The organism is Dermabacter sp. p3-SID358 (assembly GCF_025147465.1).
Taxonomy (GTDB): domain Bacteria; phylum Actinomycetota; class Actinomycetes; order Actinomycetales; family Dermabacteraceae; genus Dermabacter.
Genome location: NZ_JALXOZ010000001.1, coordinates 1 through 57,671, shown reverse-complemented (window position 1 = coordinate 57,671; position 57,671 = coordinate 1). Strand labels below are relative to the sequence as shown.

The window sequence follows — 57,671 nt, the reverse complement described above, 5'->3', positions numbered from 1 at the left end:
AGCCGAACACCACGTCGTCGAGCTCGAGAGTCATGCGTCGGAGGATGTCGTTTCCGCGCCGCTCGCGCGGGATCGGGCCACGCCCGCGCCCGCCCATGCCGGAAGCACCCGCGAACGCATCGAACAAGTCGGTGAAGTCGAACGTCGCTCCCCCACCGAAGCCGCCGAAACCAGCGCCGCCGAACGGGCTCTGCCCACCCATGTCGTACATCCTGCGCTTTTCTGGGTTGGAGAGCGTCTCGTATGCCTGCGAGACCTTCTTCATTTGATCAGCCGCAGAGGGATCGGGGTTCACATCGGGGTGAAGTTTGCGGGCCTTCTTGCGGTAGGCCTTCTTGATCTCGTCCGCGCTAGCGTCCTTAGAAACGCCGAGGATCTCGTAAAAATCGTCGTTCACGAAGTGTGGTTCCTTGAGAGTTGAGTTTAGTTGCTAACCGATAAAACGGGAAATGTACCGGGCGACGGCGCGCACGGAAGAAATGGAAGTCACGTAGTCCATGCTCGACGGACCGAGGATCGCGACGCGCGACGAGGAAGAACTTCCCCCCGCCGCTTCCGTGTAGGCGCTTCCCACGAGGGCCGCGCGCTGCAGGGCATCACCCGAGAGCGTGCTGAGCTCTTCGCCGATCAGCACATCGACCTCGCCGAAGTTCGAGTGCATTTCGCCAAGAAGGCGCAAGAGCACGAGCTGCTCCTCGAGAAGGTCGAGCATGGGCCCCACCTCGCGGGAGAACTGCTCGCCGCGGGCAAGGTTCGAAACACCGCCAACGATCATACGGTCCTCGCGGCGCGAGGCGAGCAATTCCCCCAGTGCCTCGAGAACTTCGGTGGCGGCGGCGCGGGTCGGTTCAGATTCCTCCTCGAGGAGCGCGTCGAGATCCGCGCCAACGGAGGTCACGGGCCTCGAGGCGCACACTCGGTTGATGCGTTCGCGAAGCCTCTCGTAAAACACGGCATCCTGCGGGTGCTGGAGAGAGATGGTCTGCTGGTCCACTCGACCCGCGTCGGTAATGAGCACCACGAGAAGGAGTGTTTCGGAGGTTTTCACGAGCTCGACGTGGCGCACGTGCGCCTGGCGCAGCGCGGGGTATTGGACAACCGCGACCTGGTTTGTGAGCCGTGAAAGTAACCGCACCGTGCGGGAGAGAAGATCGTCGAGGTCGTGAGCACCGTCGAAGAACGTGTGAATCGCGCGCCGCTCGGGAGCCGAAAGCGGCTTCACCTGCGCAACGTAATCGACAAACACGCGATAGCCCTTATCGGTGGGGATGCGCCCCGCAGAGGTATGGGGCTGCATAATGAGCCCCTCTTCTTCGAGCACCGACATATCGTTGCGTACGGTCGCGGCACTCACACCGAGCTCGTGGCGTTCGAGCAGCGACTTCGAACCCACGGGTTCGCGGGTGGCCACGTAATCTTCCACGATCGCGCCGAGGATGCTGAGCTTGCGCTCATCCATGTGTCTCATCCTTTCGCGATTTAGCAGTCACGGGCTTCGAGTGCCAATACTACGCGGAGTAGGCGCCCCTCGCACGGTGTGGCGATTCCCTGTGAGCGAACACGCCCCTGGTAGCGTGGAGCGCCGTGAATATCGATCGCTACGGCCACGACGTCCTCTCCGGGACGGGAGACTCCTTTCACGCGAAACGCCCCGCGAGCAGGGATGTCCCTGCCGAGCGCGGCCTCGTCGTCGAGGACGTGCAGACCGGCTGGGTCGGCGCGATCACGCGCATCGAAAAGTCCGGCGGCCTCCACGTCGTTGAACTCGAAGATCGGAACGGTCGCCTGCGCACCTTCCGCCTCGGCCCGGGCTTCTTGATCGATGGGAAGCCCGTCCGCTTGGTTCCCCCCACGAAGGGCGGTCCGACGGCTACCAGGCAACCGTCGGCACCAAAGCGCAGCGCCTCGGGCTCGACCTACGTTGAAGGGGCGCGCGCTCGCGTGGCGCGCGGTTCGAGGATTTGGGTCGAAGGCAAGCACGATGCGGAGCTCGTGGAGAAGGTGTGGGGGCATGACCTACGCATCGAGGGGGTCGCCGTCGAGATGCTCGATGGCGCCGATAATCTCCTCGAGCGCGTGCGGGCCTTCAACCCCGGGCCGGGCCGCAGGCTTGGAATCCTCGTGGACCACCTCGTTCCCGGATCGAAAGAGACGCGGATCGCCGAGGCCGTCATGCGGGAGAAGGGCGTTGCGGGCAACGTGCTCATTCTCGGCCACCCGTACGTGGATGTGTGGCAAGCCGTGAAACCCGCACGCGTGGGTCTCGAGAAGTGGCCGCATATTCCGAAAGGCACCGATATCAAGGTGGGATCACTTAAGGCGCTCGGCCTCCCCGCCGAGTCCCAAGCCGATATCGCCGAGGGCTGGCAGAAGATCCTCTCTCGCGTGCGCTCGTACGCCGACGTCGAGCCGACGCTCAGCGGACGCATAGAGGAGCTCATCGACTTCGTCACCGCCCCTCAATGAATTGCATAGGGGTTGTGGGGGTTTGAGCTCGGGAGCAAATCCGACGGCTGCCACGCCCACGTCAACCGCGAACTAAAGAGCTGCCACGTCGCGAGTAATGGCATCGGCGAGAAGCCGGCCGGCGTCGGAAAGCCGCACGATCCCGCTATCCCACGCGTCTGCATCCAAGCGCCCCGCGCCCACGTGTCGCTCGAGCACTTCGCGCGCCTCCTTAGTTGAGGTGAGCGTGTTGCTTTCCGCGGGGAATCCCTCGCGAATGCGCATCTCGAGCATGAGCCGCTCGAGCGCGCGCTCCGCATCTGAGACCTGTTCGAAGTCATCCACGGGAAGTCGATCCTGTGCAAGAGCCGCTGCGTAGCGCGAGGGATGCTTGAGGTTCCACGAGCGATAGCCCTCTCGGTGACGGTGGGCACCCGGCCCGATCCCCCACCAGTCGCGACCGCGCCAATAGGCGAGGTTGTGGCGGCATTGATACTCCTTGCCACGCGCAAAGTTCGAGACTTCGTACCACTCGAAACCTGCATCGCCGGCACGCGAGGAAATGAGCTCGTAGGCATCGGCCATGAAGTCCGGATCGGGTTCGGTCAGTTCGCCGCGGCGCAACTTGCGGGCCATTTTTGTGTTGCCTTCGATGATGAGCGAGTAGGCGCTCACGTGATCTGGTTCCATCGCGATGATCGCGTCGATCGTGGCCTGGACGTCCGCGAGGCTCTCCCCCGGCGTTCCGTAGATCATGTCGAGGCTCACCTGGAGACCGGCCTCGCGCGCCCACTGAACTGCCCGAGGAACGGATTCAGGGTCGTGCGTGCGATCGAGCGTCGCAAGCACGCGCGGCACCGCCGATTGCATGCCGAAACTCACGCGCGTGAATCCTGCATCGGCGAGGCGCATGAGCGAATCGCGCGTGACCGAATCGGGGTTCGCTTCGGTCGTCACTTCTGCGCCATCAGCAAGAGGTAGGAGAGTGCCAAGGTGCGCAAGCATGCGCGCCTGGTCATCGGCGGGCAGGAGCGTGGGGGTCCCGCCGCCAAAGAACACAGTGTCGATCTGGTCGTAGGAAAAGCCCGACGCTTGATCGTCCGCAAGCGTAAGCTCCATTTCGCGCATCGCGTTGGCGGGATATTCGGCTTGCGATCCTCCCCCACCAAGTTCCTTCGCGGTGTAGGTGTTGAAGTCGCAGTACCCGCAAAGTACCGCGCAAAACGGCACGTGAATGTAGACCGAGAGTCCTCGGCGACGAGCGTTAATTCCCGCGGCCATCGGTGATGAGCGAAGCGGGGAATTCGAATGCTGTACCGGCGCTTTCAAGCGCCGCGAGACATCCCCTCGCCATCGAGGTGTACACGGGAGTTTCGGTTTGCCGGGCCCAGCTCAGAAGGGCCTTCGCGCTCTGAGGATCGATCTCGCTCGAGAGACCGCGGAAAATCTCGCCGATGCTCACGCCGTGCTCGGGAACCGACAGCACCTCGATCTCGTCACCCGGGCGCACAACGCCCTCGTGCACAACGCGGAAGTAGGCGCCCGACTTTCCGTAGGCATTGAAGCGGCGGCCCCACGGCCCTCGGGGTTCAAGACCTGCCCGCTCGGCGAAGCGCCCCATCCACACGGCGAAGGTTTTGCAGGGTTGTCGCGGCACGCTCGCCTCAAGCTCGGCTCCGCCGATCCGCCAGCGCGAGCCAATGACGACCTCGTCGGTATCGATGCCCTCCGTGACCAGATTTTCGCCGAAGGCGCCGTCGGGCAGGCTGCTAAAGCCCTCCCTGCGCGCAATTTCCTCGCGGGTTTCGCGCGCGAACGCGTACACCGCTTTGAAGAGTCCGCCGTGGTGTTCGGTATCGCCCTGCACGTCGCCGAGCACGCCGTGCGTGAGGAGCTTGATGCCTTCTTTGCGCGGAATCTTGCCGATTCCCGAGCGGATGCCCGTTTCCTCGACGTGGAACAGTGATTCCACCGTGCACGTCGAAGTCACGCGCGCGGGCCCCTGAGTGATCGTGACCGAAAGCGGTTCGACGTTCATATTCGCCGCCCTTACTTGTTCTTGCCGTCGGACGAGCCGCCGTCCGAGCGCAACGCCGCGATGAAGGCTTCCTGCGGCACGTCGACCGAACCGATCGACTTCATGCGCTTCTTGCCTTCTTTCTGCTTCTCGAGCAGCTTGCGCTTACGGGAAATGTCGCCGCCGTAGCACTTGGAGAGCACGTCCTTGCGGATCGCGCGGATGTTCTCGCGCGCAATGATGCGCGAGCCGATCGCCGCCTGGATGGGCACCTCGAACTGCTGACGCGGAATGAGGTTCTTGAGTTTGCCCGCCATCTCGACCCCGTAGTGGTAGGCCTTGTCGCGGTGCACAATTGCGCTGAACGCGTCCACGGTCTCGCCCTGAAGAAGCATGTCGACCTTGACCAGATCGGCCGCTTCCTCGCCCTGCACGTCGTAGTCGAGTGAAGCGTACCCCTTCGTGCGGCTCTTGAGCTGATCAAAGAAGTCGAACACGATCTCGGCAAGGGGAAGGATGTAGCGAAGCTCAACGCGATCTTCGCTCAGGTAGTCCATGCCCTTCATCGTGCCGCGCTTGGACTGGCACAGTTCCATGACGGTGCCCACGAATTCCTTCGGCACGAGGATCGTGGATTTCGCAACGGGTTCGCGGATCTCGTGGACCTTGCCCTCGGGGAAATCCGAGGGGTTCAGTACCTCGACCTCGGTGCCATCCTCCATCGTCACGTGGTAGATGACGCTCGGCGCGGTCGAAATGAGATCGAGGTTGAACTCTCGCTCGAGTCTTTCTCGCACGATCTCGAGGTGGAGCAGGCCAAGGAAGCCCACGCGAAAGCCGAAGCCCAGAGCGGTCGAGGTTTCGGGCTCGTAATTGAGCGCAGCGTCGTTGAGTTTGAGCTTGTCGAGCGCGTCGCGCAGCGCCGGATAGTCAGAACCGTCGATCGGGAAGAGACCCGAGAACACCATGGGTTTCGGTTCTGAATAGCCGGGAAGCGGTTCTTCTGCACCGCGGAGCGCGGCGGTCACCGTATCGCCGACCTTCGACTGGCGCACGTCCTTCACGCCTGTAATGAGGTAGCCGACCTCGCCGGGGCCAAGGCCCTTCGTGGGCTTCGGTTCGGGCGAGATCACACCGATCTCGAGGAGTTCGTGCGTCGCGCCCGTCGACATCATCTGGATCTTTTCGCGCGGGTCGAGCTGCCCATCGACGACACGCACGTACGTCACAACACCGCGGTACGTGTCGTACACGGAATCGAAAATCATCGCGCGCGAAGGCGCATCGATCGTCCCGTTGGGCTTCGGGATCGTGCGCACAACGTGGTCGAGGAGCGCCTCGACACCCTCGCCGGTCTTGCCCGAAACCTTGAGCACATCTTCCGGCTCGCACCCCACGAGCTGCGCGATCTCCGCCGCATATTTTTCGGGGTCGGCAGCAGGCAAATCGATCTTGTTGAGCACCGGGATGATCTCGAGGTCGTTGTCGAGCGCGAGGTACAGGTTTGCGAGGGTCTGCGCCTCGATGCCCTGCGCTGCATCCACGAGGAGGATCGCGCCCTCACACGCCGCGAGCGAGCGCGAAACTTCGTAGGTGAAGTCCACGTGACCCGGCGTATCGATCATGTTGAGCGCATACGCCTCGCCATCCACAACCCACGGCATGCGCACAGCCTGACTTTTCACCGTAATGCCGCGCTCGCGTTCGATATCCATGCGGTCGAGGTACTGGGCCCGCATCGCACGTTCATCGACCACGCCGGTGAGCTGCAGCATCCTATCGGCCAGGGTCGATTTTCCGTGATCGATGTGCGCGATGATGCAGAAGTTGCGGATCCTCTCCATGGAGGTCGCGGCTGGCTCGATCTCGCGCATGTTCGCGGGGTCGCTAGTCAACGGGAATCCTTTCGACGGGCACAGATGCTTCCTATTCTCCCATGCACACTCGATTTTGGCCCGTTCCCCCTCGCTCATGCCCGGGTTGATACGGTCACACCATGAGCGTTCTCTCCTCACTCAAATCCATTGCGGGCTCTCTTGCCCGAAACCGTCAGGTGCAGCGAGCCGCGGGCCGCCTCGCCCGAGAAGGTATGCGCGCGTTCGACAAGAAAAAGAAAGGGTCCGACGGTCGCCCGGCAAGCGTCGGACCACACTCTCACGATGCAGCCGCAGACGAAGTGCACTCAGCCCTGCCCGACCGCGCGAGCAACGCTCCCCTCAACATCACGTATGCGCCCGCGGCAGACGGGAACCCCGATCCGGGCGAAATCGTGTGGGCGTGGGTGCCTTTCGAGGAGGACCATTCGAAGGGGAAAGACCGCCCCGTGCTCGTGCTCGCCGAGGAGGGCGACGGTGTGATTGTGGCACTCATGCTCACCTCGCGCGACCGCGGCAAGGGTGATCACACCGATGAACACGGCAGTCGCTGGGTGGATATCGGCACCGGTTCGTGGGACTCCAAGCAGCGTCCCTCAGAGGTACGAGTCGATCGACTCATCAGGCTCGAGGCCACGAAGGTGCGCCGCGAGGGAGGAAAGCTTGACAAGGCACGTTTCGATCGGGTGGCTAATGCCACACGCGACGAACACGGTTGGTGAGCTGAGGCTCTAGGCTTTCGCTGCGGCCGCTGGTAGAGTTGTCCGCTGTATGTGTGAACATACTGCGCTGCGTGCGGCGCACTTTCACCCCTTTCGTGTCTCTGGGGCGTGGTGCTGCATGCGCCGGCGTGAGTTTTTCCGTTCGTGATGCGAACGTTTGACGTCTCCAGGCGATACCCCACCGCCCGTCCCCGTCGAGCGCGAGCACCTCTCATGAGCGACGTTTCACCTCAACATCTAGAAAAGGCACCTCGTGGCAAACATCAAGTCCCAGATCAAGCGCATCAAGACCAACGCGAAGGCTCAGGAGCGCAACAAGGCGTACCGCAGCGAGCTCAAGACCTACGTGCGTAAGGTTCGCACGGCGGTTGCCGCTGGCGATGCTGATGCATCGGCCAAGGCTCTTCGTGAGGCCTCGCGCAAGCTCGACAAGGCTGTGTCGAAGGGCGTTATCCACAAGAACCAGGCCGCGAACCGCAAGTCGGGTCTCGCGAAGCTTGTGGCGACTCTCGATAAGTGAGCGTAACTCTCGCGCTCTAGCGAGACTGAAGGCCCCGCTTCGGCGGGGCCTTTTTCGTTGCCCTTTATTAAGCTCAAGCGGTCCGACGGTTGCCAGGCGCTTTAAACGGGGCAGCGTAAGACAAGCCCTTAGCCGTGCTTGTGCCTGTGTGACGGTCAGCCATGAGAAAAAAGGCAACACCAGGACCTTGAGTTCCAGAGGCGGCGCGACTGCGGCCTCAATCAGCCGAAGATCGCGTGCACTTGAGCAACGAGATCCTTTGCGAGAAGCAGCACCATGAGGATGGTGAGAAGTGCTCCTCCGATGACCCAGAGTGCTGTGCGCCAATCGAAGCGGTTCATGCTCGTCCCCTCCTTGCACGTGAGATCTCCACGATGAGGCGTTGGAGCGCCCACACCGGGTCTCGGTCGTTTCCCTTGACGGCAGCATCAGCCCTCGCGAGAGACTCGAACACTGAAGCGAGCGCACGCTCCGTGTAGTGGCGGGCGAGCTGCGCATTGTTCCGGAACATCCAGTCCTGCATGCCCGCGCTTTTCGCCGTCGCGCCTGGAATCGCCGCCTGCGCGATCTGGCGTGCTTTGCGCACTATCGTCGCCACAATCGCCACGGGAGGTAAACCCGAAAGTTCTGCTTGGCGAAGAAGCACAAGAGCTTCGCGCTCCTTGCCGGCGAGGCAGGCGTCGGCAATCGCAAACCCGGTGGTTTCCGCGCGCCCGGCCGTGAGAGCCTCCACGTGGCGGAGTGTGATGGGTCCCGCTTGCTCCCCCGGCTCCGGTTCGGTATCGCGCATGAGCTGAGTGCTCACGGCTGCGAGCTCCATGAGATCGGTTCCAAACGCATCGACGAGTGCTTTGACGGCATCGGAATTGACGCGGCGGCGCGCGCGAGAGAACTCGCTCATCGCGAACGTCATTTTCGCTTTTTGAGTCTTGATCTCTGCAGCATTTATCCACGGCGCACCGGATTGTTTCACGGTATCCAGAAGCTTCTTCGCGCGCTGATCTCCTCGATCGATGAGCACGAGCGTGACGTCCTGCTCGGGGCTCTTCACGTACTCCATGAGGGCGTTGATAAGCGGCTCTGATCCTCGTGTGACCTCATCGATAATCACGAGCCGCGGCTCGCCGAAGAGCGAGGGCGCCGTGTACTGGAGCAGATCGCTCTTCGTGAGCTCGGTCGAAGTAAAGCGGTGAATCTCCAGATTCGCGTGGCGTTCGCGACTGAGGTCAACGATGCGTTCGAGCGCACGCTGCGCGAGCAGAGCCTCCTTGCCCGCGATGAGCACAACGGGCGCGGGTTCGATACTGTGCCACTGGACTTCGGCCATGGGGAGAGTCTACCGACCACATGGCGAACGCCATGCGCCTACGCGCCACAGGCCGGTTAGCGTAACGCGTATCGTTACGATGTATACAAAGAACTGGAGGTCGAGCGCGTGGAGATCCTAAGCCTGTTGCTGCTGTTCGTCATGGGCATACTCGCGGGCATCGTCAACGCCGCAGTGGGATCCGGATCGCTCCTCGCGCTCCCGGTGCTGCTTGCCCTCGGTGTTCCGCCCGGCGTCGCCGTGCGCACCAATACGATTGGCATGTCGTTCGCGACGATTGCCTCCGTGCTCGGCTTCCGCAAAGAAATCGCCGCAGAAAAGACGCACCTCGGCCCGCTCTCGATCACAACGATTCTGTGTGCGAGCGCCGGCTCGATCCTTCTGCTCCTCTCCCCCTCGAGCGCGCTCGACGTCGTCGTGCCGATCCTCATCATCGTCGCGCTTATCCTCGTGATAGGCCAGCCCCACCTCACGACATGGCTCAACAAGCGCCGTGAAGCCGAGCCCCGAGAACAGGCCGGTCCCGTGGGAGAGGTCTACAAAAGCCCGTGGCTCGTGGCACCCATGGGCGCCGCAGCAATTTACGGTGGGTACTTCACCGCCGCCCAGGGTGTGCTCTACATGGGGATCCTCGGCATCACAACGTCACGCAGTATGAAGGCCGTGAACCCCGTGAAGAACCTCATGCAGCTGTATGTCAACGCGACGGCTGCGCTTATATATCTCGCGGCGTTTTTCTTCTTCGACGCGCACGTGTGGTGGTGGGGTGTCGCGATCCTCGCTGCAGGCGGCATGATCGGGGGATACGTGGGATCTCACGTCGCAAAACGCCTGCCGAACTCGGTGCTGCGTGCGACGATCGTCGTCGTCGCGCTCGTGGCGCTCGTGCGCCAATTCGTGTGAGCGGCGTGCCGGGGCCGCTTAACGATCCTCATCTGCGAGATTCTCGAGGCTTGCGAGAAAGGAATCGCGCGAGGCCTTGAGGTGCTCCGCCATGAGTGCCTCCGCTTTGCTCGCGTCCCCTGAGCGCACAAAAGTAAAAATTTGTTTGTGCTGGTCCCACGCCGAGGTATTTCGCGTAAGCGTGAAACCGTGATGAGCGCTGTGGAGCCACTCCACGCGCCCTCCGATCTGCTGAAGGATATTGCTCAGCACAGGGCGCATCGCGAGATCCGCGAGACCCTGGTGCACGCGAAGATTCGCCTCGGCAATGCCCGCGCCATCACGATTCGCAAATGCCTCATCGCCTTGCGCAAGCGCCTCTTCAATGTCGTCGCACAGGCGCCGAGAGCGCTCCACATGGGCGGCACCAGGGGCAGAGAACTCGGCGAAGTGTGCGGCAGCGTCACGCACAAGGGACGTCTCGAGCGTGATGCGAAGGTCAAACAACTCGCGCGCGTCGTCAAACGGCGGGTGGGCCACACGAGATCCGACGTTTGCCCGCGTCTCCACGAACCCTTCGGCAGTAAGGATGCGCAACGCCTCACGGATAGGAACGCGCGACACCTCGAACTCCTTTGCGAGAGCAACCTCGCGAAGCGGCGTGCCGGCCTTGTATTGGGCAGCAATAATGCGCTTACGGAGAGTGGCGGTCACGGTCTTCGCCGCGGCGTCAGACACGCAGAACTCCTTCAAAGATCAGCAGCAGAATCCCGCTACATAGGCATGAGCACAGGCCATGCTACATCGGCCTGTTGAGCGTCACTTCGTGCGCACCGTCCAGCCCGCGTCCGTTCTCGTCAACACCAGCATCCCCTCCGCGTCGGTACGCCTGAGCACTGCCCCTTGTCGCTCAAACATCGCGAGCGTCTTGGGGTGGGGATGACCGAAGGTGTTCTCGCCAACGCCAACGACGGCAAGCGGGGCGCGAGCTGCCTCGTAAAGCTCCGGTGCCTGCCGGCGGGAGCCGTGGTGCGCAACCTTGACCAGGTCAACCGGCTCTACGGACCCAGATCTCGCTAGATGCTCTTGCGCGTCGGGCTCTAGATCCCCTAGCGTCAGTGCATCCCATTCGGCCCCTTTGATGAGCATCGAGATCGAGCAGTCGTTGAGCGCGGATTCCTCTCCACCACCCTCGCTCGCGCCGAGTACACGTGCCTCTTCGGCCGTACGAGGCCACACGACCTCGAACGAGAGCGGTCCGACGGTTTCCGCCCGGGGCGCGAGCACCGTCTCAACCTCGGTGTATGGAAGTTTCGCTCCCGTGAAGGTATCGAGCGGGCATACCCAGGCAGCCTTCGGCACCCACCGCCCCGTAAGCGCGGACAGACCGCCATCGTGATCCGCGTGAGGATGCGTCACCACGAGCAGATCAACTGATTCGACCCGCGCGCGGTCAAGACAACGCGCAAGCAACTCGGGATCGGGACCCGTATCGATGAGCACCGTCTGCTTGCCCGCGCGCACAAGCATGGCGTCCCCCTGCCCCACATCACACATGACGACGTCCCACTCCCCTACGTCGCGACTCGCGAGCCGTGCGCCACCGGCTATGAGCAGTACCACCGCGACAAAGCCGAGCGCGAAACGCACCTCGCGACGGTTGCGGAGCCACAGCGTGAGGCCCACGAGCACGAGGACCCCGCTCACCAGGAGCGCACCGCTCGCCCCTGCCGGAAGCGCGATGTGGGCACCGGGAAGGCCGGCACTCACCGTCGCGATAAGCACAAGCACGTGCGCGCCCGCGCCAGATACGGCGAAGAACGGCAGCCCGAGCGGTGGCCACACATGGGCGACAAGGATGCCAGTAAAACCAATCACCGTCGCGGGAGCAACAACGATTTCCGCGGCAATGTTCGCCGGAACCGCCCACACGGACGTTTCGGGGGCGAGCAAAAGGAGAACGGGCGTACATGCGGCCTGGGCTACCGTCGGAACCGAAAGGACAAGCGCAAGATTCCGCGAGACCCTCCCACCACTGATTTTCTGGATGAGCCTCGCAAGCGGAACCGAGAGAGTGAGAATCGCCAACGTCGCCCCGACACTGAGAACGAAGCCCACCTCCCCCACGAGTGAAGGGTCAAAGATGCACCACGCGAGCACGGTGAGGGCGAGGGCGTTCACCGGCGGCGTTCGAAAGCCACAGTATCGGCCGATCATGAGGGGTGCGGCCATGAACGCCGCGCGCAGGAGGCTTGGTTCGGGACCCACCGCCGCCACGTACATCGCGATTCCCGCCGCCCCCGCGACCACCCGGTGCTTTCGCCGAACGCCAAAGGCCAGCAGCGGAAGAGTCACAAACGCGTAGGTGAGGGCGATGTTCGCACCTGAAGCGGCAACGAGGTGCGTGAGACCCGAAGTGGCCATGGCATCCTTGGTGCCTTTCTCGAGTCCGGTGACGTCTCCGAGTGTCATGCCGAGAACAAGTGCGGCTTCGTTTGGCGGCAAGAATGAGGAAGTTTCACGCACGAGTTCTTTGCGCTCTTCGCGCCACTCTTCGAGGAAGCGCCCAAACTGCGCGCTCACCCCTTCGCCCTCGTGGTTGGTGGTCTTCGACCTCTCCCACTCAGTGATCTCAAGAAACAGTGTTGAGCCGTCCTTTTCAGCGTGACCGCGAACGCCGAGAGCTTCACCTCGAGCGAGCCCCATGGGGCTTTCGCCGCGCGTACTCCCGCTCCACGTGAGAACAACGAGCACGTCGCCGGGAAGATCCTTCTCGCCCACCCCCACCTTGATCGTGGGCACCGCTGGTTTGGCGGTGGCGCGTGCGGTGGCCGTATCCCATGCTCTGGCTTTTGCGGGTTCCGACGGTTGCTCGCGCAGAACCACCTGCATCTGCGTCACAACATTCCTTTCGCGAAGGGCTTCCTCGAGGCTCAGCTCCGCGGCGTGCACGTGCGCGACTGGCCCTGCGAGAACGGCACCGAGAATGACGGCAAGAAGCGCGTGCGCTCGCAGGCGCCTTTCTCGAACCATGAACAGCATGAGACCCGGGAGAACCACGGCGAGGAGGACAACGGGACCGAACGCTACCCCGGCGATCGTCGCGGGCCAGAGGGCTACTGCATGCGGAATCAGGCTCAATCCACGTACGGGCTTTTCTCCATAGCCACCGATGACCGCGCTGAAACTTTCACACGGTGATGCGTTCACGAAGTTTCTCGAAAATTGCGGGGCCGATACCTTTGACGTCCTGAAGCTGCTCGATACTCGTGAATCTACCGTTCGCGGTGCGGTGTTCGACGATCCGCGCAGCAATGGCGGGGCCGACACCTGGGAGTTCGTCGAGTTCGCTTTCCGAGGCGGTGTTGATGTTGATGGTCCCGCCCTCGCTGGCATGGGTACCCGCCTTCTCGCCCGCCTCGGCAGCCTCTTGTGGCGCTACCGCTGGCGCACCTGCCGGCAATTCCTCCCCTTCTTTCGGCACGTACACCTGCTCGCCATCACTGACCACTCGCGCGAGGTTGAGGCGGCTGAGGTCCGCTTCTCCCGTGGCACCGCCCGCTTCTTGAAGGGCCTCTCCTACTCGCGCATTGGCGGGCAGTTCCACTACGCGCGGTTTCTCTACCGCTCCCACGACGTGCACGACGATCTTTTGGGGGGCCTGGGACTGCGCTTGTGATGGAGCTTCGCTGCCAACCGCCGCCGGTGCGCTCGCCGCCGCGGGGCCTTCGCTCACGGGGTCACGAGGTGGTCTCGGCGCGTCAGGCACGCCCGTCGCCCCCTGTCCGTTCGCCTCAATCGCGACCGTGTCGGCGCGGGGTGTCATCGACGTCGCCATGTGAGCACCGCCAAGGGCGAGCACGCAGGCCGTAAGGACCCCAAGAAGCACGCGAGGCTCCTTGAGCGCCGACCATCGAAACCCTCTGCGTTCCCCGGAACTCTCGCGGGACCATTCCTCGATCTCATCCCACGAGCGCGTGCCCGTGCTCCCGTTGATGTCCGCGCGATGCCGCCCCTCGCGCCCCGTGTCAGTGTTCATAGCCTCACGCTAGAAACAAGAAGCGACCATGAAAATACCCCGGCCATCCGCTGGGGATAACCGGGGCATGTGGAGGCTAAGGCACCGCGAGGACTAGAAAAACATCGCCTGCCACTCGGGAAGGAACACGAAGAAAGCCGCGACAATCACGAGCGCATACCACGCAAGCGAAAGCACCACCCATGAACGGAGCACGGCACGTGCAACGCCGCGCACTTCGATCACGCCCTCCTCAACGAGGTAGGTCACGAAACTGAAGAACATGGGCGCCACGACGGCCCACACCACGAGGCACCACGGGCACAGGGCACGAATGGCAAAAAGGGCGTTACTCGCAAGCCAGATCACGAAGGCAAAAGCAAACGCGAGACCACCAAACGTTGCCCAATGAAACCAGCGGGGAAGCTCGACGCGCGAAAGATGAAGCGCCCCCACAACCCCCATGATCGAAAAGCCGAAAAAGCCGAGGTACATGTTGGGTACGCCGAACGTTTGCCCCTGCCATGTTTGGAGGAACGTCCCGCACGAAATGAACGGGTTGATGTCGCAGGCCAGCGACGCGTTCGGATCTTCGAGAATCGCGAGTTTATCCTGCATGAGCGCGAACGACGCGATGAGGCCAAGAGTCGATCCGAGCACCAACACGAGCCCTACGGTCAATCTCGACGCGCGAGGCTTCGCATCCCGCTCGGCACGGATCTCGGCATCAATGGCAGCAATCTCCGCGTCATGAGCGGAGGAGGTGGTTAAATCTTCAGTCACGCTGCTTATCGTAGTACACCTTGAGCTTCGCGAAGCCCTCGTCCATACTTACGCGCGGCTTCCACTGCAGACGCTCGCACGTGCGGCGCTGATCGAACCAATGGGCAGTCGAAAGCTGCTCCGCGAGAAACTCGGTCATGGGCGGCTCGTCGTAACCGGGGCGAAATTCCCACACCTTCTCGATCACGCGACCGGCCACGCGCGCAACCGGCCCGGGAATCGTGATGCGCGGGCGCGAAACCCCTGCTGCATCGCACAGCCCCACGACGAAGTCGCGAACCGTGCGCGGCTCACCATTGGTGATCACGAAGCTCTCGCCATGAACGTCCTCGATCCGGTCAAGTGCGGCGACGAAAGCTTCAGCGGCGTTGTCGATATACGTCGTGTCGATGAGCGCCATGCCGCGGTCGAGGAGCGGCATGGTGCCTTTGCGCCCTCGCTCAACGATGCGCTCGACAAGCTGCGTGTCGCCCGGGCCCCACACGATGTGCGGGCGCAGGGTTGTCACGAGGAGACCGTCCTTGCCGTCTGCTTCCATCGCCACGAGCTCAGCGGCGGCTTTGGTGCGGGCGTAAGGCCCGCGGGCGCGCGTGGGTTCGGGGGCCGTAGCGTCGAGTCCGACGATGGCCTTGCCAAAGTGTGCGACCGACGGTGAAGAGGTGTTCACGAGCTTTCCGCCGCCTTGGGCGCGCAGCGCGTTCACCACGTTGCGCGTTCCCTCAATGTTGACGGCGCGGTATTCCTCTTCGGGGCCAGAAATCGAGACCTTAGCAGCGAGGTGCACGACCGCATCGTTGCCCTCAACGGCACGGTTCACGTCGCCTGCTTCCGTGAGCGAACCGCACACGTCCTTCACGCCGTCGATGCCCGCGGGGCGGCGCTGGAACGCGCTCACCTCATGCCCCGCGTCGCGAAGCCGCTTCGCGACCTCGCCACCGAGCATGCCGCTCGCACCGGTCACGAGAACCTTCACAGCGCACTCCTTTCGCCGGCAAGTTCGCGTGCGGCCCACGCGCCGAGACGCGCCCGCTCGATCTTCGAGTTATGGCGGATATCGGTCGGAAGGGTTGTTGTTTCGAATGCGGCGGTCACGGCAACGCCCGTCGCTGCTTCAACCGCTTCTCGGATTGCGGCTTGGCGCTCAGGCGTCGCCGGTTTGGGGGTCTGTCCCTTGCCCGGGCGGAACGTCGCCGGATCCTCATAGATCACGACAACCTGCTGCGTGCCCGCGGGACCCACGCCGCACACGCCTGCGCGTCGCACGAACTCGAGGTTCTCCGCAGCCTTCTCGATCTGCACGGGAGTCACGGGACCTACCGAAGTCGTAAGGACATGCGCGAGGCGACCCTCGACCCACAGACGGCCCTGCGCATCGAGCTGGCCGACATCGCCCGTTGCGTGGTAGCCCTCGCATCGCATCGACTCTCGCGTGGTGTCCCACAGCATGAGGTAGCGATCGCGAACGTGCGCGGCGCGCACCATGATTTCGCCAACGACGCCGGGCTCTGTGGTCACGGTGGAAGCCGCGCGACCGTCGGACTCAAGCGGCGCAATCGCAAGCTCCACGCGAGGGACGGGCGCGCCCACGCACACACCGCTGCCCTCGCCCGCGGCTTCGATTCCTTCAAGGTCAATTGCGGCGACCGCGAGGCACTCGGTCATGCCGTACGGCGAGTACGAGTGCGCGTTTGGCAGAACGTCACGGAGGGCGCGAAGGAGCGACGCGGGGATCGGCGCCCCGGCGCTGAAGAAGCTCGGCACGCGTGAGAGCGCCTCGCGCTGGCGGTTGTCCAGATCGCCTGCCGTATCGATGATGTTTTGAAGGGCCGCCGGGGCTGTGAAAACCGCGGGCGAGCCGAGTTCGTCAACGGCGTCGGCAAGTGCCGCTGCCGTGAGTTCGCCGGGGCGCGTCACGTCCATGTCGGGGACGATGCTCGGTGCACCGAGTGCCGGTCCGAGCAGCGCGAACGGCGCAAATCCTGCAACGAGGCCGCGCTCCGGGCGAAGCTGAAGCGTGTCGCCAACGGCCGCAAACATCGCGCTCGCCTGGCGGTGCGTGTACACGGCGCCCTTCGCGGGCCCCGTCGAACCGGACGTAAAGAGCACGAGGGCGTCCGCATCCGGATCAACATCAACAGTGTCATCACCGCCACCGAGGGCATGGATCTGCTCGCCCTCGTGCATGAGCTCATCGATCGACGTTTTCACCCCGAACACGGCGCGATCGATCGTGGGGAGCGTACGCACGGAGATGCGCTCGCCCGGCCAGCCGAGCGCCCGCGCACCCGCGAGGGCGGTGGGGATGCCCACGATGTAGTCGATGTGGGCACCTACGATCGCCCGCGTGAGGCCCTTGATGCCGAGGCCGGCATCAGCGACAACCGCAACCGCGCCGATGCGCAAGCACGCGTACAGCACTGCAGTGAGGTCGGCACCGGGCGTCACGAGAACGCTCACGCGATCGCCAGCCTTGATGCCGTGCGCGCGCATACCGCTTGCGAGCTGCGACACGCGCTTTTCGAGAAGGCTCCACGTAATCGTGCGAGGGCCTTCGGCGAGCATCTCGACGACCGCTGGTTCAAAGGCCGTCGCCGGGTCGTTCGCACGTTCCGTAATGAGGGAACCCAGGCGCTTGTACTCCGGCTGTTCGGCAAAGCTCGACACGGAACGATCGCCCAGGTTTTCGCCCTTGACGAGGCGGTCTTGCAGCCATCGGCTGACAACGCCCGCAACGGGAGCGTCCTCCCACACGAGGTGCGAGGCCCCCTCGAAACGGTGCACATCCGCATGGGGCACGCGTTCGAGCAGGTCACGCAGGTAGCGATCCGAGAACACCACATCGCGCGGCCCCCACACCATGAGGGTGGGAACGTCCATGGTGGTGATTCCCTCGGCGAGACGCTCAAGGGTTGCGCGTGAAGGGTGATCCGCGGTGGCCGGTATGTCGGCGACGAAGGCTTCAATGCCGCGGCGGCGTGCCTTCGAGCGGTAGGGCGCGTAGTAGCCCTCGCGCACCTCACGGGGCAGCGGTGGCTTGGAAAGGTTGACGGTTGTGCGGAGGAAGGCGTCGGTGCGGGACGTCGAGAACGGCAGGAAGCCGGGCGCCGTCGCAAGCTGCAGCGAAGCCGGAAGCGACTCGCCAAGTCCCTGGTGGATCGCGGTGTTCGTGAGGATCATGCCGATCACGTCGTGGCGATTATCGAGCGCCCACCCGATCGAGACGATACCGCCCCAATCGTGGCCCACCGTGACGACGTTGCCCGCGAGGCCGAGTGCATCCGTGAAGAGCGAGAGGTCGGTGATCCGATCCTGCAGAAGGCGATCGCGGCCCGTGCGCTCCGAGTAGCCCATTTCAAGCTGATCAACTGCAACCACGCGCCAACCGGCCTCGAGTATCTCCTCTTTAAAAAGGCTGCGATAGAGGAACGAATAGGTGGGGTTGCCGTGCACGCACAGGAGCGTGCCTCGAGCCTCAATGCGCCTTTCCTCTAGCTGACGAGCGTTGTCGAGATAGTGCCAGCGACGCATGTCGCCGAACGAATCTCGTACCTCGAGAGTGTGGTTCAGCTCGGGATCCACACCGGGAAGGTTGGGGACTTCCTCCACGTCTTTCACGCTTTTCGCGCTCACCACTGAACCTCCATCATCGCCGTGTTCAGGCCCGATCCCACGCCGAGAAGGAGCAGCTCATCACCCTTCTTGAAGCGGTCCTGGTTAAGGGCGAGCGTGAGCGGAACGGCCTCGGCGGCGATGTTGCCGAGCTCGGGGAAAGTCACGGGGATGATCTCGGGATCGATCCCCATGGCCTTTGCGAATGCGCGCGTGTAGACCATCGACACCTGGTGGGTGATGTACCACTGCTTATGTGAATAGTCCCGGCCGCTTTCCTCCGCGGCGCGCCACGTCTGCGTCACAAGCTCGAGACCGTTTTCGAGCAAGCCCGCTGTATCGGTACGCATGTCGTCCATGTCGCCAATGCAGAGTTCGTGGTGCTCGGTGCCTGCACGCGTTTGTGTATGAGTGATCCTGTGCCCCTCAGGGTGCTTGTCGAAGCGCCCCACAACCGCAGCGGCGGCGCCCGAACCAAGCGTGAGCGACGCAAACTGGTTATTGAAGTCCTGGCGCGTCGAGTTCTTATCGTTGAGGCGTGCGATCGTGCGGCGCTGAACCTCTTCAACGTCCTCCGCGCCCACGATGAGGGCGTAGTCGATCTGGCCCGCATCAATCAGTCCCGAAGCGAGCGTCATCGCGTTGACGAAACCGAGGCACGCATTCGTGATGTCAAAGTTCATGCACGAGGCAGGCATGCCGAGCGCCGCGTGGATGTGCGCGCTCATTGCCGGCTCGAGGTGCTGGCGGGAAACAGAGGCATTGATAAGAACGCCGACGTCCTCACGGGTAATGCCGGCGCTCGCCATTGCTCGCTCAGCGGCAATCACTGCGCCCTGCTTCCAGCCGTTTTCCGGATCCTTCCACCATCGACGTTCATAAACTCCGGCGACGCGTTGAAGCGTGCCTTTCGGAAGGCGAAGGCGTTTGCGGGCCGGGGAAAGCATCTCGTCGATCGAGTCGGACGTGACTGGAACCTGAGCCTCCACGGCGGCAACGGAGAGAATGGCGGCGTTTCTATGGTCAAACGCGGTGTTGGGGATCACTACTACAAATCGCTTTCGGTCTCGGTTCGCGCCTCTCAAAGCGCCACATTATTGTCCACTGAAGCACTGGAGATTCAATGAAAGAACGGCCAGTTCAGCCTTTGATGGCACTCAAACGTGACTGAGTTCTCGGCGAGCAACGGCGAGCGAGCGCTCAATCGGCGCAAGCTTCGCTTCAAACTTCCGACTTGCGCCCGTCGCGATCTCCACAATGACCGAACCACCCCAATTACTGCGGGCAAGAGTGCGAAGAATTTCGGCAACCGGCTGATCACCATCCCCCGGGACGAGATGCTCGTCACGGAGCGTGTGACCGGACCCGTCGGTCAGGTGCAGGTGGCTGAGCCTATCCCCCACGCGTTCGATCATCGCCAACGCGTCATCGCCCGCGGTTGAAGCGTGCGAGAGATCAATCGTGAGATGCGCGTAGCCCTCATCGGTCGGGTCATGATCCGGATAGTACGGGAGCGCTTCGCGAAGCCCGAGGCGCCACGGATACATATTCTCCACGGCGAGTGCGATCCCGTATTGCGCCTCCAGTTCGGCAACGATTTTCACGAAGTCCCGGGCATAGCGTCCCTGCCACCGAAACGGCGGGTGGGCAACAACCGTCGGAACCCCGAGATCCACGGCAAGGCGCATCGTATCCTCAAGCTTCTTCTTCGGGTCGAGACCACCCGCGAACTGTAAGAAGAAGAGCGTTGGGGCATGGAGAGACAAAATCGGCAGGTCGTACACTCGCCTAAGGGTCTCGAGGCGCATGACGTCGCGGGTTGCGGACTCGAGCGAACACATGATCTCGACGCCGTCGTAGCCGGTGATCTGCGCTGCCCTGAACGTCTCCTCGAGCCCTAGCGGAAACAGCGACGACGTGGAAAGCCCCACGGGAATCGTACGCCCCGAACTGACCGTTTGACCGCCGTCGGCTTTCCCATCGGTGCGCTCCGCCCCGTTCCAGGGCCCGGAATCGCGGGGGCCGACGCCTGCTCGGCTCTTCTCGCGCCACGCTCTCGAGTTTCTCCTCGCTTGGTTTTTGCGCGTGAAAGCCTTCCGGCCGCCGCCGTGTTTTTCGCGTGTCGTCACCACTTCACGCTAGCAAGGCGAGGTGCACTAAAGTTGTGGAGGACATAATCGCGCACGGCGAAGGGACGCTCAGGAGGAACCGATGGCGAAGCTCCACTTCAAATACGGCGCGATGAACTCGGGAAAGTCCGACACCCTCATCAAAACCGCCTACAACTACGAAGAACGTGGCCTCGGCACCATCACCGTGAAGCCCGCAATTGATACAAAGGGCGAGGACTGGGTTCTTGCCCGCGGCGGCGCGAAGAGGCGCGTCGACGTGCTCATCGAATCGGGGCACGACCTGCGCGAAGAGATCAAGGCGTTCATTGCCCAGCGCCCCGAGCTAGATTTCCACGTCGTTCTCGTGGATGAGAGCCAGTTTCTCGACCGCGACCAGATCGATCAGCTTTTCCTCGTCGCGAAGAACGACCAAATTTCCGTGATCTGCTACGGGCTTCGCACCGACTTTCTCGCCTGCCAGTTTCCCGGCTCTTCGCGTCTGTTCGAATTAGCCGACAACTTCGAAAAGCTGCCCACGATGTGTCGCTGCGGCTCACAGGCAGAGTTTAATTGCCGCAGCGTAAACGGCATGTTCGTATTCGAGGGCGACCAAGTAGCGATCGACGGCGCAGGCCGCGTGACCTACGAATCACTGTGCGGCACGTGCTACCTCGCCGAGAAATCCAAGGCACTCGGCCCCTCCCTCTTCTAGCCACAATGTGCACCGTCCAAACGTCGTCAAGGAGTGACGCATGAAAATCCTGTCGATCCAATCCGCGGTCGCCTACGGCCACGCGGGCAACTCCGCTGCGGTATTTCCTCTTCAGCGACTCGGCCACGAGGTGTGGCCCGTCAACACGGTGAATTTCTCCAACCACACGGGACACCCCACGTTCCGCGGCCCCGTGATCGATGCGAAGGACGTGCACGAGGTGGTGCTTGGGATCGAGGAGCTCGGCGTTCTTAGCGAGGCCGACGCCATCTTGAGTGGGTACCAGGGTTCCGCCCCGGTCACCGACGTCATCCTTGATACCGTTGAGCGGGTCAAAAAACACAACCCGAACGCCGTATATATTGCCGATCCCGTCATGGGCAATGCCGGCGAGGGGTTCTACGTTGATTCCGACATCCCGCCGCTCATGACCAATAAGGTTGTTCCCGCCGCCGATGTTCTCACACCGAATCACTTCGAGCTCGGCGTTCTCACCGGGATCGACGTGTCCACGCGCGAGGGCACCCTCAAGGCGGTCGCACAGCTACGCGCCGAGGGCCCCGAAACCGTGCTCGTCACGAGCGTGATTACCAACGAAACCGAAACCGGCACCCTCGAGCTTCTCGTGGCCGACTCTTCCGGCGCGTACCTCCTCGCGACGCCCCGCCTGGAGCGCAAGGTCCACGGCAGTGGCGATGTCACCACGGCGCTGTTCACTGCGCATCTGCTCGGCGGCGCTGGCCCCGTCGAGGCACTAGAGAAGACAGCCGCGTCGGTATTCGAACTCATCGAACGCACTCTCAAGGTCGATGCGCGCGAGCTTTTGATCATCGAGAGTCAGGACGCGTTCGTCAATCCCGACACGAAGTTCAAGGCCCACCCCCTCTCCCGCTGAATTGCATAGAGGTTGTGGGGGTTTAACTCCGCTCGCCCCTCCCCTCCCCGGACCGGATTGACGTAGCTAAACGGACCTCACCCGTGCGGCTACCCCGCCGCAATCAAAAACTAGGGTGGACAAAACCGACACCACACGCCAAAACTGGGACGCCCAGCCTGTTTCCTCCACCCTCACCTCACAGTGGGTGCGTGCCGCGCCGCCCACACGAGCTTCAGCGTTTCTTCATGGGCTCCGTCAACGTCTCCTTCTTCGCCTCCGGATTCACCGGGCCAAGCGTGCCCACACCCCGCACAGGATTACCCACAAACTCCTCAGGCACACCCTCACTTCAGCCCCGCCAGCATCACTACGAGCCGAAGAAGCAGGCGAATGCGCGGCAGGCGTCGGACTCCCCTTCAACGCCCCCACCACCGCAACCAACCAAACCGGCCACAACCACAACCGCGACACCACAAGCACCAAAAACCCGCGCCCGCCCGCTCCACATACGCTCCCCCATCAGCTCTCCACACCCGAGCGAGGCCCACATCACCTAGCAAACCAGAACACCAGCCCCCACGTAACGGATGTTTCGAGATTGTGGAAACTGCGATGTTCGAGCTAGGCGGCGCTTGGCGACACGATGGGGAGACGAGGACCCTCCGGCACGGGGTCGGTCGCGAGTCGACCATAGGTGAGCACATCGATGCGTTCCCCATTGACGAGGAACTTCTCTCGCTCCAATCCTTCGCGGATGAATCCCGCTGCTCGGGCGACTCCCCCGCTTTCTGGATTGTTCGCTCGATGACCGAGTTCGAGGCGGTACAAGCCACCTTGATCGAGAGCCCAATCGGCGATAGTCGTCGCCGCACTCCGCATCCAGCCTTGACCCCTGTCGGCTGCATTCATCCAGTACCAGAACCACCCGTTTCGGTTTTGTTCATCGACGCTCACGGCGACGAGTCCAGCAAGAGAATCATCTGGCCGGGCAACGGCCCACGGGCGGTGTGATAACTCCGGATCGAGGAGGCGTTCGACGTACCTGCACGCACTTGTTTCGTCTGTGACGTCTCCCTGACGCGACATCTCGGGTGAAGATTTGAACGCGGCGAGAACACCAGGAGCATCGGAAAGGCGAAGTAAGCGCAAATGGGGCGAATTCAAGCCGAGCCTTTCAATCGGGACTCTGATTACGTACGTTTCGGTACGTCAATCCGGGGGGAGAGAGAGAAGGTAGGAGGGGAAACGAGGGTAGAGAAGAGAGCAGACGTGGGCGAGACGGTCGCGGGGGCTTGGATCCGCGCATTGTGTCGGCACCAAACCCCCACAACCTCTAGGCAATCTAGGTGGAGGTTAGGGAAGGGTTCCGCCCTCAGCTCCGAGCGTCACGTCGCCTTCGATACGGGCGCCCTCGTTAAACGTCCAATCGCCCTCGACGGTGAGCGAAGACGCGCCCTTCAGGCTCGGCGCGCCGCCCGGGAAGCGCTTCTCAAAGTCCGCCACAAGTTTGTAGGGGGCGTCGGCGAGCTTCACGAGTGGGGCTTTCTCCACGACTTTCTCGAGCGCGTAGTCCTCGGTGAGGTCGTACACGTCAGAGCGCACGAGTAGCAGGTCGCTCGTGGTTTTCACGGGAAGGAAGCGAGAGCGATCCACAACGATCGCGGTTGCGCCCTCGAAGACCTCGATCGCGGCACCCATCGCCGATTCGATCTGATAGACCGGCGTGCTCGACTTGTCGGAAGGATCGACTGTTTTCTCGTTGCGGATGAGCGGCAGGCCCATCACGCCTTCACGTTCAGTGAGGATCTCCTTGAGCTTCACGAGGTCGAACCACAGGTTATTCGTGTGGAAGAACGGGTGGCGGTGCTCATCGGTGAAGTAGTCCATCTGCTCCGCCGGGGTCTGGGCGGTGTCGCGCAGGATGAGGCGACCGTCGGAATTCCGAATCGCAAGATGACCACCCTTGCGATCCGCGGCTGTGCGGCGGCAAAGCTCCGCGGCGTACGGGGCACCCGAGGCCGCGAACCAGCCGGCGATCTCGGGAGACGGGACCGTGCCAAGGTTGTCGGAGTTCGAGATCGAGGCATAGCGGAAGCCCTGCTCGAGAAGGGCATCGAGCACACCGGACGTGAGCAACGCCGTGTAAATATCGCCGTGACCGGGTGGGCACCACTCGAGCTCCGGATCCTCCGGGAATTCGACGGGCGTGAGGTCATCGCGCCTCAGCTTCGGCTCCTTGTTCTGAAGGAAGTCGAGCGGGAGATCGCCCACCTGGAGATCCGGGTACTTCGCGAGCACCTCGAGCGTGTCCTCGCGCGTACGGAACGAGTTCATGAACAAAAGCGGCAGGCGCGCGCCGGTCTTCTTACGGGCCGCGAGTACCTGCTCGACGATGATGTCGAGGAAGCTCTTGCCGTCGCGAACCGGAAGGAGCGACTTGGCGCGATCCATGCCCATCGACGTGCCGAGGCCGCCGTTGAGGTTGATGACAACGAGCTTCGAGAAGGCATCCTTCGCGACCTCAGGGTCAACCTCGACATCCGAGAGACGGTCCACCTCAGTGAGCGGCGAGATGGTCTCTTCCGGGATCGAGCCCGTCACCCCCTTTTCGAGTTGATGGTAGAAATCGCTGAAGACATTGATGGCGGCTTCGGCTACGCCTGCACCCCGCATTTTCTGCTGAGCGAGGGCAAGACCTGTGGGCTTCGTGTCGTTGTCGTAACTCATGCCTCCAGGATAGGGCGCTTCCCTCATAAAACGTCGTAGAATTGGAGCCCTATGAGTACTGTGCTTTCTGCTGTCGCCTGGCCCTACGCAAACGGACCCCGCCACATCGGCCACGTTGCCGGATTCGGTGTCCCCTCCGATGTTTTCTCGCGCTACATGCGCATGGCCGGGCACGACGTGCTCATGGTGTCTGGAACCGACGAGCACGGAACCCCGATTCTCGTGGCTGCCGATGCCGAGGGCATCACGGCCCGCGAGCTTGCTGATCGCAACAACCGCATCATCGTGGAAGATCTCGTCAACCTCGGGCTTTCCTACGATCTTTTCACTCGTACGACCTCGGGCAACCACTACGCGATCGTTCGCGAAATGTTCACAACGGTGCGTGACAACGGCTACATGATCGAGAAAGTCACGAGCGGCGCAATCTCGCCCTCGACCGGCCGCACCCTCCCCGACCGCTACATCGAGGGCACGTGCCCTCTGTGCAAAACTCCGGGAGCACGCGGCGACCAGTGCGATGCGTGCGGCAACCAGCTCGACCCGACCGACCTGATCGACCCGGTCTCGAGAATCAACGGTGAAACCCCGAAGTTCATCGAGACGACCCACTATTTTCTCGACCTTCCGTCCCTCGCCGATGCGCTCGGCGAATGGCTCGATGAGCGCGAGGCCACGGGCCTGTGGCGCCCGAACGTCATCCGTTTCAGCCAGAACATCCTCAAGGAAATCAAGCCGCGTGCGATGACGCGCGATATCGACTGGGGCATCCCCGTTCCCGGCTGGGAGGATCAACCAACCAAGCGCCTGTACGTATGGTTTGATGCCGTGATCGGGTATCTTTCCGCGTCGATCGAGTGGGCACGCCGCTCGGGCGATCCCGAGGCGTGGCGCAAGTGGTGGAACGATCCCGAAGCCCTCTCCTACTACTTCATGGGCAAAGACAACATCGTCTTCCACTCGCAGATCTGGCCGGCCGAGCTCATCGCTCACAACGGCGGCGGCAGCAAGGGCGGTGAGCCGGGTAGGCTCGGCACGCTCAATCTTCCGACGGAGGTCGTGAGCTCGGAGTTCCTCACGATGGAGGGGAAGAAATTCTCAAGTTCGAAGGGCGTTGTGATTTATGTGCGCGACGTTCTCGAGCGGTATCAGGCCGATGCCTTGCGCTACTTCATTTCCGCGGCGGGCCCCGAAAACCAGGACGCGGACTTCACGTGGAGCGAATTCGTCTCGCGCACAAATAATGAGCTCGTTGCGGGGTGGGGGAACCTCGTGAACCGCACTGCCGCCATGATTGCCAAGAACGTGGGCGAGATTCCCCCCGCCGGCGAGCTTACGGATGCCGACAACGCGCTTCTGACGAAGATCACCGAGGGCTTCGACACCGTCGGAAACCTCATTCGCACCCACCGTCAGCGCCAGGCGATCGCCGAGGTCATGCACCTCGTGGGAGAAGCGAACGCGTATGTTTCGGCGACCGAGCCGTTCAAGCTCAAGGCGGAGGAGCAGCGACCCCGTCTTCTCACGATCCTGCACGTGCTCGCACAAGCCGTCACCGACCTCAATACGATGCTCTCGCCGTTCCTGCCGTTCTCCGCCAACGAGGTTGAAAAGGCGCTCGGCGGCACTCTTGAGATCGCGCCGATGCCGCGTATCGAAGAGGTCGAGGATCTCGATGCCGACGGTTCCTACCCGATCATTACAGGCGATTACACGAATGTCCCGGCGTGGGGCCATCGCGAGGTCGCGGTGGGTGCTCCGGTCTCGAAGCCCAAGCCGATCTTCCAGAAGCTTGATCCGAGCATTATCGAAGAGGAGCTCGAGCGTCTGGGTGTCGAAAACGAGTAATTCTGGAGGCGAGGGGTGAGTACCGCTTCTCTTATCTCCACCGCGATTGCTCTCGCGCTGTGCCTTGCCTTCACTCTCGTGCTCCGGCGCGTGTGGGGTGTAGCCGAGTGGGCTGATCCCGCCGTCGCTCTCCTGCGCGCGCTCGTGCAGCTCGCGATCCTCTCGAGCGTTCTGAGCATCGCGATTACGCACATCGGCTATGTGTTTCTTGCGCTCCTCGTCATGCTTGGCTTCGGCGTGTGGACGTCTTCACGAAGGTTAGGTGCCGATGCTCGCACGGTGCTTCTCGTCGCCTTATCGATGAGCGCCGCCGTAGCAGCCTCGGTGAGCGCTGTGTTTCTCACGGGGGCGCTGGAGTTCACCGGACAGAACCTCCTTGCCTTCGGCGGAATTATTACCGGGAACGCAATGAGCATCGTGACACTTTCGGGCCGCCGCCTTACGCAAGATGCGGGTGAGCACTGGGGTGAGATTGAAGGCTGGCTCGCGCTCGGCGCGACTAATCGCAGGGCGGTGCGCCCGATCGCCTCGAGGGCCATGAGCGAGGCGCTCATTCCCAACGTGGATCAGACTCGCGTGACGGGCATCGTCACCATGCCGGGTGCGTTTGTCGGTGCCGTTTTCGCGGGAGCTTCGCCGCTCGAAGCGGGGCGCTTCCAGCTCCTCGTGCTCGCGGGCATCATGGCGACGGGCACAATTGCTGCGGCGCTCGTGATGTGGGGCTCAGATCCCATTGCGAGTTGTCGAACTGCGCGTGCCGAGAGCGAGAAGAAAAAGCGCCTCGGGTAGGGTTTCCAGCATGATGAAGCCCGCTGCCCCAGCCCTCATTGGCATCGCCCACGGAAGCCGCAACCCCGCTGCCGCAGAAGCAACCGAATCGCTCGTGGCCGCCGCTGGAGCGCTTCTCGGGGTCGAGGCTCACGCGGCCTATCTCGAAGACTTCGCTTCGCCGTCAATTCCGGAGGTTGTAGGTGCACTCGCCGAACACGGTTACTCTTCAGCGATCGCCGTGCCGCTCCTCTTCACCGAGGCGTACCACGCGACCGAGGATGCTCCGGGCGGCCTTCACGAGGCGGAAAAGGCTCACGACATTACGCTCGCGCAAACCGGGGTGATCGGCACAGGCGAGGATCTCGTCACGGTTCTCGCCTCGCACCTGGCGCGTGGCGAGAGTGAAGGATCGCGCGGCGAGATCATCCTCCTTGGGGTGGGATCCTCCCGTCCCGGTGCGAACGAGGCCGTCGAGTCGCTCGCTCGCAAGCTTTCCGCACGCATCAGCAGGGACGTGCATGCGCGCTTCGCGACGTGCGCGCCGCGCCTCGGTGATCGCCTCGAGGCTGGCACGACCCCGGGCACGGTTCTTCCCCTATTCGCCGCGCCGGGGCTTTTACTCGACAAGGCTCGCGGCCGCGCCGAAGAGGCCGGCTGGCTCGTGCTCGGCCATCTTGGCGACGCGCTCGCTCCAATCGTCGCGGCACGCTACGAGAGCGCGCTTAAAGAGTTCAGCGCGCGCGAGGGCTCAGCTTCTCCCCCATAAGTTTCACCATCGCCCCGAGCCTCTCACGTTCGGGGTAGAGCGGCTTGAGTCCCTCGTCTTCGAGCGGCTCGGCCGTCACGTGTCCGACGGCGACCGGGCACACGTCGCTCGCGAAGGCCTCGCGGAGCTGCTCGCGAACCCCCAGCTCATCGGCGACGTCGAACAGGGCGACGACCGCTGGCGCCGCCGTGAAGGTCACGGCGTCCACCTCGCGGCTGATGATGCTCGTGATGAGGTCGCGCACCGGCGCGAGATCTTCTGCGAGCTCCCAGCGGTAGGGCGCAACGACGAAAATTTCGCGCTCGCCGAGAGGTGCGAGGGCTTTTTCAGGTACGTAGCCGTGACGTTGAAGGCCCACGGGTCCATCGGCGATGCCAAGTTCAAGCGCGAGCTCGACCATTGACGTGCTCGTTTCCTTCTCGCTGCTGGGCGCGTCGGGAAGGCCCCACTTTCGCACCGTGCCACGTCCCTTGGCACCCCGGCAAATGATCTGCGTCGAGGCGAGGTAGTCGAGAACCTGCTGTTTGAGGGGCTCTTCGAGAATCTCGAGCCACGAGTTGATGCCCTGCCCGGTCGTCACGAAGAACGTAGGCGGAGCTGCTTCGAGTAGTGCCCGCGTTTCGTCAATGAGCGCAGTGTCGTCTTCCACCGGCACAATTCGCATCGTCGGAGCGTGCACAGCGCTTGCACCGGCGCGCTCGAGAGCGGCGATTTGGTCGTCTGCGCGGCGTGCGGCTGTCACGGCCACGCGCATCCCCTCGAGGGGGCGCTCGTTTGGTTCGGTCACGTTTGCGGCGTTTGAGGTGCTCACGCGTCTTCTCCTTGGGTCGGGCTAACCTTGGGCTTCAGAAATTTCTGCTGACACTTCCCTGACGCCCACAACGTCGCCGATCACGATGATCGCCGGATTCGTGACCTTTCTGCTGCGTGCGTCCTCGATCGCGGTGCCGAGCGTTGTGAAGGTGTGGCGCTCGTTCGAGGTATACCCCTTCTCGAGGAGCGCGACACCAGTTGAATCTGGCAGGCCAGCCTCGCGGAGCCCCGCAACCGTTGAGGGAAAGGTGGCGACCCCCATGAGGATCACGATCGTGCTACCAAGGGACACGAGTGAGGACAATTCGGACTGGTTGAAGGGTTGGTGGCCCGAGATAATCGTGACCGCGCGTGTGACCTCGCGATACGTTGCGGAAACACCTGCGTGAGCTGGTACGCTCAGGCCGCTCGTGATGCCCGGGACGACCTCTACACGAACTCCATTTTCCGCGAGAAAGCGCCATTCTTCGCCTCCGCGGCCAAAAATGAAGGGATCCCCGCCCTTGAGACGCACGACCCGAGCTCCCTCGCGGGCGAAGGCGAGCATCGTCTCATGGATCTCTTCCTGCGGCATCTTGTGACGCCCGGGCGCCTTACCCACGTCGATCACGAGCGCAGCGGGCGCGAGCTCCACAACATTGAGCGCAATGCCGAGGCGGTCGAGGAGAACCACGTCGGCGTGCGCAATCGCGGTGAGCGCGGCGATCGTCAAAAGGCTCGGATCTCCCGGGCCACCGCCCACAAGCGTCACAACACCCGTGGGGTTCTCACGACCTTCCGACGGTACTTCGGCATCCTTGAGCGCGATTTTTTCAGCGTGAGGCGGGCAAAGGCCGGAAAGGATCTCCCCACGGGACTCACCCGCCCACTGAAGGGTGAGGTGCTCGAGGCCGCGTGCCTTCGCAAGTTGATCGAAACGCCGCGCGCGATCGCGAGCGGGCGAGTCGCCTACGAAAACTTCAGCGCCCTCGAGTGCAAGAGCCTGCGCCGCGCGCCAGCCGGCGGAGTCGCGGTGATCCGAGAGATCAACGACACGACCCCGCCACTGATGCGCAACTGAAAGGTCAGAGGCTTTCACGAAGCTACTGACGTTCGAGGACCTGCTCGGCAGGAACCTCCTGGCCATGCGCGTCACGGAAGGAAATGACCGGACCTGAGATGAGGACCTGTTCGCGCTCCTCGAGCGTCGCCGGACGGTTCTGGTCACGCATCGGCATGCGCGCAAAGAGCGGATCCGGCGCCTCGGGGGCATTGATGAATGAGCGGAACCGCGAGAGCTTTTCGGGGTCCTTGACGGCCTCGACCCATTCATCCTTGTGGTTGTCCACGAACTTCTGCATCTCGTGCTCCCACTGCTCGCCCATGCCGAGCGAATCCTCGAGCACGGCTTCCTTGACGTGGTCAATGCCGCGTGCTTCGACCCACGATGCGGTGCGCTGGAGCTTGTCGGCATCCGAGATGTAGTACATGAGGAAACGATCGACGTACTTCACGAGCTCTTCATCGCTCAGGTCCTGCGCGAACTCGTCCGCGTGGCGGGGCGTGAAGCCACCGTTACCGCCAACGTAGAGGTTCCATCCCTTGTCGGTCGCGATCACGCCGATGTCCTTGCCGCGCGCCTCGGCACATTCGCGCGCACAGCCCGAAACGCCGAGCTTGAACTTGTGGGGTGAGCGAAGGCCCTTGTAGCGGTTCTCGAGGAGCACGGCCATGCCAACCGAGTCCTGCTGGCCGAAGCGGCACCAGTCGGTTCCGACACAGCTCTTTACTGCGCGGAGGCTCTTGCCGTAAGCCTGGCCCGATTCGAAGCCTGCCTCGACGAGACGTGTCCAAATGTTCGGAAGCTGCTCGAGGCGGGCACCGAACAAGCCGATGCGCTGCGCGCCGGTGATCTTGGTGTAGAGGTTGAAGTCGCGGGCAACTTCGGCGAGCGCCACGAGGGCTTCGGGTTTCACTTCGCCACCGGGCATGCGCGGGATCACCGAGTAGGTGCCGTCTTTTTGCATGTTCGCGATGAATCTATCGTTCGTGTCCTGAAGCTCCTGGAGGCCTTTGCCGAGGATGTAGTCGTCGCGGAGCGACGCGAGAATCGATGCGACGACGGGTTTACACACGTCACAGCCATTGCCTTTGCCGTAGCGACCAATGACCTCGGGGAAGCTCTTGAGGTCGTGTTCCTTAACGATCTGGAACAGCTCGGCGCGAGGCATCGAGAAGTGCTCGCAGAGGCCGCGCGACATGGCGATGCCGGACTTCGCAAGCTCGTTTCCAAGGATCTTGGTCAAGAGCGGAACACACGAACCACACTGAGTACCAGCCGTCGTTGCGGCCTTGATCGACGGAATGTCGTGGCACGCTTCGGCGAAGTCACCCTCACCGTTAATCGCTGCCTTGATGGTACCCGCGGAAATGTTGTTGCACGAGCAGACGATGACGTCGTCGGGCATGTCGCCGGAATCGGGAACTTCGCCGCCGCCGGCTGCAAGATACGCCGCCGGATCTCCCGGAAGTTCACGACCGATGTAGGCGCGAAGCGTCGAGTAGTTCGAAGCGTCGCCCACGAGGATGCCGCCGCGGAGGACGGCCGCGTCAGGACTCATGACGAGGCGCTGATAGATGCCGCGGGTGGGATCGGCGTAGACCACGTCGAGCGAGTCCTTCTCGGCGCCCTTCGCATCGCCGAAGCTCGCGACGTCGATGCCCGAAAGCTTGAGTTTGGTCGAGCCGTCAATCTCGCCGAAGAGTTTGTCGCCGCCGAGGAGCTGATCGGCGACGACCTCGGCCATCGTGTTCGCGGGCGCCACGAGGCCGATGGTGCGGCCTTCCATCGCGGCACATTCACCAATCGCCCACACGTGTTCGACCGAGGTGCGGCAATCCTGGCCGACCATGATGCCGCCGCGCGGACCCATTTCGAAGCCGTTCACCTTGCCGAGCTCATCTCGCGGTCGAATGCCCACGGCGAGACACACGAGGTCGGCGTCAAGCTCGGTGCCGTCGGAGAGCTTGACGCCACGCACGTTGGAGGCGGCCGCGTTGATGGCTTCTTCATCCGCGGTATTGCCCTTGCGGTATTCGATGCGCGGCAGTACCTGCTCGAGGCTCACGCCCGTATGAAGAACGATTCCTCGCTGTTCAATGAGGCGGTTGAGGAGATTGCCGCCGCCCTCATCGAGCTGCGCGGGCATAAGCCAGCCGGCAAGCTCAACGAGATGCACTTCGTAGCCTTCGCTTGCGAGACCACCGGCGGCCTCAAGACCGAGGAGACCACCGCCGAGAACGACCGCCTTGCCCGTGCGCTTTTCGTCATTCTTGAGGCCCTCGACTGTCGCGCCCATACCGTCGACGTCATCGACGGTGCGGTATACGAACACGCCCTTCGTATCCCAGCCGTTGATGGGAGGCGTAAAGGCGTTCGATCCGGTCGCGAGCACGAGCTCGTCGTAGCCGTAAACGGTTCCTGAGGACGTGCGGACGAGCTTCGAGTCGGTTTCGATCGAATTGACGCGATCGCCGAGGCGCAGGTCAATGTGCGGATCTTCCCACAGTGAGCGATCACCGAGAGTCAGGTCGTAGCTCTTGTCCCAGCGCTTCGCGAGGTTCACGCGATCGTAAGGCTCGACCTTTTCTTCCGAGATGACGGTGATCTTGTAGGCGCCGGCTTTATCGCGCGCCTGCATCGTTTCGGCGAAGCGCTGCGCGGCGGGGCCACCGCCCACGACAACGACGTGCTTGACGAGGGTCTCCTCGTTAGCGGTTTCAGAGTTGGGGGCAACGTCGGCAGTGCTCACGGCAGCTCCTACTTTGAGGCTTAGGGGTGTAGACGTGGTCTCACCCTACACAAAATCACCACCCGTTTTCGAGTACAGTGGAGCCACAAAAGCGAGGGATTTTTCGCGACCAACCGCATCACCCCCACGGGGGACTTTGGTCCGCGAAGTCGCAGGCCAAATACCGTATTGGCCGCGATCCCTGCGATCGACATTGCCCGCCACTTGACCCGACAAGCGAGGACAACCATGAGCAACTGGCAGAGCATCTGCAAGGAGACCGACATCAACCAAGATCTGCCCGAGGCGGCGCTTTTTGGCACCGAGCAGGTTGCCGTTGTGAAGGCCTGGGACGGCAAGATCTACGTCGTTTCGAACGTCGATCCGCGCACCCAGCAGGGTGTCATGTCGCGTGGCATCGTTGGCGACCGCGAAGTCGACGGCACGCCTCGCGCGACGCTCGCGAGCCCCATCTACAAAGAGGTCTACGATCTCGAGACCGGCAAGTGCTACGCGAACGACGCTTACACCCTCCCCGTGTACGCCTCACGCGTGACTGACGGCGTGATCGAAGTCGACCTCGATTCCAAAAACCCCGCCTGAACTCAGGTTTCTTTATCGCGCCACGGCGCGAACGCGGCAACCGTCGGAATCAAATACACCTGAGCTTCCTCGGCGGGGCGATGTCACGAGATGCGTGTCCACAATCCCTATCGCCTCCATAAGGGCAAAGCAGGTTGTCGGTCCCACGAATGAGAACCCTCGTGCTTTGAGCTCCTTCGACATTTGCGTCGAAGTTTCATCGCGCGAGGGTATTTCTTCGTGCGTGCGAGGGGCGTAAGTCGTTTCGGGAACGTACCCCCACAGGAGCTCGGCGAGGTCCTTGCCCTCCTCGCGCAGGGCCAGTGCGGCGCGAGCATTTCCAATGGTCGCCTCGATTTTCCGACGATTGCGAATGATCCGCCGGTCCCCCATGAGGCGCTCGACGTCGCTCTCCCCCATTGCTGCGACCCGGTCGACCTCGAAGGAGTGAAAAACCTCGCGGAAAGCTTCACGCCGCGCGAGAATCGTGGACCAGGAGAGCCCGCACTGGAAGACTTCGAGGCTTACGCGCTCAAACACTCCGGTCTCATCGGTGACGGGCAAACCCCATTCCGTGAGGTAATAGCGCTCCATGAGTGGACTTGCACTGGCCCAGCTTGGCAGCTGTGTGACTGTACTGTTCATGTTTTGAGGCTAGCGAGGATTCGTTGTGGAGCGTCTGCCCTGGCGGGAAACTTTGGGGAACACGATGGTGTGGAGCAGGAACTGTGGCGCATCCGCCATTAATCGGGATCGATGCGGCCAATCGCTTCGCGCTTTTCCGCTTGGAAACGATCCTCCACACGGCCGAGCGCCCAGTATGCCGAGATCGAGATGTCTTCGCGCGCAATGCCGCGCTCCCTCACGAGGTGTGAACGAAGTCGTTTGGTGAGCCCCCGCTCGGCGTGACAAAAAACGTGAACGCTGCGATTCTCAATCGAGGCTGGAGGAACGTCGAGCGCCTCGACGGCCGTGAGGAGATTCTCATGAGGGCCGCTCACCCACGAAACGACGACGCCTTCGGGGTGGGTGAGAGAAAGAACGTCAGCTTCGTCGTCGACGTGAATGAGGGCATATCCCCGTGCGCCGGGCTGCATCGCTTCAAGCGCCGCGGCGATCGCTGGGACCGTCGCGTGATCGCCAATGAGGATATGAAGGTCAGCTTCGCGCCGTGGCGCGTAGCCACCGCCGGCTCCCATGAGCGCGATCCGGTCACCTTCGCAAGCCGTTTCGGCCCAGTCGCTCGCGATGCCGTTTTGGCCGGGGGCGTTGTGCACGACCACGTCGATCCATAGGCGCTCATTCGCATCGTCCCAGCGTCGAACCGTATATGTGCGGCGAGCGGGCAAGAGCTCCGGTGCCTCTTCTCGTAACCGCTCCAAATCGAATGGTGCCGCGAGGCCGCTTCCCGGCTGCGGAAGAAGGAGCTTGACGTACGCATCTGTGCACTCATTGCGATTGAGCTTCGCATAGTCCGCGCCACCAAGGCAGAGGCGCACGAGATTCTCACTCACCTGCGTCTTGTCCTGAACGGTGAGCACCGCCTGCTGGCGCTTGGGCTTGCTACGGGTTGGAACTGCGGCGCTTTCCGATGTCATGCGCAGCACTATACCGACTGCTCCCCATTTTCAAAACCGCAAACTTTCAAAAAAGGGAAGAGGGTCGCCGTTCCTGGCGAACCTCTTCCCTTATACGGAAAGCGAGTGCTTACTTGCCCTGCTTCGCCTGCTGCTCCTCGTAAGCCTTGCGTACCTCGTCCATGTTGAGACCGCGCACCTGTGAGATAAGCGAATCGAGCTCGGCCTGGCGAAGCGCCCCGGGCTGGCCGAAAACGGGAATGCCGTCACGGTAAGCCACGATCGTAGGAATCGAGGTTGCGCCGTACTGCATCTGAAGTTCGGTCTGGTCTTCGGTATCGACCTTTGCGAATGTCACGTCCGGATTTTCTTCCGAAGCCTTTTCAAAGATCGGGGCAAAGCGTTGGCAAGGGCCGCACCAATCCGCCCAGAAGTCGATGAAGACGATCCCGTCCTTGACGAGTTCGTCGTGGTTGTCCTTGGTCATCTCTACGGTAGCCATGCTTGTTCCAACTTCCTTATCGGTTCTGTTATTTCTGGCTAGTTATTCGGCGTGGCCGCCACCACACGGGCGGTCATATCGCTTTCATCCGGCTGCCACGTGCGCGCGTCCGCAGTAGTTTGCTCACCACTTCGAATGTCTTTCACTTCCCCCGCGCTTCCTTCGGAGGGGAAGAACACGAACGGGATGCCGCGTCGATCCGCGTACTTGATCTGTTTACCGAACTTCGCGGCGCTCGGGGCGACCTCGGCTGAAATGCCACGCGCGCGCAGCATGCGCGCCACATCGACACTTGTGTCACGGTGCTCCTCATCCGTGACAGCTACGAGAACGACGGTCGGCACAGCCCTCGTCGACGTCACGAGCGAACGCGTGACGAGCCGCGAAACGAGGCGCGAGAGGCCGATCGAAAGACCAACCCCCGGGTAGGAGTGACGGTTATCGGTTGCGAGCGTGTCGTAGCGGCCGCCCGAGCAGATAGAACCGAGATCCTCGTGCCCCTCGACGAATGTCTCGAACACGGTACCCGTGTAGTAGTCGAGGCCGCGCGCAATCGAGAGGTCGGCGATGCACGCACCCGGCACGGAGGCATTAACGGTTCGAATCACAAAGCACAGCTCCTCGAGTGCGCTCGTGATCTCCTCGCTCGAGACCCCGAGCGACTCGACCTTGTCGGCGAGGTCCTCGTGAGTTGCCCTGATGCTCGCAAAAGCAAGGCAACCGTCGGCCTGTTCCTCGCTCGCCCCCACCTGCTCGATAAGAAGCTTGCGCACCTCGGCCTCGCCGATCTTGGCGAGCTTGTCAAGCTGGCGCAATACGCCTTCGATATCACTCAGGCCGAGCGCCTCAAACACGCCCTGGGAGAGCTTTCGATTGTTAATTGAGATCGTGAACCCGGGAATCGGGAGCTTGCCGAGCACTTCGGCCATGACGATCGCGACGTCTGCATCCATGTGCGAGGGCAGCGAATCCTGCCCAATGATGTCGATATCAGCCTGGTAAAACTCGCGAAAGCGGCCGTCCTGCGGCCGCTCTCCGCGCCACACTTTCTGGATCTGGTAGCGGCGGAACGGAAACGCGAGGTCGTTCTGGTGCTCGAGCACGTAGCGCGCGAGCGGAACAGTGAGGTCGAAGTGGAGGCCGAGTTTCTGGCCCTCCTTCTCCCCCTCCTCTTCGTCTGCGTGGAGACGGGAAATAACGTAGATCTCCTTGCTCGTCTCGCCCTTGCGAAGGAGCTGATCAAGCGGCTCAACCGCGCGCGTCTCGATATTGGAGAAACCGTGCAGCTCAGCAACCTCGCGGAACGTGTCCATCACGTGCTGCTCGATGCGTCGTTCGGCGGGAAGCCATTCGGGGAATCCAGAAAGTGGCGTCACTTTCGCCATGGGCACTTCTCCTTGTGTGGTCGTGGTGTCATATGCGCGAACCTTCCTCAGAAGGCGGTGCGCAGGTATCCATTATCTGCGAGTTCGTCGCGGAAAGTGCTGAGCGGACCGTGCCCTGGAACGACCACTATCTCCGCGTGTGCAAGTGCGAATGCGCGGAGTTTTGTGAGCGAGGCCTTCATATCCTCCGGGTTCCCGCCGGGGAGGTCTGTGCGGCCAATCGTGCCTTTGAACAGCACGTCGCCCGTGAAAGCCAGCCCCGGCGCCGCAAGAGCGCGTGGGGTGACGCCCACGAGCGGATTCACCTGGACCTCGCCCTCGTAGAAGTACACCGTTGAGCCTTCGGTGTGCCCGGGGTAAGAATGCGCGCGAAGACGCAACGCCCCCGCATCGAGCACGTCACCGTCGCCGATCGCGTGCACGGTCGCGGGCTCAGCCCACCCGCGCTCGTCCCAGAGCGGGCGGATCTGGTTTGTGAAGGCCGACGGTAGCTGGCCCATGGGGTCCTCAAGCCTGTACTTATCCGCTTTGCCCACATAGACGGGGACCTCGTATTTTTCGGCAATACTCGAGACATCGCCAACGTGGTCAAGATGCCCGTGGGACACGAGAATCGCGCGCAGCTCAAGTTCGTTCTTTTCGAGCAACGTGCTCACTTCGCTCGCGACTTCAAGGCCGGGATCGACGAGGAGCGCATCACGCCCGCTGTAGAGAAGCGAGCAGGTCGCGCTGAGGTAAGGAGAAACGACAAAATCGAGAGTGGCGCGCTCAGAAGTCATACTCCCATCGTGCCGCTTTTCCCAGAAGGAGACATGAAATTCCGTTCGCAGTGTTATCCGCGATACAGTTTTACCTGATGCCGTGGCCCAAGCGGCGCCGTTGGTGCGAGGCAATTCGCCTCGCCCCCTGTCCGAGGCACCTCGGTGCCCTCGAATCCTAGGAGAAGCTCGTGAACGAGAACGACCAGAACACCCCCGAGACCCCCGTCGCACCCGAGGCTCCCGAAGTCGCCGAGATCCCCGGAACCGCTGAAGTATCCGAGACTACCGAATCGGCCACGGCTACGGAGGCCCCTGAGACGACGAAGACGGATTCGGAAGCTGCACCCGAGACGCCCGCCGCGGCACAGGTAGGTGAAGCGCCTCAGGCCCAGGAGGCGTCGGAAGGGGCCCCAAAACCCCACGCACCAAAGCCGGGTGTTCCAAAGCCCCCGACTCCCAAGGCACCGAAGCCCGGCTCCCCCGCGCAGCTCAAGGGGAAGACCCCGCGCACGCCTCTCGTTCCCATCGTTCCCACCGCTACGAGCTACGACGACGCCAAAGTCACCGAAGCGCTCACCTTTGGTGACGTGAACGATGAAGGCACCGTCACTGTCAAAGACGGCACCCAGGTCCGTGAAATCGGCACGGTGGAAAAGGGGACCGAGCGCGAGAAAGCCCTCACGCCGTTCGCCCACGCCTACCTCGATTTGAGCGCGTTCCTCGACGTCGTTGAGCAAAAGCTTCAAGTTCCCGGGCTCACTCAAGCCGACCTCAACCGCATCCTCGAGCAGATGCGCAAGAACATGAAGGAACCGAAGGTCGTCGGTGACATCCCGGCGCTACGCGAGAGAGCACATGAGCTTCGGGAGAAGGCCAAAGAACTCATCGGCGAGCTCGAGAAGGCCCGCCTTGCGGCCCGCGAAGAATCAACCAAGAAGCGCACCGCGTTCGTCGAAGGAATCGAAGAGCTCGTCGCGACCGATTCGCACCGCATCTCCTGGAAGAAGGCCGCCGAACGCATGCGTTCGATGGTTCCTGACTGGAAAGAGATGCAGAAGAACGAGGCATCGCTCGAACGAGAGGTAGAGGACAAGCTCTGGAAGCGTCTTTCTGCGGCCCGCAGCGAATTTGATCGCAAACGCCGCGCCCACTTCAGCGAGCTCGATCAGCAGCACGCCGAGGCGGAAAAGATCAAAGCGCGCCTCATCGAGCAGGCCGAAGCGATCCAGGACTCGGAAGACTTCGGGCCCACTGCGCGTGAATTCCGCTCTCTCATGGATCAGTGGCGCGCCGCTCCGCGAGGCAACCGTAAGAAGGACGACGCCCAGTGGGCGAAATTCAAAGCCGCGCAGGATTCATTCTTCGAACGCCGCAACGCGGATCTCAAGAAGATCGACGCCGAGCAATCGGAAAACCTCAAGGTCAAGGAAGCTCTCCTCGAGGAGGCCGAGGCGCTCCTGCCCATCACCGACCTCGAGAAGGCAAAGGAACTCTTCCGCTCGATCGAAGATCGATTCGATGCCGCGGGCCGCGTTCCGCGAAACGCCATGCGCCGCGTCGACGAGCGCATACGTGCGGTCCGCGCGGCGTTCCAGAAGGCGGAAGACGACGAATGGCGCCGCACCGATCCGCGCACGAAGGCTCGCGTCGAGGGCGCCTCTTCGCAGTTGCACGCAGCTATCGCGAGCTACGAAGAGGACCTTGAAAAAGCACAGGCGACCGGCGATGCCAAGAAGATCGAGAAGGCTCAAGCTGCACTCGATGCGCGCCGCGAATGGCTCGAAGTGATCGAACGCAGCGCGAAGGATCTCGGCTAAGGTGCTTCGCACGCTCCATAGCGAAAGTTCTCCACAATGAAAGGCGGGGGCCCAGCGGGCCCTCGCCTTTCATGTCAGCCTTGAGCCATGACTCTCGCCTCACACGGCACCTCAAAGAGCTACTCGCTTGCTCCCGTGATCCAGAATCCAGGCCGCTCACCATTTGCCTATGAAGCCGGGAACGAGATCCTCGTTGCTCTCGGTGCTTCGCTCCCCTTTTACGCACGTGACGTGCCGCTTGCTCCAATCGGCTCGGGATATGCCGTTGCCCTCACTCACGACATGGGGGTCCGCGAAAGGGCTGCAGCCGTCGGAATTGCCCTCGAACGCACTCCCCAAACAGCCACCGCCCCCGGAGCCGTTCTTGCAGATCACACAGCCGCGTGGATCTGGTGCGGGGGCGTGCCTCACCCGCGTCTCATAGTCGCCTCCGAACGGCACACGCAAACGCACGAGAACCTCGTCCTTCGCCGAATCACCCTGGTAGAAGGCGACGTCGCCTACCCTGCCGGAGTCCCCACACTCGCACCTCACCGCGCTTTCGCAGAGCTCACGCGTACGGGAGCCGACGAATCCGCGCGAAGCTTCGCCGAAAGGCTCGTCGCACAAGGCTGGGTCACAAGTAGCGATCTCTTACGAATCGCCTTTCGCGCTCGCCGTTCGGGTCGAGGGCGGGGCTATTCAGGCCCGCGAACAGGGCGCGCACAGTACAAAAAGCTCGCAGCGCTCGCTCGAGCAATTGAATCCAAGCTCGAAGCGCAGCCCTTAGAAACTCAAGCTTAGAGCGTTGTTCCCATCGGCTTGCCGTCGCTCGTTACGCGATAGACGTCGAATACGCCCGACACCTTCCTCACTTGCGTGAGCACGGTCCGCAGATGCGAGGGATCCGCAAGCTCAAATGAAAACAGGGCGACACCAATGCTGTCGGGAAGCGAATGCGCCGACGCCGAGAGGATATTCACCTCGAGCTCGGAAATCACATCCGCAAGGTCCGTGAGAAGCCTCGCGCGGTCAAGAGCCTCGACCTTAATATGCACAAGGTAGGCATGATTCGTGGCACCCGACCACCTCACGGGAACAAAGCGATCGGCCTGCTGCTCACGCATCTGGATCGCATTCGCGCAAGCAGCGTGGTGAACGCTCACTCCATTACCGCGCGTCACGAAACCCACGATCTGGTCTCCCGGCACCGGAGCGCAGCATTTCGCGAGCTTGACCCACAGATCGCGCTGGCCATCAACGACGACGCCCTGATCAGCGTGGGCCAATCGACGTGGCTTCGCAAGTACCTTCGAAGGCACGACCGACTCGACGATGTCATCCTGCGACCCCTCAGCGCCGCCCACCTCCGAAATGAGTCGGCCCACGATGTTCTCGGCGCTCACATGGTGCTCACCAATAGCCGTGTAGAGAGCGTCCACCGAGTCGTAGTTGAGATCCGCTGCGACGTTTGTAAGCATCTCGTGCGTGAGCATGCGGCGAAGCGGCAAGTTCTGCTTGCGTAGCTGGAGCGCGAGCTCATCGCGCCCGCGGTCAAGCGCTTCCTCGCGTCGCTCCTTCGAGAACCACTGACGAATCTTCGTGCGGGCCCGAGTCGAGGCCACGAAGTTCAGCCAGTCCTGGCTCGGGCCGGCACCCTCCGCTTTAGACGTAAATACTTCGACGACGTCCCCGGTCGCGAGTTCGGATTTGAGCGAAACCATCTTGCCGTTGACCCGCGCGCTCATGGTGCGGTGTCCAACCTCGGTATGGACTGCATACGCGAAATCCACGGGAGTTGCCCCTTGCGGGAGGGCGACCACATCGCCCTTAGGGGTGAACACGTACACCTCATTCGAGGCCATTTCGTAACGCAGCGAATCGAGGAACTCGTCGGAATCAGTCGTGTCCTTTTGCCAGTCGAGAAGCTGGCGCAGCCACGACATTCCTCCGCCCACATCCGCACTCTGAGGCGAGTCGTCAATCTTCTCGCCCCGGGCCGTCGCAGCCTTGTACTTCCAGTGCGCAGCAACGCCGTACTCGGCGCGGCGATGCATGTCCCACGTGCGAATTTGGATTTCGACGGGCTTTCCGCCCGGGCCAATAACGGTCGTGTGAAGCGACTGGTAGAGATTGAACTTTGGAAGCGCGATGTAGTCCTTGAAACGCCCGGGCATGGGGCTCCAGCGTGCATGAAGGATGCCGAGCACCGCATAGCAGTCCCGCACCGTGTCGACGAGCACGCGAATTCCCACAAGGTCGTAGATGTCGCTGAAGGAACGCCCCCGCACGATCATCTTTTGGTAGACCGAGTAATAGTGTTTTGGTCGACCTGTCACGGTGCCCTCGATGTGCGCGGACTTCATGTCCTCTTGGATCGTGCCAATGACCCCTGCGAGATACTCCTCGCGAGCGGGAGCGTGCTCGGCGACAAGCGCCACTACTTCGTCGTACAGCTTCGGGTACAGCACCTGAAAGCTCAGGTTTTCAAGCTCCCACTTGATCGCGTTAAGCCCAAGGCGGTGAGCGAGAGGGGCGTAAATCTCGAGCGTCTCCTTCGCCTTTCGCTCGGCGCTCGAACTCGAGACGTACTTCCACGTGCGGGCGTTGTGGAGGCGATCAGAAAGCTTGATGAGCAGCACCCTGATATCGCGGCTCATCGCGATGATCATTTTGCGCACGGTCTCGGCCTGAGCAGCTTCCCCGTAACGCACCTTGTCGAGCTTGGTCACTCCATCGACCATGACCGCGACCGTTTCACCGAAATCGTCAGTCAGCTCGTCGAGCGTGTAATCCGTATCCTCGACGGTGTCGTGAAGAAGGGCGGCAGCGAGGACATCCGGCGGAGACCCCATCCCCGCGAGGATCGTCGCCACCGCGATTGGATGCGTAATGTAGGGCTCGCCGCTCTTTCGAAACTGCGGGCGATGCCAATATTCGGCGGTCTCATACGCGCGGTACACGAGAGAGAGATCGGCATCGGGGTGGAGCTCCCGAATCGCATCGACGAGCGGCACGAGAAAAGGATCGTCTTTCGTTCCCCATACGCTGCGCGGGCGAGAGTCTTCACGGTCCTTATCCATGCCGTTCACCGCCTTCATCGTTGTGGAATTATCCCAGTCTAGACCGTTTTTTCTCGCGGTCTCCACCGGACATGGATGGCTTAGTTCTGAACGCTCCACACCGTGTGAAGGGGAACGTCGCCGAGCTTTTCTCGACCACCGAGGCCGAGAAGTTCAATGAGGAAGCTCGCCGCGACAACTTCCGCGCCGAGGGACTCAACAAGCTGAATCGTGGCTGCTGCGGTCCCGCCGGTCGCGAGGAGGTCATCGAGAACGAGCACGCGTGCCCCCTTAGGCACCGCGTTCTCGGCAATTTCGATCGTCGCAGTGCCGTACTCAAGCTCGTAAGTGAGCGACGTGGGCTTGCCGGGAAGCTTGCCCGCCTTACGCACGGGCACGAAACCGCGATCCATTTCGTACGCGAGCGGTGCGCCGAAAACAAAGCCGCGAGCTTCGGTTCCCACGATCAGATCAACCTCGTCGGGAACGGTGTTCGCCCAGTACTTGATGACGGTTTTCATTGCTTTCGGGTCGCGCAGGAGCGGCGTGATGTCTCGAAACAGCACGCCGGGTTGCGGGAAGTCCTGGTAGAGCCCGATATGGGTGCGCTCAATTTCCGCGATTTCAGGGGGAATAGGCGTGGTGTTCATGCCGTGGCAACGTCCTTTTCGTGTTTGCGCTCAACGCGCGCAGTGTGGTCCTTGATAGCTTTTTCGCCCTTGCGCAGGTCCACGAGGAAACTCGGCGCGAGGAAGATGGAGGAATAGGTGCCGGCAATGATGCCCACGAAGAGCGCGAGCGAAATGTCCTTGAGTGTGCCGGCTCCCAGAATAAAGGCGCCGATGATGAGGATCGACCCAACGGGGAGGAGCGCCACAACCGAAGTGTTGATCGAGCGCACAAGCGTTTGGTTCGTGGCGCGGTTGACGAGTGACGCGAAAGTCGAATCCATTTTCTCGAGGAACCCCTCGGTGTTTTCGCGCACCTTATCGAAAACCACGACCGTGTCGTAGAGCGAATAGCCAAGCACCGTGAGGAAGCCAATCACCGTCGCGGGTGTCACCTCGAAACCGATCGCACCGTAGGCCACAACCGTGAAAAGCAAATCGTGAGTAAGAGCCGCCATCGCGGCGATTGACGATTTCACGTTGCGGAAGTAGAGCGCCATGACGATGGTCACGAGGAGCATAAAGATGACGATGCCTTGGATGGCCTTAGCGGTGACATCGCCGCCCCAGTTTGGCCCTACGAACGAGCTCGAGACGTCCTCCGGAGGGACGCTATAGGCTTTCGCGAGGTCCGCGCTAAGGGCCTTGGTGGCGTCGGTGGAGAGCTCCTCGGTTTGCACGCGAAGGATGTTGCCGCCAACTTGCGAAATGCGCGGTTCATTTGTGGGAACGTGTTCGCGCACGACGTCGCGTGCGAGCGCCTGGTCCGGGTTTTGCACGTGCGAAATCTGGAATTCGCTTCCACCCGTAAATTCGATTCCCCAGTTGACGCCTCGCACTCCTGTGATCGCCGCGAGGGCCACGAGAATGAGCGCGGAGCCGATGTACCACCACTTGCGGCGGGGCACGATGGGAAGCGTGCGTTTACCGGAGTGAAGGTCATTACCGAACGTGGAAAAGCGCGACATCAGCGGTCCTCCTTCGGGGTCGTGTCCTCGGCCGAAGAGGCTTCGGTCGTCGATGCGTGCGAGCCTGAGCTCTCTTCAGCTGCCTCGACAGGCGGGGTGCCCTCCGCGGCTTCACGCGCAAGGCGCGCCTTTCGCTCCGCGAGAGTTTCAGTTCCGACGCTTGCCGAGCCCTTACCGCTCCCCTTCTTCTTGCGGCTCTTCCCGCGCTCGTCTGGGCTGCGGAAGCGCGCACGTCCCGCGTACGCAGGAACGTTACGCCCAAGCAAGGCCGGGTCGAGGCCCGAAGCCGGATGCCCCTTGCCGAAGAAGTTTGTGCGGCCAAGGCTTTGAAGAAGCGGATGCGTGAAGAGGAAGACCACGAGAAGGTCGAGGATGGTCGTGAGACCCAGCGTGAACGCGAATCCTCGCACGCTACCCGCGCTCACGAGGTAGAGCACGACTGCTGCGATGACGTTGACGGCATCGGAGGCGAGAATGGTGCGCTTTGCGCGGTTCCATCCGTGGTCAATTGCCGCGACGATGCCACGGCCATCACGTATCTCGTCGCGCACACGTTCGAAATAGACGATAAACGAATCCGCGGTAAAGGCGATCGACACGATGAGGCCGGCAACACCGGCAAGCGAAAGACGGTAGCCAATTTCCGGCATGTTCGACATGAGCGTGATGACGAGGTACGCAAGTACACCCATGATGGCGAGTGACGCTGTCGTGACGATCGAGAGCACTCGGTACTGGAAGGCTGCGTAAATGACAACGAGTACAAGACCAATAAGACCCGCGATGAGGCCAGACGTCAATTGATCGGAACCTAGGGTCGCAGAAATCTGCTGTTCCGACTGCACAGTGAACTCGAGCGGGAGCGCCCCGAACTTCAGCTGACTGGCAAGTTCCTTCGCCTGATCCGCCGTGAAATTGCCGGTGATAGTCGACTGGGTCGTCGTCACTGCTTGCACCTGTGGAGCGGAGATCACCACTGAATCGAGGACGATCGCGAACTGCTTGGTCGCGCCCTGACCGCTGTAAAGAGCGGAACTCATTTCGCCAAAGGCTTTGCCGGCTTCGTCGTTGAATGTCAGATTGACGGCATAGTAGCCCGTGGCTTGACCGGTTTGGTTTTTGTCCGCACCGGCGTTCGCGTCCTTAATCGCCTCGCCCGAGACGACAACGGGGCCGAGGATGAGCTTAGAGGTACCTCCCGCGCCGCAAGCGATAACTGCCTCATCATCTCGGTCCGTGATCGAGTGATTGTTGAGCGTGTCGGGATCGGTGCAATCGAGCTTCGCAAACTCTTCTTGATCGACAGTGTTCAACCATGCCTGGTTCCAAGCCTTCTCACCTTTGTAGGTGTTAACGCCTTTACCTGCGGAAGCAGAAGACTCTCCCCCGCCATCCGATGTCTGCGAAACGTCCTGGGCAACGGGACCGAGCGACTCCGCATCGTGTTGCGAAGAACCATCGCTCGCACCACCCGCATCCGAAACCCCCGCATTGGGTTCCACCTGCAGGAGCACGGGCCGAAAACTCATGGTCGCGGTACGGCGGAGGGCATTGCTCGTGGCTTCGTCAATCTTGCCAGGCACGTTCACGACGATGTTGGTGCCGCCCTGGACCGAAATCTCGGTTTCCGCCACTCCCATCGCGTTGATGCGCTGGGAGATGATCTGTCGCGCCTGCTCCATCTGTTCAGGCGTGATGGCCTCGCCCCCGTGGGACTTGGCTTGAAGTATCACCTGAGTGCCACCTTCGAGGTCAAGTGCGAGTTTCGGGGTGGTCTTCCACCCGTTGTTCGCGACGCCGAAGCCGAGGACGCCCCCGAGGACGAGGATCAGGACGGTGAGCGCCGAAAGCGCTATGCGTCGTGCTGGCATGAACGGTCCTTTATGTCACACGAAGGCGACGCGCGTTCTTCGCGCGACGCCTTACTTAGGTCAGTTTTTGTTGTCGTCTGCGAGGAAGTCGGAGCTCTTCTCCGAATCGCTCCGCAGGTCAGCGTCGGACACGGGGGCCTCGCTTTCCACGGAAGCGACGGGCTCTTCAGCAAAGCTCTCGACACGCTCCGCAATAGCATTGCGGTTCCATTTGAGTTGCGATCCGTCCTCAGTCTCGAGGATCACCGTGTCGCCGTCCTCCTCGACGATCATGCCGTAAAAGCCCGAGTGCGTGCGCACCTCATCACCTACGCCCAGGGACTTGACGAGCTCCTGATGCTGCTGAACCCTCTTCCGCTGACTGCGCGACATGAGAAACATGGGCACGGCCATGACGAGGAGGAAAATGAGCATAAGAATCATGGGGTCCACGGGAGATGCCTTCCGTTGAAGTAACGATCTTTTCCACTCTACTCGCGCAATCGGCTTTAGCCCCCATTCAGCTAAAGCGACGGTCCTCACGTCCGGAATCGTCGAAGAGGGTCGCACCCTGCGGGGAGTCCGAGGGCGGTGCCTCGATTCCAAGGTGCTCCCACGCGGCGGGCGTAGCAATGCGGCCCCGGGGCGTACGACCAAGCAGGCCCTCGCGCACGAGAAACGGTTCGACGACAGTTTCTACTGTTTCAGTTTCCTCGCCAACGGCGATCGCAAGGGTCGAGAGCCCCACGGGCCCTCCCGCAAACTTTGTGCACAGCGCCTTAAGCACTGCCCGGTCAAGTCTGTCGAGCCCGCGAGGGTCAACTTCGTACACGGTGAGTGCCTCGAGTGTGGAATCCATGGTGATCGTGCCTCCACCCCGCACCTGCGCGTAGTCCCGCACGCGCCTCAAGAGCCGATTCGCAATACGGGGGGTTCCACGTGATCGCGAGGCGATCTCATGGGCGCTCTTCGGATCGATATCGATTTCAAGCCGTGTCGCGCTCCTCGCAATCACGCGCGCGAGCTCGTCGGCCGTGTAGTAATCGAGATGCCCTGTGAAGCCGAAGCGATCCCGGAGGGGCGATGGCAGCATCCCCGCTCGCGTCGTCGCGCCGACAGCGGTGAAAGGTGGAAGCTCAAGGGGGATGGCCGTGGCACCAACGCCCTTGCCCACGACAACGTCGACGCGAAAGTCCTCCATTGCCATGTAAAGCATTTCTTCGGCGGGCCGCGCGAGCCGGTGGATCTCGTCGATAAAGAGCACCTCTCCCTCTTCGAGAGAGGAAAGAATCGCGGCGAGGTCACCCGCGTGTTGGACGGCCGGCCCGGAAGTGATCTTGAGCGGCGCCCCGAGCTCGTGGGCAATGATCATCGCGAGAGTCGTCTTCCCGAGCCCGGGCGGGCCCGAGAGAAGCATGTGCTCGGGCGGTGTTCCACGCATAGAGGCAGCGTCAAGAACGAGCGAAAGTTGCTCGCGCACTTTCTTTTGCCCCACGAAATCGGCGAGCTCGCGCGGCCGCAACGCTCCTTCGGCAGCGCGATCAAGCGCGCCTGCCTCGGCCCCGACGATCCGCTGGAGTGTCTCGTTCGGCTCGTCTTCCGTGCCGCTCACATTCGAATGCTCGATCATGCACGGCCGCCTAGGTGTCGTAGTGCGAGGCGCAAAAGCACGCCCGAATCGAGGCTCGAGCTCGAGCCTTTCTCTTCCTCTTCGTAACTCACAAGAACCGCTTCTACGGCCTCACGCGCGCCCTTCTCGTGCCAGCCGAGCCCTTGGAGACCCTGCACGACGTCCTTCGCGGCGCGCGTATCGAGAACCGACTCCTGTGAGCTCTCGACCTCCGCAGCCACGGGCTCTTCCCCTGCGGCGGCGTTCGCGGCAAAAGGCGCGACCTTATCCTTCAGTTCAAGAGTCATCCGCTGCGCGCCCTTCTTCCCGATCCCCGGGACCGACGTGAGGGTCTTGAGATCCTCGTCAAGCACGGCGCGCGCGAACCGCGCAGGATCCATCACCGCAAGTACGGCAATGGCGATGCGTGGGCCAATGCCCGAGACCGATTGAATCGTGCGGAAGAGGTCCGTTTCCTCTTTCGTGAGGAAGCCGTAAACGGTCATCGAATCCTCACGCACAACGAGTTCCGTGTGCACGAGAATTTCTTGCCCCGTGCGAACGGCGGTGAGAGTCTGGGGCGACGTGTGAACCAGATAGCCGACACCGCCGACGTCGAGTACAAACGAATCGAGAGCGATGGCGCTCACGGCGCCGCGAAGGGAAGCAATCACGCCCTAGATTTTAGAACACGCGTACGACTACAGACGGGAGGTCGAGTTCTCCTGGGCGCGTCGAGCTTGACGCTCGGCTTCGGCCCACTGGGCTTGGGCGCTTGTGCGCCGGGCACCGTCGGACCCTAACTTGACCGGGCCCGAGCCGCGCCAGAGCTGTGTAATCGCAATGGCCACGGCATCGGCTGCATCCGCAGGTTTCGGAGGCGCGTCCAGGCGCAAAAGTTTCTGCACCATGTTCTGGATTTGAGCCTTATCGGCGCGGCCGTTGCCCGTGATTGCACGCTTGACCTCCGAAGGAGTGTGCATCGCCACCGGAATACCCCGCTCGGCCGCAAGCACAATCGCAAGGCCGGATACCTGTGCGGTCCCCATGACCGTCGAGACATTGTTCTGGGAAAACACACGCTCGATCGCGACCATATCGGGGGCGTATTGCTCGATCACGTGCGTGAGTCCCCGGTAGATCTCGAGGAGGCGCATGTCTACACCTTGATCCTTGAGCGAGGTGATGACGCCAACGCCTTCGAGACGAGCGGAGCGGGCGGGGCCGCCGTCCACGACCCCGAAACCGCACCGCGTGAGACCGGGATCGATACCCAGAACTCGCATAAATCCCCGAAAAGGAGCCTATTCAGCCTCGAGCTGTGCAGCGACGTCCTCAGGAATATCGAGGTTTGAGTAAACGTTCTGAACGTCGTCGCTGTCCTCGAGGGCATCGATGAGACGCAGGACCTTGTGGGCGCCCTCGAGATCGACGGCCGTGCGCATGGTGGGCACGAACGACGCCTCCGCGCTCTCGTAGTCCACTCCGGCATCCTGGAGCGCCTTGCGCACGTTCACGAAGTCGGTGGCCTCCGAAATGATCTCGAAAACCTCGCCCTCGTCGTCAATCTCCTCTGCGCCCGCATCGAGCACGATTTCAAGCAGCTCGTCTTCTGTGTGGCCAGCCTTGGCGACGGTCACGACGCCCTTGCGGTTGAACAGGTACGACACAGAACCAGAATCGGCCATGTTGCCGCCGTTTCGAGTGAAGGCCACGCGGACCTCCGACACTGCACGATTCTTATTGTCGGTAAGGCACTCGACGAGAAGCGCGACTCCCCCGGGTGCATAACCTTCATACATGAGAGTTTCATAGTCGACACCACTGCCGTCGAGGCCACCACCGCGCTTGACAGCGCGATCGATGTTGTCGTTCGGAACCGAGCTCTTCTTCGCTTTCTGGATCGCGTCGTAAAGCGTGGGGTTACCGGCGGGGTCGGGGCCGCCTATGCGCGCCGCAACTTCAATGTTCTTGATGAGCTTCGCAAAGAGCTTAGAACGCTTGGCGTCAATCGCCGCTTTCTTGTGCTTCGTGGTTGCCCATTTAGAGTGACCTGACATCGGTTTCCCTCATTCGTCGTCAATTATCGCTGCACCATTGTACGCGCCGGCGCGACGGGGTTGGTCAGTGCCGCAAGCCCGCGACGTGTTTCGGTGAGTTGCGAAAGCAACAGTGCCTCGGTTTCTTTGATTCTCGAGGACGTGTGTCCCGCGAGTGCGGCTTGCCGCTGAGCTGCAAGTCGTAATGCCAAACGTTGGAACTCCGCCATGGTCCATGCCGCAACCGCGCCGTAGCTCGCGGCCCACGCTTTCGCACGCCGCCGCCCGCGCAGCTTCACAAGCATGTCGACCTCACTGGGCGTAAACCACCCAGCGCGGCCATAATCGGAGAGTCTTCTGCGCAACATTCGCCGTTCGCGCCACCGCAATAGAACCAAGATCAATACGAGGGTGAGGAAAATTGGCACCTCGATCACGGCATACCAAAAAAGGAGCCCTTTAAGGGTGGTCACCCCGCTCAACGCGAGGAGCATTGAGCCGCCGTTCCACAAGGCGTGGAGGCCCATGCCGAGGCTTAGGCCACCGGCGCCGAGGAAGAAATAGAGCGGAAGGCTGCGCCGCTCCGCCGCAATCCCAATACCGAATCCCACAAGTGACGTAAAGCTCGCGTGCGCGAAAGGCGAAAGCAGGCCGCGCATGAAGAATGTTTGCCAAAACACCGTGGAGTTGCCCACGACCTGCGCCTCGGCGAATGAGCGCGCGAAATAGGTGATGTTCTCGGTGAAGGCGAAACCAGCCGCGATGAGCATCGCGTAAATCACGCCGTCGATCGTTCCCGCAATGTAGCGCCGACCAAAGAGGAGGAGCAGCACGAGACCAAAAGCCTTCGTCGTTTCCTCGACCACCGGTGCCTGGAGCGCTACCGAGAGGAACTGCTGCGCGGTCGCATCCTTGGCCTGGAGGGCAATCATGAGCTCAACGGCGAAGCCGAAAATGAACGTCATGGCGATCGACCCAATCGCTCCCCACAAGAAGGCATAGGCCATGGTGAATCGAGGCTGCGGAGTGTTCCGGTCAAGCCACCAGACGGCAAAAAGGACAATGCCGAACGGCACAAGAGCCGCAGTGAGTGAAACGAGGCTCGTCCCGATTCCCTGCGGGAGGATCACGAAGTAGAAGAGGAGAGTCGCGGTAATGGCGAGGCCGATAAAGGCAAGCGAAAAAATTATCCACGTCGCGATCTTGCCGCGAGGTTTCTCCTTCGCGCGTTCGGCAAACGAAGGCATGACATGCGCGATGTTCGCGGGAACCTCGCGTTCAACGTCGTAGCCGTAGCCGAACGATCCGCCTGTACTACTCACGTGCGCTCCTTCGTGCCTTTCTCTGCGGCTGCGGGCCATGCGGCGGCAAACATATCGCGAGTTTGCGAGAGCAAGAAGGGCAGCGCCTTCGTACGCCCCACGACCGGAAGGAAGTTTGCATCGCCAAGCCAGCGCGGCACAACGTGCTGGTGAAGGTGCGCGGCAATGCCAGCGCCCGCGACCTCTCCCTGATTCATGCCGAGATTGAAACCCGCGGGCTTCGATACGGAGCGCACCACACGCATCGCGGTGCGCGTCAGCTCAGCGATCTCCGTGTACTCCTCAACCGTAAGGTCGGTGTAGTCGCTCACGTGGCGATATGGACACACGAGCAGATGCCCAGAGTTGTACGGGAACAGATTGAGGATCACGAAGGCACTCTCACCGCGGTGGACGATCAGCGCGTCCTCATCGGTCTTTTTCGGCCCCGCACAAAATGGGCACTCGTCGGTCGCGTCCGGGGTCGAAGGCTTGCCCTCGCCCTGGATGTACGCCACACGGTGCGGTGTCCACAGCCGCTGGAGCGCATCTGGGGTGCCCGCGAATGCGTGGGCGCACTCGAAAGTCTCCCCGACTTGTCTCTCCTGCTCGGTGCTCATGTCGCTCAGACCTGAGCCTTCGTGCGGATCGACTCGAGAATGCGCTCAACCGCTTCGTCCACGGGGATGCCGTTATCTTGACTGCCGTCCCTCATGCGGAAGCTCACGGCGCCCGCGTCGCGATCCTCGCCGCCCGCGATCAGCATGTAGGGCACCTTTTCCTTGGTGTGGTTGCGGATCTTCTTCTGCATGCGGTCGTCGGAAGAATCGACTTCGACGCGCACGCCTTGGGCGCGCAGCTTCGCGGCGACCTCTTCAAGGTACGGCACAAACTCGCCAGCCACGGGGATCCCGACGACCTGCACGGGGGCAAGCCACACCGGGAACGCACCCGCGTAATGCTCGGTGAGCACGCCAAAGAACCGTTCGATCGAGCCAAAGAGCGCGCGGTGGATCATGACGGGGCGCTGGCGCGAACCGTCTGGCGCCGTGTATTCGAGGTCGAAGCGCTCAGGAAGGTTGAAGTCGAGCTGGATGGTCGACATTTGCCACGTGCGGCCAATCGCGTCCTTTGCCTGGACTGAGATCTTGGGGCCATAGAACGCAGCACCACCCGGGTCGGGAACTAGCTCGAGACCCGAGGCTGTCGCGACCTCTTCAAGCGTGCGAGTCGCTTCCTCCCACACGTCGTCGCTCCCCACGAATTTCTCGGGGTTCTTCGTCGAAAGTTCGAGATAGAAGTCGTCGAGCCCGTAGTCCTTGAGCAGGTCGAGCACGAAGGTGAGAAGCGTTGTGAGCTCCTCACGCATCTGCTCGCGCGTGCAGTAGATGTGAGCGTCGTCCTGGGTGAAACCACGCGCACGAGTGAGACCGTGCACGACGCCGCTCTTCTCGTTGCGATACACGGTGCCGAACTCGAAAAGTCGCAGCGGCAGTTCGCGGTACGAGCGCCCGCGGGCTGCGAACACGAGGTTGTGCATCGGGCAGTTCATGGGCTTGAGGTAGTAATCCTGGCCCTGCTTCGTGACGTTGCCTTCGGCATCGCGCTCTTCGTCGAGGTGCATGGGTGGGTACATGCCCTCGCGGTACCAGTCGAGGTGGCCCGAAGTCTCGAAGAGTTGCCCCTTGGTTGCATGCGGCGTGTACACAAATTCGTAGCCCGCCTCGACGTGGCGCTTGCGCGAGTAGTTTTCCATTTCCATGCGCACCATGGCGCCCTTGGGGTGGAACACCGCGAGGCCCGAGCCGATCTCGTCGGGGAAGCTGAACAGGTCAAGCTCGCTGCCGAGCTTGCGGTGATCGCGCTTTTGCGCTTCCTCGAGGCGGAACTTGTAAGCTTTCAGATCATCCTTTGTCGCCCACGCGGTGCCGTAAATACGCTGGAGCATGGGGTTCTTTTCGCTTCCGCGCCAGTACGCGGCAGCGGAGCGCATGAGCGAGAATCCATTGCCGATGAGACGGGTCGAGGGCAGGTGCGGGCCGCGGCACAGGTCGGTCCACACGACCTCGCCCTTCTTGTTCACGTTGTCGTACATCGTGAGGCCGCCGTCACCCACTTCGACGCTCGCGCCTTCGGCAGCGGTATCGGCATTCGACTTGAGGCCGATGAGTTCGAGCTTGTAGGGCTCATCCTTTTCCTCTTCGCGCGCGTCGGCATCGTCGATGTCGCGGCGCTGGAAGCGCTGGCCTTCCTTGACGATGCGCTGCATATCTTTCTCGATGGCCTTGAGATCTTCCGGCGTGAACGGCTCAGCCACGTCGAAGTCGTAGTAGAAACCGTCGGTAATGAACGGGCCGATGCCGAGCTTCGCGTTCTCATCGCGCCGTTGCACGGCTTGCGCGAGCACGTGCGCGCACGAGTGACGCAGGATGTTGAGGCCGTCTTCACTCGCAATATCGACGCCTTCGACCTCGTCGCCTTCAGCGGGGGCGATGTACAGATCCTTGAGTTCGCCATTAATGCGAAGTGCGACGATCTCGCGGCGACCCTCGTAAAGCGTCTCGCCCGTGGTCCCCTGCTCGATCGTGGTGGGCGAACCATCGAGGACGATGTTGAGCTGGGTCACGGGGTTACTCCTTATAAATCTCGGGTGCGAACCGACCTACGGTGCCGGCTCCAGCGTCTAGTCTAACGAGAACTCGCGCATCGTTGCTGCGCCCGCTCACACCTCTGCTCAGGTGTGAAAAGAGGATCAGCCTCTTGCGAACCACCGCCGAGTGACGAACCATGAAACCATGAGTGCTCAGCATGTCTCAGGTGAATCATCTATCCGTCCCACCAAAATCGCGGTTGTCGGCGCCGGTAGCGTGGGTTCGTCTGTCGCTTACGCCGCTATGCTCCGGGGAAGCGCCCAGACAATTGCGCTCTATGACCTCTCGGGCGAGAAAGCGGGGGCCGAAGCTCTCGATATTGCACACGGCTCGCAGTTCGGTTCGGGCGCTAACGTGATCGGTGGTAGCGATATCTCGTGCATCGCGGGTGCGGACGTCGTTGTTATTACCGCGGGAGCTCGGCAGAAGCCCGGCCAATCTCGCCTCGACCTTGCCGACACCAACGTCAGGATCCTGCGTTCCCTCATGCCTCAGCTGCTTGAACAGGCCCCCGAGGCGATGTTCATGCTCGTCACGAACCCGTGCGACGTGCTCACGGTCGCGGCCCAGCAGGCAACCGGGCTCGATTCGTCTCGAGTTTTCAGCTCGGGTACCGTGCTCGATTCGAGCCGCCTCAAGTTCCTCATAAGCAAGAAGATCGGCGTGAATCCCCGAAGCGTGCACGCGCGCATCATCGGAGAGCACGGCGATAGCGAGTTTGCGGTGTGGTCGAACGCAAACGTGGGCGGGATTCCCCTTCGCGAATGGAGGGGGTCCGACGGTTCCCTCGCCTTTACCGAAGCTGATTTGGACGCGGTGCGCGACGAGGTCGCGAACTCGGCCTACGCCATCATCCAAGGCAAGGGCGCGACGAACCTCGCAATCGGCGTCTCGGCCGCCCGCATTTGCGAGGCGATCCTCAACGACGAAAAGGCCGTTCTCACCGTTTCCACCGTGCTCGATAACTACCTCGGTGTCAGCGGCGTCGCCATGAGCGTGCCGAGCATCGTTGGTCGAGGCGGCGTCGAACGTGTACTTAACATTCCACTCGATGAACGCGAGGCTCAGCAGTTCCGCGCTTCTGCCGGTCAGCTCAGTGCGACCCAGGAGAAGCTGGGCCTCGAGCTCGAGTAGCTCAACAGGGGCGAGCCTCGCCCCGGGTCTCACGCAGGTGCGGCTAAATGTGGCAGTGGCCCAGTGTGAGCCCTCAGGAGGGATCGACGGGAGCGACCCGCAGTAGATTGCCGTCGGGATCTTGAGCGACAAAGGTTCGGCCGAAGATATCGTCGTAAGGCTTGTGCACAATCGTCACACCTTTCTCTTCCCATCTGCGGTAATAGTTTTCGGTACTCTGCGGGGCGTTTTCAACGTTCAAGCAAATCTCACCTCTGTGCCCTTCAGCAGACTCAAGGTTTTCTGCATGCCCCGTCCACAGAGCCAATCCAACCCCAGGCGCAACGTCGAATTCCACGAATCTCGGGCTCGTGAACCGTGGCGCCATCTCAAAGAGATCACTATAGAATTCCGCTGCTCGCGCAATGTCACTTACGTAAACGATGAACAGATTAGGTGCCGGCATGGTGCCTCCTTCTAGAAAATGCGTTGGTAAGGATGACTTTGCATGCGATACGTGACATCTTGTGTCATGTTTTTAAAATGTGAGCATGAAAGCGTCACGACTCCTCTCGATCGCTCTCGTACTTCAGAGCCACGGACGGTTGACAACAAAGGAACTGGCTTCGCGTTTTGAGGTGTCTAGGCGCACCATCCTGCGTGACATCGAGGCCCTATCGTCAGCTGGTCTTCCCGTCTACGCTGAGCGGGGCCGTCATGGAGCAATCGTGTTAGACCAGTCCCTACGGCTCGACCTCACGAAGTTAGAACCGAACGAGCGGCAACTACTCCGGGCCATAGGCCTCGACGCCGATCATCTTTCGCAGATTGGACTCCGCTCCTTAGGGCAACGCACACTCGAAAAGCTCGAGGCGCGATCCCGTCACTCTGAATCCCATGCTCCTGCACTCGACGATGTGATCGTGATTGATCATTCCAGCTGGTTCACCACACCGAAGTCATTTGATCTTTCCGAGCTATTGTCCGCGGTGCGGGGAGGCAAGCGCCTCATCATCAAGTACCGCCATAGCGGAACAGACTCGGCTAGGACCTACACCCTTGATCCATACGGATTGGCCTGCAAGCAGTCTCAGTGGTACTTAGTCGGAGACGTCGAAGGCAAAGCCCGAATGTTCAATACTGCTCGTTTGTTAGAGGTGGACGTTCTCGACTTTCCCGCACAGTTGCGCGAGGGCTGGACTTTGAGTCAAGTGTGGAAAGAACTTGTCCACAGCTTCACCACCCGCCCCGATGTCACCGTAAGAGCTCGGCTACGCTCAAACCGCCTCGATCTTGCATCGCGCATTCTTGGAACCCGGCTGATTTCGGCGACAAAGGGGCACGATGGCTGGAGCACAGTGACGATCTCCTACCCTGACATCGAGTCTGTGCGCCAGCTCTTGCAGTTTGGCGACCACATCGAAGTGCTCCATCCACGTGACGCACGCAACCGCATGCGCGAACTCGCGGCACAGCTCGTTGCCGCTCACGCCTAGGGCTAAAAGTCCAACTAGGAGTTACACAAGCCCGAGTTTTTCGATGGCATCGGCGATGCCGCCTTTGCGCGGGCCACGCATGACAAATGCGGGGTCGGTGATCGCGCGGGAGGCGTCGGACCCTTCAACCGGCACGGGCAGGCCCACGCCTTTGAGCATCCCGACATCGTTCATGCCATCGCCGAATCCCACGGCACGTTCGAGCGGGATTCCTACGTGTTCGAGTACGCGCCTGACGCCGTCGATCTTGTCGATCGCCGCGAGCTGAAGTTCGCCGGAGGTTTCTTTGTCGTCGCCGATCGAGTAGGGCATGTCGCGCACTTCGGGGCCAATCTTGCGGGCGAGCTCGGTGATGCTCACGGGGATTTGCCACGCGACGACCTTGGCGAACGAGATACCCGCGAGGTCTTCGCGCAAAACGAAGGCATCGAGCAGTTCCGACGCTCCCCCACCGAGAGTCCCCTTCTCTTTTGCGGGCAGTTTCCCTGGCTTTTGGAGGGAACGCGTGAGGCGCTCGCGAATGTACCGTTCAGCATTACTATTTCCGACGGTTGCCTCGGGAGACTCGAGTACAAAGGGGAAGGTGCCCGCTTCCTCGAGAACGCGCAGTGTGCGCTCGGCAAGCTCGTCGGGAAACCGCGCATCCTCGAGGATCGTGTCCCCGATTTTCACGTAGGCCCCCGCGGAGCCGATCACGCCATCGAGTGCGGCCTCAACGTCGTGCGGGATGAGAGAGTGGGGTCGGCCTGTGCAGAGGAAGGCGAGGTGGCCTGCTTCTCGCACCCGCTTCAAGGCATCGACGTGGGCTTTGGGGACGATGCCGTGGTCGGCGAGAGTTCCATCGAAGTCGAGAAAGAGTGCGTGCTGTTCGCTCATGCCACCACCCTCTCACGCGAAAGAGAACTCACGGTGAGAGCAGGAAGGGAACAACAAAAGGCGCCCCTCGGGGCGCCTTCATCAGTGGGCGATACTGGACTCGAACCAGCGACCTCTTCCGTGTCAAGGAAACGCGCTAACCAACTGCGCCAATCGCCCTTATGAGACCGTGCGGTCTTATTGCGTGGTCATGAGCCACACGAGAGGTGGGTACGGGATTCGAACCCGTGTATACGGCTTTGCAGGCCGCTGCCTCGCCTCTCGGCCAACCCACCACGTGGAAACCTGAGATTCCAGAGCGGATGACGGGACTCGAACCCGCGACCCTCACCTTGGCAAGGTGATGCTCTACCAACTGAGCCACATCCGCATTTTTGGCCGATCGCTCGGACCAACGAGTAGATACTTTACGTCAGGAAGTCACGCCGCGCAAAGCGAATGGTGCGCTTTTGACCCAGATCACCTCTATGGGGCCGAATCGAAACACTCCTGGCAGCGGAGGCCATCGGCGGGCAATTTTCACTGAAGCTGCGCTTGGAGGGCGAGGCTTCACTTAGTGCGGGCTCAGCTCCGCTTGCGAGGCTCACCACAAATAGCATCCGCGAGGGCCATAGGAGTTTCGGGCCGGGCTGCAGTGGTGTAGTGTTGTCTAGTCGCTGAGAGCGAAGGAGAACTTTTCCCAACCTCTCATGCGGGCGATTGGCGTAGTGGTAGCGCGCTTCCTTCACACGGAAGAGGTCACTGGTTCGATCCCAGTATCGCCCACGCGGATGTGGCTCAGTTGGTAGAGCATCACCTTGCCAAGGTGAGGGTCGCGGGTTCGAGTCCCGTCATCCGCTCCGA

Annotated in this window: 52 protein-coding genes and 5 tRNA genes (1 of these 57 running past the window's edge); 16 read left to right on the top strand and 41 right to left on the bottom strand. The window is 61.9% G+C overall.

What is annotated here, in order from left to right; genetic code table 11:
* A protein-coding gene (gene dnaJ, locus M3B90_RS00285) for a molecular chaperone DnaJ (protein ID WP_259888060.1) crosses the window boundary here: on the bottom strand, positions 1–397 show its start. It extends 755 nt beyond the left edge of the window; 397 of the gene's 1,152 nt are visible here — the first part of the coding sequence; it begins with the start codon at positions 395–397; its stop codon lies beyond the left edge, outside the window.
* A gap of 33 nt (positions 398–430) precedes the next feature.
* Positions 431–1,459 carry a heat-inducible transcriptional repressor HrcA gene (gene hrcA, locus M3B90_RS00280; protein ID WP_259888058.1) on the bottom strand — a complete coding sequence of 343 codons (1,029 nt, stop codon included), beginning with the start codon at positions 1,457–1,459 and terminating at the stop codon, positions 431–433.
* 125 nt (positions 1,460–1,584) lie between these two features.
* Between hrcA and M3B90_RS00275 the strand changes: the two genes are divergently transcribed.
* Positions 1,585–2,466 (top strand): DUF3097 domain-containing protein, encoded by an 882-nt coding sequence (locus tag M3B90_RS00275; protein WP_259888056.1) that lies wholly within the window; start codon positions 1,585–1,587, stop codon positions 2,464–2,466.
* 72 nt (positions 2,467–2,538) lie between these two features.
* Here the strand turns inward: M3B90_RS00275 and hemW are convergent, their stop codons facing one another.
* The 3 genes from hemW to lepA are packed head-to-tail and all read right to left on the bottom strand — an operon-like array spanning position 2,539 to position 6,336.
* A complete protein-coding gene (gene hemW / locus M3B90_RS00270) occupies positions 2,539–3,726 on the bottom strand; it encodes a radical SAM family heme chaperone HemW (protein ID WP_259888054.1) in 1,188 nt (395 codons plus the stop codon).
* Entirely contained in the window at positions 3,710–4,483 is a 774-nt protein-coding gene (locus M3B90_RS00265) for an MOSC domain-containing protein (protein WP_259888052.1), read from the bottom strand. Before M3B90_RS00265 ends, hemW begins: the two co-directional genes overlap by 17 nt.
* 11 nt (positions 4,484–4,494) lie before the next feature.
* Complete coding sequence (gene lepA / locus M3B90_RS00260; protein ID WP_259888270.1) at positions 4,495–6,336, bottom strand: translation elongation factor 4; 1,842 nt, start codon at positions 6,334–6,336, stop codon at positions 4,495–4,497.
* Positions 6,337–6,458: 122 nt separating this feature from the next.
* Here lepA and M3B90_RS00255 point away from each other — a divergent pair, with 122 nt between their 5' ends.
* Positions 6,459–7,058, top strand: a complete 600-nt coding sequence (locus M3B90_RS00255; protein ID WP_259888051.1) for a type II toxin-antitoxin system PemK/MazF family toxin — start codon at positions 6,459–6,461, stop codon at positions 7,056–7,058.
* 253 nt (positions 7,059–7,311) lie between these two features.
* Positions 7,312–7,578 (top strand): 30S ribosomal protein S20, encoded by a 267-nt coding sequence (gene rpsT, locus M3B90_RS00250; protein ID WP_065247725.1) that lies wholly within the window; start codon positions 7,312–7,314, stop codon positions 7,576–7,578.
* A 337-nt stretch (positions 7,579–7,915) separates the two neighbouring features.
* Here the strand turns inward: rpsT and holA are convergent, their stop codons facing one another.
* Complete coding sequence (gene holA, locus M3B90_RS00245) at positions 7,916–8,905, bottom strand: DNA polymerase III subunit delta (RefSeq protein ID WP_259888049.1); 990 nt, start codon at positions 8,903–8,905, stop codon at positions 7,916–7,918.
* A gap of 108 nt (positions 8,906–9,013) precedes the next feature.
* Here holA and M3B90_RS00240 point away from each other — a divergent pair, with 108 nt between their 5' ends.
* On the top strand, positions 9,014–9,808 hold the full coding sequence (locus tag M3B90_RS00240; protein WP_259888045.1) for a sulfite exporter TauE/SafE family protein: 795 nt from the start codon (positions 9,014–9,016) through the stop codon (positions 9,806–9,808).
* 18 nt (positions 9,809–9,826) lie between these two features.
* Here M3B90_RS00240 and M3B90_RS00235 read toward each other — a convergent pair whose 3' ends face one another.
* From M3B90_RS00235 to M3B90_RS00200, 8 genes are all read right to left on the bottom strand, one after another.
* A complete protein-coding gene (locus M3B90_RS00235; protein WP_259888044.1) occupies positions 9,827–10,525 on the bottom strand; it encodes a GntR family transcriptional regulator in 699 nt (232 codons plus the stop codon).
* Between the two features lie 81 nt (positions 10,526–10,606).
* Positions 10,607–12,997, bottom strand: a complete 2,391-nt coding sequence (locus M3B90_RS00230) for a ComEC/Rec2 family competence protein (RefSeq protein ID WP_259888043.1) — start codon at positions 12,995–12,997, stop codon at positions 10,607–10,609.
* Positions 12,978–13,826 carry a helix-hairpin-helix domain-containing protein gene (locus tag M3B90_RS00225; RefSeq protein WP_259888042.1) on the bottom strand — a complete coding sequence of 283 codons (849 nt, stop codon included), beginning with the start codon at positions 13,824–13,826 and terminating at the stop codon, positions 12,978–12,980. Before M3B90_RS00225 ends, M3B90_RS00230 begins: the two co-directional genes overlap by 20 nt.
* 93 nt (positions 13,827–13,919) lie before the next feature.
* Entirely contained in the window at positions 13,920–14,588 is a 669-nt protein-coding gene (locus M3B90_RS00220) for a vitamin K epoxide reductase family protein (RefSeq protein WP_259888041.1), read from the bottom strand.
* A complete protein-coding gene (locus tag M3B90_RS00215) occupies positions 14,581–15,561 on the bottom strand; it encodes an NAD(P)-dependent oxidoreductase (protein ID WP_259888040.1) in 981 nt (326 codons plus the stop codon). The genes M3B90_RS00220 and M3B90_RS00215 overlap by 8 nt, the downstream gene beginning before the upstream one ends.
* The gene (locus M3B90_RS00210) at positions 15,558–18,221 is read right to left on the bottom strand and encodes an alpha/beta fold hydrolase (RefSeq protein WP_259888039.1); all 2,664 of its coding nucleotides are present in this window, start codon (positions 18,219–18,221) and stop codon (positions 15,558–15,560) included. The genes M3B90_RS00215 and M3B90_RS00210 overlap by 4 nt, the downstream gene beginning before the upstream one ends.
* Positions 18,215–19,240 carry a 3-oxoacyl-ACP synthase III gene (locus tag M3B90_RS00205; protein WP_259888269.1) on the bottom strand — a complete coding sequence of 342 codons (1,026 nt, stop codon included), beginning with the start codon at positions 19,238–19,240 and terminating at the stop codon, positions 18,215–18,217. The genes M3B90_RS00210 and M3B90_RS00205 overlap by 7 nt, the downstream gene beginning before the upstream one ends.
* A gap of 114 nt (positions 19,241–19,354) precedes the next feature.
* Complete coding sequence (locus M3B90_RS00200) at positions 19,355–20,326, bottom strand: sugar phosphate isomerase/epimerase (protein WP_259888038.1); 972 nt, start codon at positions 20,324–20,326, stop codon at positions 19,355–19,357.
* A gap of 82 nt (positions 20,327–20,408) precedes the next feature.
* Here M3B90_RS00200 and M3B90_RS00195 point away from each other — a divergent pair, with 82 nt between their 5' ends.
* Together M3B90_RS00195 and pdxY are read left to right on the top strand one after the other, a co-directional pair.
* Positions 20,409–21,020, top strand: coding sequence for a thymidine kinase (locus tag M3B90_RS00195; protein WP_259888037.1), 612 nt, complete (start codon positions 20,409–20,411; stop codon positions 21,018–21,020).
* 40 nt (positions 21,021–21,060) lie between these two features.
* Positions 21,061–21,915: a pyridoxal kinase PdxY gene (pdxY, locus tag M3B90_RS00190; protein ID WP_259888036.1), complete on the top strand. Its 855-nt coding sequence runs from the start codon at positions 21,061–21,063 to the stop codon at positions 21,913–21,915.
* 603 nt (positions 21,916–22,518) lie between these two features.
* On the opposite strand, the gene M3B90_RS00185 is transcribed toward pdxY, so the two are convergent.
* Together M3B90_RS00185 and M3B90_RS00180 are read right to left on the bottom strand one after the other, a co-directional pair.
* Entirely contained in the window at positions 22,519–23,061 is a 543-nt protein-coding gene (locus M3B90_RS00185; protein WP_259888035.1) for a GNAT family N-acetyltransferase, read from the bottom strand.
* A 189-nt stretch (positions 23,062–23,250) separates the two neighbouring features.
* Entirely contained in the window at positions 23,251–24,624 is a 1,374-nt protein-coding gene (locus tag M3B90_RS00180) for a UTP--glucose-1-phosphate uridylyltransferase (RefSeq protein WP_259888034.1), read from the bottom strand.
* 51 nt (positions 24,625–24,675) lie between these two features.
* Between M3B90_RS00180 and metG the strand changes: the two genes are divergently transcribed.
* Genes metG through M3B90_RS00165 form a run of 3 tightly spaced genes read left to right on the top strand, consistent with a single transcriptional unit; the run spans position 24,676 to position 28,009 of the window.
* Positions 24,676–26,472 (top strand): methionine--tRNA ligase, encoded by a 1,797-nt coding sequence (metG, locus tag M3B90_RS00175; protein WP_259888033.1) that lies wholly within the window; start codon positions 24,676–24,678, stop codon positions 26,470–26,472.
* Positions 26,473–26,487: 15 nt separating this feature from the next.
* A complete protein-coding gene (locus M3B90_RS00170) occupies positions 26,488–27,261 on the top strand; it encodes an ABC transporter permease (protein WP_259888030.1) in 774 nt (257 codons plus the stop codon).
* A gap of 10 nt (positions 27,262–27,271) precedes the next feature.
* Complete coding sequence (locus M3B90_RS00165; protein WP_259888029.1) at positions 27,272–28,009, top strand: sirohydrochlorin chelatase; 738 nt, start codon at positions 27,272–27,274, stop codon at positions 28,007–28,009.
* On the opposite strand, the gene M3B90_RS00160 is transcribed toward M3B90_RS00165, so the two are convergent.
* Genes M3B90_RS00160 through nirB form a run of 3 tightly spaced genes read right to left on the bottom strand, consistent with a single transcriptional unit; the run spans position 27,975 to position 32,613 of the window.
* On the bottom strand, positions 27,975–28,820 hold the full coding sequence (locus tag M3B90_RS00160; protein ID WP_259888027.1) for a uroporphyrinogen-III synthase: 846 nt from the start codon (positions 28,818–28,820) through the stop codon (positions 27,975–27,977). The two genes, M3B90_RS00165 and M3B90_RS00160, sit on opposite strands and share 35 nt — an antisense overlap.
* Before the next feature lie 21 nt (positions 28,821–28,841).
* Entirely contained in the window at positions 28,842–29,900 is a 1,059-nt protein-coding gene (gene cobA / locus M3B90_RS00155; RefSeq protein ID WP_259888025.1) for a uroporphyrinogen-III C-methyltransferase, read from the bottom strand.
* 4 nt (positions 29,901–29,904) lie between these two features.
* Entirely contained in the window at positions 29,905–32,613 is a 2,709-nt protein-coding gene (nirB, locus tag M3B90_RS00150; RefSeq protein ID WP_259888024.1) for a nitrite reductase large subunit NirB, read from the bottom strand.
* Positions 32,614–32,841: 228 nt separating this feature from the next.
* Here nirB and nirD point away from each other — a divergent pair, with 228 nt between their 5' ends.
* Positions 32,842–33,195 (top strand): nitrite reductase small subunit NirD, encoded by a 354-nt coding sequence (nirD, locus tag M3B90_RS00145; RefSeq protein WP_259888022.1) that lies wholly within the window; start codon positions 32,842–32,844, stop codon positions 33,193–33,195.
* 12 nt (positions 33,196–33,207) lie between these two features.
* Here the strand turns inward: nirD and M3B90_RS00140 are convergent, their stop codons facing one another.
* From M3B90_RS00140 to M3B90_RS00120, 5 genes are all read right to left on the bottom strand, one after another.
* A complete protein-coding gene (locus M3B90_RS00140; RefSeq protein WP_259888021.1) occupies positions 33,208–33,819 on the bottom strand; it encodes a DNA-3-methyladenine glycosylase I in 612 nt (203 codons plus the stop codon).
* Positions 33,820–33,917: 98 nt separating this feature from the next.
* Positions 33,918–34,772 (bottom strand): siderophore-interacting protein, encoded by an 855-nt coding sequence (locus tag M3B90_RS00135; RefSeq protein ID WP_259888020.1) that lies wholly within the window; start codon positions 34,770–34,772, stop codon positions 33,918–33,920.
* A 109-nt stretch (positions 34,773–34,881) separates the two neighbouring features.
* Positions 34,882–35,253: a co-chaperone YbbN gene (locus tag M3B90_RS00130; protein ID WP_259888019.1), complete on the bottom strand. Its 372-nt coding sequence runs from the start codon at positions 35,251–35,253 to the stop codon at positions 34,882–34,884.
* Between the two features lie 38 nt (positions 35,254–35,291).
* A complete protein-coding gene (gene hisS / locus M3B90_RS00125) occupies positions 35,292–36,638 on the bottom strand; it encodes a histidine--tRNA ligase (RefSeq protein WP_259888018.1) in 1,347 nt (448 codons plus the stop codon).
* A gap of 47 nt (positions 36,639–36,685) precedes the next feature.
* Positions 36,686–37,417 (bottom strand): MBL fold metallo-hydrolase, encoded by a 732-nt coding sequence (locus M3B90_RS00120; protein ID WP_259888017.1) that lies wholly within the window; start codon positions 37,415–37,417, stop codon positions 36,686–36,688.
* A gap of 170 nt (positions 37,418–37,587) precedes the next feature.
* On the opposite strand from M3B90_RS00120, the gene M3B90_RS00115 reads away from it, so the two are divergent.
* Both M3B90_RS00115 and M3B90_RS00110 read left to right on the top strand, forming a co-directional pair.
* The gene (locus tag M3B90_RS00115) at positions 37,588–39,216 is read left to right on the top strand and encodes a DUF349 domain-containing protein (RefSeq protein ID WP_259888016.1); all 1,629 of its coding nucleotides are present in this window, start codon (positions 37,588–37,590) and stop codon (positions 39,214–39,216) included.
* Between the two features lie 87 nt (positions 39,217–39,303).
* Positions 39,304–39,999 carry a hypothetical protein gene (locus M3B90_RS00110; RefSeq protein ID WP_259888015.1) on the top strand — a complete coding sequence of 232 codons (696 nt, stop codon included), beginning with the start codon at positions 39,304–39,306 and terminating at the stop codon, positions 39,997–39,999.
* On the opposite strand, the gene M3B90_RS00105 is transcribed toward M3B90_RS00110, so the two are convergent.
* From M3B90_RS00105 to thrS, 12 genes are all read right to left on the bottom strand, one after another.
* On the bottom strand, positions 39,996–42,278 hold the full coding sequence (locus M3B90_RS00105) for a bifunctional (p)ppGpp synthetase/guanosine-3',5'-bis(diphosphate) 3'-pyrophosphohydrolase (protein ID WP_259888268.1): 2,283 nt from the start codon (positions 42,276–42,278) through the stop codon (positions 39,996–39,998). The two genes, M3B90_RS00110 and M3B90_RS00105, sit on opposite strands and share 4 nt — an antisense overlap.
* Before the next feature lie 80 nt (positions 42,279–42,358).
* Positions 42,359–42,907 carry an adenine phosphoribosyltransferase gene (locus M3B90_RS00100; protein ID WP_259888014.1) on the bottom strand — a complete coding sequence of 183 codons (549 nt, stop codon included), beginning with the start codon at positions 42,905–42,907 and terminating at the stop codon, positions 42,359–42,361.
* Complete coding sequence (gene secF, locus M3B90_RS00095) at positions 42,904–43,893, bottom strand: protein translocase subunit SecF (RefSeq protein WP_259888013.1); 990 nt, start codon at positions 43,891–43,893, stop codon at positions 42,904–42,906. Before secF ends, M3B90_RS00100 begins: the two co-directional genes overlap by 4 nt.
* Positions 43,893–45,764 (bottom strand): protein translocase subunit SecD, encoded by a 1,872-nt coding sequence (secD, locus tag M3B90_RS00090; protein ID WP_259888012.1) that lies wholly within the window; start codon positions 45,762–45,764, stop codon positions 43,893–43,895. Before secD ends, secF begins: the two co-directional genes overlap by 1 nt.
* Before the next feature lie 60 nt (positions 45,765–45,824).
* On the bottom strand, positions 45,825–46,187 hold the full coding sequence (gene yajC / locus M3B90_RS00085; protein ID WP_259888267.1) for a preprotein translocase subunit YajC: 363 nt from the start codon (positions 46,185–46,187) through the stop codon (positions 45,825–45,827).
* A 76-nt stretch (positions 46,188–46,263) separates the two neighbouring features.
* A complete protein-coding gene (ruvB, locus tag M3B90_RS00080) occupies positions 46,264–47,373 on the bottom strand; it encodes a Holliday junction branch migration DNA helicase RuvB (RefSeq protein WP_259888011.1) in 1,110 nt (369 codons plus the stop codon).
* Positions 47,370–48,026 (bottom strand): Holliday junction branch migration protein RuvA, encoded by a 657-nt coding sequence (gene ruvA, locus M3B90_RS00075; RefSeq protein ID WP_259888008.1) that lies wholly within the window; start codon positions 48,024–48,026, stop codon positions 47,370–47,372. Before ruvA ends, ruvB begins: the two co-directional genes overlap by 4 nt.
* 27 nt (positions 48,027–48,053) lie before the next feature.
* Positions 48,054–48,638 (bottom strand): crossover junction endodeoxyribonuclease RuvC, encoded by a 585-nt coding sequence (gene ruvC / locus M3B90_RS00070; protein ID WP_259888007.1) that lies wholly within the window; start codon positions 48,636–48,638, stop codon positions 48,054–48,056.
* Between the two features lie 18 nt (positions 48,639–48,656).
* A complete protein-coding gene (locus M3B90_RS00065; protein ID WP_259888006.1) occupies positions 48,657–49,412 on the bottom strand; it encodes a YebC/PmpR family DNA-binding transcriptional regulator in 756 nt (251 codons plus the stop codon).
* Between the two features lie 23 nt (positions 49,413–49,435).
* Positions 49,436–50,713, bottom strand: coding sequence for a PrsW family intramembrane metalloprotease (locus tag M3B90_RS00060; RefSeq protein ID WP_259888005.1), 1,278 nt, complete (start codon positions 50,711–50,713; stop codon positions 49,436–49,438).
* Positions 50,710–51,312: an HIT domain-containing protein gene (locus tag M3B90_RS00055; protein ID WP_259888004.1), complete on the bottom strand. Its 603-nt coding sequence runs from the start codon at positions 51,310–51,312 to the stop codon at positions 50,710–50,712. Before M3B90_RS00055 ends, M3B90_RS00060 begins: the two co-directional genes overlap by 4 nt.
* A gap of 5 nt (positions 51,313–51,317) precedes the next feature.
* On the bottom strand, positions 51,318–53,318 hold the full coding sequence (gene thrS, locus M3B90_RS00050) for a threonine--tRNA ligase (protein ID WP_259888003.1): 2,001 nt from the start codon (positions 53,316–53,318) through the stop codon (positions 51,318–51,320).
* 169 nt (positions 53,319–53,487) lie between these two features.
* On the opposite strand from thrS, the gene M3B90_RS00045 reads away from it, so the two are divergent.
* A complete protein-coding gene (locus tag M3B90_RS00045; protein WP_259888002.1) occupies positions 53,488–54,477 on the top strand; it encodes an L-lactate dehydrogenase in 990 nt (329 codons plus the stop codon).
* Positions 54,478–54,550: 73 nt separating this feature from the next.
* Here the strand turns inward: M3B90_RS00045 and M3B90_RS00040 are convergent, their stop codons facing one another.
* Positions 54,551–54,922, bottom strand: a complete 372-nt coding sequence (locus M3B90_RS00040; RefSeq protein WP_259888001.1) for a VOC family protein — start codon at positions 54,920–54,922, stop codon at positions 54,551–54,553.
* Between the two features lie 85 nt (positions 54,923–55,007).
* On the opposite strand from M3B90_RS00040, the gene M3B90_RS00035 reads away from it, so the two are divergent.
* Positions 55,008–55,952 (top strand): YafY family protein, encoded by a 945-nt coding sequence (locus M3B90_RS00035; protein ID WP_259887999.1) that lies wholly within the window; start codon positions 55,008–55,010, stop codon positions 55,950–55,952.
* Positions 55,953–55,973: 21 nt separating this feature from the next.
* Here the strand turns inward: M3B90_RS00035 and M3B90_RS00030 are convergent, their stop codons facing one another.
* The 4 genes from M3B90_RS00030 to M3B90_RS00015 form a co-directional block, all read right to left on the bottom strand.
* Positions 55,974–56,828, bottom strand: coding sequence for an HAD hydrolase family protein (locus M3B90_RS00030; RefSeq protein WP_259887998.1), 855 nt, complete (start codon positions 56,826–56,828; stop codon positions 55,974–55,976).
* An 85-nt stretch (positions 56,829–56,913) separates the two neighbouring features.
* Positions 56,914–56,987, bottom strand: a tRNA-Val gene (locus tag M3B90_RS00025).
* Positions 56,988–57,032: 45 nt separating this feature from the next.
* Positions 57,033–57,103: transfer RNA gene (locus tag M3B90_RS00020), tRNA-Cys, on the bottom strand.
* A 22-nt stretch (positions 57,104–57,125) separates the two neighbouring features.
* Positions 57,126–57,198: transfer RNA gene (locus M3B90_RS00015), tRNA-Gly, on the bottom strand.
* A 323-nt stretch (positions 57,199–57,521) separates the two neighbouring features.
* Between M3B90_RS00015 and M3B90_RS00010 the strand changes: the two genes are divergently transcribed.
* A tRNA-Val gene (locus tag M3B90_RS00010) sits at positions 57,522–57,593 on the top strand.
* A 1-nt stretch (position 57,594) separates the two neighbouring features.
* A tRNA-Gly gene (locus M3B90_RS00005) sits at positions 57,595–57,667 on the top strand.
* Positions 57,668–57,671 lie beyond the last annotated feature (4 nt).

Coding starts and splice junctions, on each gene's coding strand:
- M3B90_RS00045 (WP_259888002.1), top strand. CDS start 53,488: ATGAGTGCTCAGCATGTCTCAGGTGAATCATCTATCCGTCCCACCAAA.
- M3B90_RS00225 (WP_259888042.1), bottom strand. CDS start 13,826: ATGAACACTGACACGGGGCGCGAGGGGCGGCATCGCGCGGACATCAAC.
- M3B90_RS00120 (WP_259888017.1), bottom strand. CDS start 37,417: ATGACTTCTGAGCGCGCCACTCTCGATTTTGTCGTTTCTCCTTACCTC.
- M3B90_RS00130 (WP_259888019.1), bottom strand. CDS start 35,253: ATGGCTACCGTAGAGATGACCAAGGACAACCACGACGAACTCGTCAAG.
- yajC (WP_259888267.1), bottom strand. CDS start 46,187: ATGATTCTTATGCTCATTTTCCTCCTCGTCATGGCCGTGCCCATGTTT.
- M3B90_RS00135 (WP_259888020.1), bottom strand. CDS start 34,772: ATGACATCGGAAAGCGCCGCAGTTCCAACCCGTAGCAAGCCCAAGCGC.
- M3B90_RS00195 (WP_259888037.1), top strand. CDS start 20,409: ATGGCGAAGCTCCACTTCAAATACGGCGCGATGAACTCGGGAAAGTCC.
- M3B90_RS00105 (WP_259888268.1), bottom strand. CDS start 42,278: ATGGATAAGGACCGTGAAGACTCTCGCCCGCGCAGCGTATGGGGAACG.
- M3B90_RS00110 (WP_259888015.1), top strand. CDS start 39,304: ATGACTCTCGCCTCACACGGCACCTCAAAGAGCTACTCGCTTGCTCCC.
- lepA (WP_259888270.1), bottom strand. CDS start 6,336: ATGCGCGAGATCGAGCCAGCCGCGACCTCCATGGAGAGGATCCGCAAC.
- ruvC (WP_259888007.1), bottom strand. CDS start 48,638: ATGCGAGTTCTGGGTATCGATCCCGGTCTCACGCGGTGCGGTTTCGGG.
- M3B90_RS00265 (WP_259888052.1), bottom strand. CDS start 4,483: ATGAACGTCGAACCGCTTTCGGTCACGATCACTCAGGGGCCCGCGCGC.
- M3B90_RS00055 (WP_259888004.1), bottom strand. CDS start 51,312: ATGAGCACCGAGCAGGAGAGACAAGTCGGGGAGACTTTCGAGTGCGCC.
- M3B90_RS00255 (WP_259888051.1), top strand. CDS start 6,459: ATGAGCGTTCTCTCCTCACTCAAATCCATTGCGGGCTCTCTTGCCCGA.
- hisS (WP_259888018.1), bottom strand. CDS start 36,638: ATGGCGAAAGTGACGCCACTTTCTGGATTCCCCGAATGGCTTCCCGCC.
- hemW (WP_259888054.1), bottom strand. CDS start 3,726: ATGGCCGCGGGAATTAACGCTCGTCGCCGAGGACTCTCGGTCTACATT.
- hrcA (WP_259888058.1), bottom strand. CDS start 1,459: ATGGATGAGCGCAAGCTCAGCATCCTCGGCGCGATCGTGGAAGATTAC.
- secF (WP_259888013.1), bottom strand. CDS start 43,893: ATGTCGCGCTTTTCCACGTTCGGTAATGACCTTCACTCCGGTAAACGC.
- M3B90_RS00140 (WP_259888021.1), bottom strand. CDS start 33,819: ATGAACAGTACAGTCACACAGCTGCCAAGCTGGGCCAGTGCAAGTCCA.
- metG (WP_259888033.1), top strand. CDS start 24,676: ATGAGTACTGTGCTTTCTGCTGTCGCCTGGCCCTACGCAAACGGACCC.
- M3B90_RS00035 (WP_259887999.1), top strand. CDS start 55,008: ATGAAAGCGTCACGACTCCTCTCGATCGCTCTCGTACTTCAGAGCCAC.
- M3B90_RS00040 (WP_259888001.1), bottom strand. CDS start 54,922: ATGCCGGCACCTAATCTGTTCATCGTTTACGTAAGTGACATTGCGCGA.
- pdxY (WP_259888036.1), top strand. CDS start 21,061: ATGAAAATCCTGTCGATCCAATCCGCGGTCGCCTACGGCCACGCGGGC.
- M3B90_RS00030 (WP_259887998.1), bottom strand. CDS start 56,828: ATGAGCGAACAGCACGCACTCTTTCTCGACTTCGATGGAACTCTCGCC.
- secD (WP_259888012.1), bottom strand. CDS start 45,764: ATGCCAGCACGACGCATAGCGCTTTCGGCGCTCACCGTCCTGATCCTC.
- ruvB (WP_259888011.1), bottom strand. CDS start 47,373: ATGATCGAGCATTCGAATGTGAGCGGCACGGAAGACGAGCCGAACGAG.
- nirD (WP_259888022.1), top strand. CDS start 32,842: ATGAGCAACTGGCAGAGCATCTGCAAGGAGACCGACATCAACCAAGAT.
- M3B90_RS00100 (WP_259888014.1), bottom strand. CDS start 42,907: ATGAACACCACGCCTATTCCCCCTGAAATCGCGGAAATTGAGCGCACC.
- M3B90_RS00165 (WP_259888029.1), top strand. CDS start 27,272: ATGATGAAGCCCGCTGCCCCAGCCCTCATTGGCATCGCCCACGGAAGC.
- M3B90_RS00180 (WP_259888034.1), bottom strand. CDS start 24,624: ATGAGTTACGACAACGACACGAAGCCCACAGGTCTTGCCCTCGCTCAG.
- holA (WP_259888049.1), bottom strand. CDS start 8,905: ATGGCCGAAGTCCAGTGGCACAGTATCGAACCCGCGCCCGTTGTGCTC.
- M3B90_RS00065 (WP_259888006.1), bottom strand. CDS start 49,412: ATGTCAGGTCACTCTAAATGGGCAACCACGAAGCACAAGAAAGCGGCG.